The organism is Curtobacterium sp. PhB146 (assembly GCF_004342995.1).
Taxonomy (GTDB): Bacteria; Actinomycetota; Actinomycetes; order Actinomycetales; family Microbacteriaceae; genus Curtobacterium.
The window spans coordinates 1,582,711-1,640,381 of record NZ_SMBN01000001.1; the positions used below are offsets into that span (position 1 = coordinate 1,582,711).

A 57,671-nucleotide genomic window follows, 5' to 3' on the forward strand; every position below is an offset into this window, starting at 1 on the left:
GTGGGGCCGTCGTCGCGACGGTGCGCCAGCCGTCCGGCGATGTAGGTGGCGGCGACGGCTCGGTCGTCCGCCATCACCGAGAGCACGAAGAGCTGTTCGTCCAGCGAGTCGACGGTCTGGCGTCGGAAGCGGAGCAGATCGGTCGCCTGCGTGTCCAGGACGACGAGGTCGGCGTCCTTCCCGACCTCGACGGACCCGATGCGGTCCTCCAGGCCGAGTGCCTCGGCGCCCCCGAGCGTCGCGAGGTAGAACATCTTCACGGCGTCCAGCGGGTACTGGGTCATCTGCGCGACCTTGTAGGCCTCGTTCATCGTGCTCAGCAGGGAGAAGCTGGTGCCGGCGCCGATGTCCGTGCCGAGCCCCACCTTCATCGGGTGCGGCCCCGACTTCGCCTGGTGGATGTGGAACAGCCCGCTGCCGAGGAACAGGTTCGACGTCGGGCAGTGCGAGATCGCGGTGCCGCTCTCGGCACACCGCAGACGCTCCGCGGCAGTGAGGTGCACCCCGTGCGCGAGTACCGTGCCCGCGCCGAGCAGTCCCGCGTGGTCGTACACGTCGAGGTACCCGGACCGGTCGGGGAAGAGCGACCGTACCCAGGCGATCTCGCCGAGGTTCTCGGAGATGTGCGTCTGCACGAGGGTGGTGGGGAACTCACGGTGCAGCGTGGCGGCGGCGTCGAGCTGGGCCTCGGTGCTCGTCGGCGCGAAGCGCGGCGTGATCGCGTACTGGCTGCGACCGACTCCGTGCCAGCGCTCGATGAGCGCCTTCGACTCCTCGTACCCGCGCTCGGCGGTGTCCAGGAGTCCCGTCGGTGCGTTCCGGTCCATCAGGACCTTGCCGCCGACCATGAGCATGTTCCGTCGTGCGGCCTCCGCGAAGAACGCGTCGACCGACGCCGGGTACACCGCGCAGAACGTCAACGCGGTGGTCGTGCCGTTCGCCAGGAGTTGGTCGAAGAACACGCGGGCGACGTGCTCTGCGTGCGCAGGGTCGGAGAAGCGCTGCTCCTCGATGAACGTGTACTCGTTGAGCCAGTCGATCAGCTGCGCGCCGAACGCTGCGATGATGCCGGTCTGCACGTAGTGCACGTGCGTGTCCACGAAGCCCGCGCTGATGATCGCTCCGGGGTAGTGGTCGACGACCGCGTCGGCGGGGAGCGTCCGGCCGAGGTCGGCGAACGAACCGACCGCAGCGATGCGGCCGTCCTCGACGACGACGAGGCCGTCCTCGAACTCGACCAGGACCTCGTCGTCACGGTGGCGGAACGGGTCCCCGACCACGGTGACGACGTGGCCGCGGACAGCGGTCGGTGCTGGATCGTTCATGCGAGCGTCTCCTTCTGACGATCGGTCCGCGGGGTGCGGAGGAACAGCGCCCCGATCGCCGCGATGGCGATCAACGCGGGCATGGGCCAGAGCGCTGCCTTGTAGTCCTGGAGCGACGGCGCATCCGGGAGCAGGGTCCCGGGGAACCCGAGGAGCACCCCGCCGAGCACGAAGCAGACTCCGTTGACGATGGCTGCGGCAGTCCCGATGAGGTGCCGGTCGACGGCCTCGCTGGCGATGGTGAACCCGAGCATCTGCACGCCGGAGAACAGTCCGACCGCGAACATGAGGACGATCGCCGCACCGGAACCCGGCGACGGCAGGGCGATCACCAGGGCGACCGCGATCCCCTGGAGCAGGAGCGCACCGACCGCCGGGCCTCGTCGGCTGCGCCAGCGATCCGACACGACGTTCACGATCGGTGCGCCGACGGCCAGGCCGAGCCACGCCACGGCGGTCAGCACCGTCGCGAACGCGGTGGAGAACCCGCGGGACTCCATCATCCGGGGACCCCACAGTGTCCCGATGGCGAGCATGGTCCCGAACGACGCTCCGGCGATCAGCGACGAGATCAGCACCTGCCGGCTCCGGAAACACCGCGCGAGCGCGCCGGACACCGTGATCGTCTCGTGCTCCACGCGATCGTCGGACGTCGCGTGCGGGGGAGTTCCGTCCGGCCGGTTCCGGACGAACGCGGCGAACAGGACCACGAGCAGGACACCGAACGCCGCGAACCCGACGATGAGCTGCTGCCACGTGAGCGCGTGCAGCGCCACGAGCACGAGCGGTTGTCCGACGGCCGACCCGAGCGACGCCAGTGCCTGCACCAAGCCGAACATGAGCCCGTAGCGCGCGGCATCGAACCACGAGCCGCCGATGTAGCCGGCGCCGACGAACCCGAACGACGCGCCCAGGGCGAGCACGACCTGCGCGATCGCCAGCGTCGCGAACCCGGTGGTGCCGGCGTACAGGAAAGCGCCGACCGTCACCAGTGCGACTGCTGCCGTGAGGATCGGCCAGCTGCCGAACCGGTCGAGGAGCGTGCCCGAGAAGAACTGCGCGACTGCGAAGACCCACGTGTAGGTCGACCCCGCGAGACCGATCTGCGCCACGGTGAGGTGCGCACTCGTCTGGATCTCCGGCGAGATCACGGCGTACGCGGTCTGGATGGCGAAGATCCACACGACGAAGACGCTCGCCAGGAGCCAGACGAGCCACGCGTGCCGGCCGTTGCGCGGAGCCGTTGCCGCAGCGGGCCGCGGACCACGGAGCGACGGCCTCGACGTCTCCATCACGGTTCCTCCCTGTGGGCGACCCACCCGGCCGGTCGCTGGCGCACGGTACGGCGACGGAACGACCACCGGCGTCACCCCGACCGGGTGAAGTGCCGCAGCGGAGCGTCGACCTACGGTGGGCCGATCGACGGGAGCACTCCATGGACACCACGCCACTCATCTCCGAGCACGGCCTCATCGGCGACCTCCAGACCGCGGCGCTCGTCTCGACCGACGGCAGCATCGACTGGCTGTGCCTGCCGCGCTTCGACTCGCCGGCGGTGTTCACCGCGCTCGTCGACCCGGTCCGCGGTGGCTTCTGCCGGATCCGTCCCACCACGGAGACCTACACGAGCAAGCAGCTCTACCTCCCCGACACCGCCGTCCTGGTCACGCGCTTCATGACGGAGCGCGGTGTGGCGGAGATCATCGACTTCATGCCGGTGACGGACGACGTCGACTCGTCCCCGCGGCATCGACTGGTCCGGATCGTGCACGTGGTCCGAGGTGAAATGGAGCTCCAGTTCGACCTCCGTCCCGCGTTCGACTACGGCCGTGCCGTGCACACCGTCGAGCGGACGGAGCACGGCGCCGCCTTCCGCGCCGGTGACGAGCAGCTCACCGTGCACCTCGCCGGCACACTCACCGACCAGCTCCGCGTCGACGCCGTGGAAGGCGATGCCGGAGGTCCTGCCCTGCACGGCAGGGGAACGCTGCGCGTCGGTGACGTCGGCGGCGGCATGCTCGAGTACGGCGCCGCCGCCGAACCCCGGCGCTTCTCACCGGAGGAGGGCAGCGCGCTCTTCGACGAGACGATCCGTTTCTGGCGAGGGTGGCTGCAGCGGTCCACCTACCGCGGTCGGTGGCGCGAGCAGATGAACCGCTCGGCGATCACGTTGAAGCTCCTCACCTACCGTCCGACCGGCGCACTCGTCGCTGCGCCGACCGCGGGACTGCCGGAGCAGATCGGCGGTGAGCGGAACTGGGACTACCGCTTCACGTGGATCCGCGACGCCTCGTTCTCGGTCGCTGCGCTCCTCGGCATGGGGTTCATCGACGAGGCGCGCTCCTACATCGAGTGGCTCGCTGACCGCATGCGCGAACAGGTCGGAACCGACTCCGGTCCCCTGAAGATCATGTACCGCGTCGACGGCTCGTCGGACCTCGTCGAGGAGGAGCTCCCGCACCTCGACGGGTACGCCGCATCGCGTCCGGTCCGGATCGGGAACGGGGCATCCGACCAGCTGCAGCTCGACGTGTACGGCGAGGCGCTCGATGCGATCTTCGCGGCGGACCGACACGGCGTCCAGATCGGTCACGCGACGTGGACCGACCTGACCGCGGTGCTCGACTGGCTCGCAGCGCACTGGGACGAGCCGGACGAAGGCGTGTGGGAGACCCGCGGCGGCCGGAAGGACTTCACCTACGGTCGCATCAACTCGTGGGCGGCGTTCGACCGCGGGATCCGGCTCGCCCGCGCACACGGCCGACCGGGCGACGTGGAACGGTGGACGGCCGAGCGCGACCGGATCTACGAGCAGGTGATGCGTCGTGGCTGGAACGAGGAGCGCGGCGCGTTCGTCCAGCACTTCGACACCGACGTCGTCGACGCGGCCGTGCTCCGGATGGCCGCCGTCGGCATGATCGCGTCCGACGATCCCCTCTGGGCCTCGACGCTCGTCGCGATCGAGGACGGCCTGGTGTCCGACAGTCTCGTGTACCGGTACGACCCGGCCGCCTCCCCGGACGGGCTGCGTGGCGCTGAAGGGACCTTCTCGCTGTGCACCTTCTGGTACGTGGAGTCACTCGCTCGAGCGGGACGGCTCGACGAGGCGCGACTCATGTTCGAGAAGATGCTCACCTACGCGAACCACGTCGGCCTCTACTCCGAGGAGATCGGTCTGACCGGCGAGCAGCTCGGCAACTTCCCGCAGGCGTTCACGCACCTCGCGCTCATCAACGCCGGCCTCGCGCTCGACGCTGAGCTCGACGCGGGTCGGCACGGACGTGGACGGCACTGACGTGGACGGCACTGACGTGGACGGCACGGACGTGGACGGCACGGACGAAGGTGCGCGGGTGCTCCTGCCGGTCGGCACTGTGTTCACGCCTGACGACATCGTGTTCCACGCGGGCAAGGGGACCCGGTCGCTCGAGGAGGCGATCGCCGGTGCCGACGTGCTCGTCAGCTGTCCGCACGCGGGCGCGGCGATCCCGGCGGAACTCGACCGGTTCCTCGCGCCGCAGTTCACCAGACGGCTGCAGTACGACTTCACCGACGTGTCGACCAGCGCGGTCGTCCGGCGGTGGGCGGCGATCGACCCGCGGATCGTGGCGGTCGAGAACCCGCACCCGCGGATGATCCGCGACCCGAACCGCGCACGTCCGGCCGACCTCGCCGCTGACCTGCGCTCAGCGTTCGAGCGGGTGCGCGCGGCAGGGCCGGGGCGACGCGTCGACCTCAGCGGCGTCGACGCGATCCGACCGGTGACGTTCTCGTTCTTCCCGCTGCTCCAACCGCCGACGGACGCCGCTGCCCTCGAGGAGCTGGCCGAGACGTTCGAAGCGGTCGCGGAGCACGGGCTCGGCGTCTACGAACGGACCCGCGACGACCTGCTCGAGCGGTTCGTGGAGTCGGCGTTCGTGACGCGCCGATCGATCGTGACGCTCTCCTTCCACGACACGATGAACCACACGACGCGCCTCGACGGCGCCATCGACGTCGACCGGGACCCGGCGGATCGACTGCCCGCGGTCGTCGCGCTGTCGAACCGCGGTGACGCCGCCGGCGAGCCCCGGGGCGACCAGCCCGTCACGATGGGCCCGTCGAGGCTCCGAGCCCTGGCCGCCGCACACCGGACCGGGTTCCGGGCACCTGACGACGCGGTCACCCTCAACCAGCCCTACCTCGGCAGCCAGGAGATCATCCGGGCCGGACGGCGGTTCCGCGAGCTCGCGCCGGAGGCGTCGCGGCGCGGGGTGACGCTCGACGCGGTGCAGGCAGAGTTCCTCCGCGAGTTCCTGCTGGGACCGGCGAACACCGACGTGCTCAGCCGACCCGGTACCGGGTGGATCGAGCCGGACCCGGCACGGGTGGACGAACTCGCCCGTGCCTGCCGCGACGCGTGGGACGAGTACCGCGCGGCCGTCGCCGGCTGACCCGGACGCGCTGCCGTCCGCCGGCACGGGCTCAGCCCCAGAGGACGCCGAACAGTGCGCCGAACGCGATCGTCGTGACCGCGAGGACGAGGGTCGGCACGAAGAACGAGTGGTCGACGAGCTTCGTCCCGAGCTTCGTGCTGCCCGTCGCGTCGAAGTTCGCCGCCGCGATCTGCGACCCGTTCGTCGGCAGGAGGTAGATCCCGGCGAACGCACCCGCCCACATCCCGCTGAGCAGCCCGAGGGGGATCCCCGCGGCGAGCCCGATCGGCACGATGGTCCGCGTCGCCGTCGACTGGCTCGTCGTCAACACGCAGACGAGGAAGACGCCCAGCGCGAAGATCCACGGCGCCGCCGACACGAGTCCGCCGATCGAGTCGGAGATCTGTTCCGTGTAGTGGGCGAGGAACGTGTCGGTCAGCCACGCGAGCCCGAACAGCGCGACGGCCGAGACCATGCCGGCCCGGAACACGGTGGTCGTCGGGACCTCGCTCACCTTCGGACGGCTGATCAGGAGGATGAGCGTCCCCACGACGAACATCACGATCTCGATGATCGGCGTCATGCCCACCGGGACACCGTCCGCGTCGAGCGGGCGGATACCGGTGAACAGCCCGAACGCGACGATGGCGAACACTCCGAGGAAGAACACGATCGCGGCGTTCCGTCCACGCGCGGTCACCGTGACCTCGGCCTGCTTGACGGATCCGCTCGCGTCGGGCGCGGGGAGCGTGCCCGCCGCGATCCGCGCCTGGATGGCCGGATCGTCGGCGATGTCCTTGCCGAGGCGGCGGACGACGAACGACGACACCACGATCCCGACCACGGCTGCCGGGATGGTCACCTTGAGGATGTCGACGAGCTCGAAACCGTACGGTTGCACCTCGGTGAGGGTGACCATCGCCGCCATGGCGGCCGACACGGGGCTGCAGGCGAGGGCGACGCCGGTGGCGACCACCGACAACGACAACGGGCGCGACGGACGGATGCCGTTCCGGTAGGACAGGTCCTGGATGACGGGGAGCAGCGGGTACAGGATGTTCGACGTCCCGGCGCCGACGGAGAACAGGAACGCGACGAGCGGCGCGATGAGCGTGATCTGCTTCGGGTGACTCGAGATGATCTTCGCTGCGACGGACACCATCCAGTCGATGCCGCCCGACACCTGCATCACGCTCGACGCGACGACGACCGAGATGACGATGAGGAGCGCGTCGACGGGCGGTGAACCCGGCGGGAGACGGAACACGAACACGAGGATCGCGACGCCGACACCGCCCCAGAGCCCGAGCGCGACGCCGGAGAACCGGGTCCCCATGACGATGCAGCCGAGCACGACCAACAACTCGACGATGAACAGTACGACGTCCATGGCGGACCCCTCGCCGTCCGCCGGGCCCCTGATGGCACCGGCGTGATGCGCAGAGCATAAGTCGGAAGCGCCGACTCCGGACGGGGATCGGCCCGGAGCCGGACCCGGGGACGGCAACATCACCCGGATCGGATGACGGGGAGCGATGGAGGGAGGAACGAGAGAGGGGATGACGGGAATCGAACCCGCGTGGCCAGTTTGGAAGACTGGGGCTCTACCATTGAGCTACATCCCCGCGCCTGCGCACCAGGCGCAGCCAGACCATCGTAGCGGACGAACGAGTACCGAACGAACGAGCACGACATGCCAGGGCGCGTCATCCCCAAGCCGGACGCCGGCGCCGAGCGCACGATCCGCTGGTCGCGCGTGGTCTCCTACGCGCTGGTGGTCCTCGCCGCGATCGTGTTCTCGATGCGCCCGGAGCTGTTCGGCGATCCGCAGTCGCAGCCCGCGCACGCCCTGCTGCACGTGTGGCGGATCGTCGTCGGCATCGTGCTCGCGATCACGGCGCTCGGGGTCCAGGTGGTGGTCGGCGTGCGGTGGCGCAACGGCCTGCGACGCGCCGCAGCGGACGAGTGACGTCCCTCCCGGGAACCGCGCACCGGGGGACCGCTAGACTCATCGGCGTCGCATGCGCCCTTCGGCGCGCGCGGACACCCTGGCCCAGTCAAACGGGGCGTAGCTCAGCTTGGTAGAGCGCCCGCTTTGGGAGCGGGAGGTCGCAGGTTCAACTCCTGTCGCCCCGACCAGGTCCTCGAGAACCATCGACCACACGAACGTCAACCAACAGGAGAACATCCCGTGGCCACCAGCACCGTCGACAAGGTGAGCGACACCCGCGTCAAGCTCACCGTGAACGTGACGCCGGAAGATCTCAAGCCGAGCATCGACCACGCGTACAAGCACATCGCCGAGCAGATCAACATCCCCGGCTTCCGCAAGGGCAAGGTCCCGCCGGCGATCGTCGACCAGCGCGTCGGCCGTGGCGAGGTCCTGAACCACGCCGTCGGTGACGCCATCGACAACTTCTACCGCCAGGCGGTCGAAGAGCAGGAGCTGCGCATCCTCGGCCGTGCCGAGGCCGACGTCGCCGAGCTGCCGAACCTCGCCGACTTCGCGGGCGACCTCGTCCTCACCTTCGAGGTCGACGTCCGTCCCGAGTTCGACCTGCCGGACTACTCCGCGTACGAGCTCACCGTCGACGCCGTCGAGGTGTCGGACGACGAGATCGAAGAGGAGCTGCAGAACCTGCGCACCCGCTTCGGCACGCTCGTGACCGTCGACCGTCCGGCGAAGACCGGCGACTTCGCACAGATCGACCTGACCGCCAGCATCGGCGACGACGAGGTCGACTCGGCCACCGGCGTCTCCTACGAGATCGGCTCCGGCGACCTGCTCGAGGGCATCGACGAGGCGCTCGAGTCCCTGACCGCCGGCGAGTCGACGAACTTCGAGTCGAAGCTCGTCGGTGGCGACCGCGAGGGCGAGACCGCCCAGATCGCCGTCACCGTCACCGCCGTCAAGGAGCGCGAGCTCCCCGAGGCCGACGACGAGTTCGCCCAGATCGCCAGCCAGTTCGACACGATCGACGAGCTCAAGGCGGACCTGAAGGAGCAGATCGCGAAGTCCAAGACCTTCGGTCAGGGCGCCGCGGCTCGCGACAAGCTCGTCGAGAAGCTCATCGAGGACGTCAACATCCCGATCTCGGAGCAGCTCATCGAGGACGAGGTGCACCGTCACCTCGAGCAGGAGAACCGCCTCGAGGACGACGAGCACCGCAAGGAGGTCTCCGAGTCCAGCGAGAAGGCCTTCCGCTCGCAGATCCTCCTCGACTCCATCGCCGAGAAGGAGGAGATCCAGGTCTCCCAGGAGGAACTGACCCAGTACCTCATCCAGGCTGCTGCGCAGTACGGCATGGAGCCGGCCGAGTTCATCAAGGTCATCGACCAGAACGGCCAGATCCCGGGCATGGTCGGCGAGGTCGCCCGCTCGAAGGCGGTCGCGACCGTCCTGTCGAAGGTGACCGTCAAGGACACCAACGGCGACGCAGTCGACCTGTCCGCCTTCACGGCGGGCGTCGCGCAGGCCCCTGCTGAGGACGCCGAGTAACGAACTCGACGCCACCAGCGATACAGACGGGAGGCACGGTGCCAGCTGGCACCGTGCCTCCCGTCTCGTGTTTTCCGCACCACCGCATTGCTGTCGGCGAACACACGCGAAGTGGTGCGTTGCAACCGATAAGTTCGACAACAAGCGACAACTGAACGGGAGCTTTTCCATGGCCGAAGCAACACTGAACCCCAGTGTTTTTGACCGCCTTCTGAGAGACCGGATCGTGTGGCTCGGCTCCGAGGTCCGCGACGACAACTCGAACGAGATCGCAGCCAAGCTGCTGCTGCTCGCCGCCGAGGACCCTGAGAAGGACATCTACCTCTACATCAACTCGCCCGGTGGCTCGATCACCGCCGGCATGGCGATCTACGACACGATGCAGTTCGTCCCGAACGACATCGTCACCGTGGGCATCGGCCTGGCCGCGTCGATGGGACAGTTCCTGCTGTCCTCCGGCACGCCGGGCAAGCGCTACATCACGCCGAACGCCCGCGTCCTGCTGCACCAGCCGTCCGGCGGGTTCGGCGGCACCGCTGCCGACATCCAGACGCAGGCCAAGGTCATCCTCGACATGAAGCAGCGCATGGCGGAGCTCACGGCCGAGCAGACCGGCAAGTCGATCGAGCAGGTCCTCAAGGACAACGACCGCGACAACTGGTTCAGCGCGCAGGAAGCCCTCGAGTACGGCTTCGTCGACCACCTGCGTGCCTCGTCGGCCGAGGTCGTCGGCGGTGGTGGCACCGTCGGTGACGGCGCGACGCCGACCGCGGCTGCCGACCCCGACGCCCAGTCCTGACCCCCACCGAAGAAAAGGAAACGAGAATGCATCTCCCAATGCTCGGTGGCGCGCAGAACGTCCCGGCTCCCTCCGATCGGTACATCCTGCCGAGCTTCGAGGAGCGCACGGCCTACGGCTACAAGCGCCAGGACCCGTACGCGAAGCTCTTCGAGGACCGCATCGTGTTCCTCGGTGTCCAGGTCGACGACGCGTCGGCTGACGACGTCATGGCCCAGCTGCTCGTGCTCGAGTCGATGGACCCCGACCGCGACATCGTCATGTACATCAACTCGCCCGGTGGCTCGTTCACCGCGATGACGGCGATCTACGACACGATGCAGTACATCCGTCCGCAGATCCAGACGGTCTGCCTCGGTCAGGCCGCCTCGGCCGCGTCAGTGCTCCTCGCCGGTGGCACGCCGGGCAAGCGTCTGGCCCTGCCGAACGCCCGCGTGCTCATCCACCAGCCCGCTGTCCAGCAGGGTGGCGGACAGGCGTCGGACATCGAGATCCAGGCGGCGGAGATCCTCCGCATGCGCACCTGGCTCGAGGAGACGCTGTCGAAGCACTCCAACAAGACGCCGGCGGAGATCAACCACGACATCGAGCGCGACAAGATCATGTCCGCGCAGGAAGCCGTGGAGTACGGCCTGATCGACCAGGTCCTCACCAGCCGCAAGAACCTGCCGGCGCTCGTCAAGTAGCACCAGCAGGAACGACGAAGGCCCCGCACCGATCGGTGTGGGGCCTTCGTCGTGCGGCGGTGTCAGTCTTCGGTGTCGTCCGTCTCGGGCGCGGGGCGGCGCCGCAGGAGCAGCAGGACCGCGACGACCGCGGCGACGAGGACGACGCCTCCGGCGCCGATCCAGAGCGCGTCGGTCGCGGCCGAGTCGGTGTCACCCGAGGCGGTGCCGGTGGTGGCGGCCTCGGTGGAGTCGTCTCCCGCGGTGGCGCAGGTGGGCGGCGTGGCCGATCCCGAGGCTGCGGAGAAGCCGGACGGGGCCTTCCACGTGAAGGCGTACTCGTCGGAGACGGTGTGGCCGTCGGCGGAGACGATCTGCCACTCGACGGTGTACTTCCCCGAGTCGCCGAGTGCGGCGGGCGTGGTCATCGAGGGGCCGTCGATGTCGACGCAGCCGTCCTCGTAGTACTTCCCGTCCGGACCCACGACCCGGAAGGCGAAGCCCGAACCGGAGTCGCCGATGTCGAGCAGCTTGTCGTTCGTGGTGATCTCGAACGCCTTCGGCAGCGCGGTGAGCGTGCCGCCGACCTCCGGGGTGGACGCGATCAGGTAGTTGTGCGCGCTGGCGGGACCCGCGAGCCCGAGGACCGCACCGCCTGCGATCGCGACGGCCGCGGCGGACCCGGCCACGAGCCTCCAGGCAGAGGACCGCAGCCGAGCCCGACGCGAGCCGCGCTGCGTCACTTGGCGGAGCTCCGACGACGCGTGCCGGCGACGGCGACGACCAGGGCGACGGCGCCGAGCACCAGACCGCCCAGGCCGAGGAAGCGGCCGACCAGGTCGGGGTCCGCGGGGGTCGTCGAGCCAGCTGCGGCCTCGGCGGTCGGGGTGGCGGCGACCGGGTCACCGTCGTCGTCCGTGGCCTCGGCCGCGGTCAGCGTGATCGAGGGGGCCGGGTGCTCGGGCTCGGCCTCGCCGGCCTGCTGCTCCTGGTTCCACTCGACCGAGCCCTTCTCGCAGGTCTGGATCGCGGGGAACTCGACGAGGTCGCCGGCCTTGCCGTCCGGCAGCGAGAAGGAGAGGGCGAAGGTGTCGCGCTCGTCGGCGGGGAGCGGGGTCTTCGCGGTGTAGGTGATGCTCGTGACGCGCTCGGCGGCGTCCTCGGCGTGCTCACCGTCGGCCGCGGCGGAGGGGCTCGTGTACGGCTCGGTCGCCTTCGTGATCTTCCAGTTCGGGTTCACGGTGGGGGTGACCTCGATGACGGACTCCGGCACCTGGAACTCGATCTTCGTGGTGGGGGAGCCGTCGCAGCCGTGCGGGACCGAGAAGGTCGCCGTGGTGTACGAGTTCGCGGCGGTCGAGGTGGCCGTCGCGGACACGTGCGCGCTGGCTGCGCCGGCGGTGCCGAGGACGATGACGGCCACGGCGCCGAGGGTGACGGCGCCGCCGGCGGCGAGACGCTTCTGCATGGGGATCCTTCGATGGTCGGGACGGTGTTTCTACAACTTGTAGAGAAGACTGGATCACGGTAGCAGGCCCGAACGCCCTGGGCGAACGCGCGCGCGAAATTCCGCGGCGCCGCACGGTCGGTGTCACCGGTTGCGGTTAGGCTCGTGTCCACGACGAGGTGCCCACCAGCAGCGGTGCACCAGCGGCCGGTGCGAGTGCGCGGGCCGGCACGTCCAACCAGGGAGGCACGGCAATGGCACGCATCGGAGAGAGCGGGGACCTCCTCAAGTGCTCCTTCTGCGGCAAGAGCCAGAAGCAGGTCCAGCAGTTGATCGCCGGTCCGGGTGTCTACATCTGCGACGAGTGCGTCGAGCTGTGCAACGAGATCATCGAGGAGCGTCTGGCGGAAGCCGGCGAGGACACCTCGAGCGGTGACTTCGAACTGCCGAAGCCCCGCGAGATCTTCGACTTCCTGCAGGAGTACGTCATCGGGCAGGACCCGGCGAAGCGTGCCCTCGCCGTGGCCGTCTACAATCACTACAAGCGCATCCGTGCGCAGGGGCAGATCACCGCTGCCGAAGACCGCGACGACATCGAGATCGCGAAGTCGAACATCCTGCTCATCGGCCCGACCGGCTGCGGCAAGACCTACCTGGCGCAGACCCTGGCGAAGCGCCTCAACGTGCCGTTCGCCGTCGCCGACGCCACCGCCCTGACCGAGGCCGGCTACGTCGGTGAAGACGTCGAGAACATCCTGCTCAAGCTGATCCAGGCCGCCGACTACGACGTCAAGCGCGCCGAGACCGGCATCATCTACATCGACGAGGTCGACAAGATCGCCCGCAAGGCCGAGAACCCGTCGATCACGCGCGACGTCTCCGGCGAAGGCGTGCAGCAGGCACTGCTCAAGATCCTCGAGGGCACCGTCGCGTCGGTCCCGCCGCAGGGTGGTCGCAAGCACCCGCACCAGGAGTTCATCCAGATCGACACGACGAACGTCCTGTTCATCGTGGCCGGTGCGTTCGCCGGGCTCGAGGACATCGTCTCCTCGCGCGTCGGCAAGCGGGGGATCGGCTTCGGGGCGCCGCTGCACAGTGCGACCGATCACCAGGACCTCTACTCCGAGGTCCTGCCGGAGGACCTGCACAAGTTCGGCCTCATCCCCGAGTTCATCGGTCGTCTGCCCGTCGTCACCACGGTGTCGCAGCTCGACCAGGCAGCGCTCATGCAGATCCTGACCGAGCCGAAGAACGCCCTGATCAAGCAGTACCAGCGGATGTTCCAGATCGACGGCGTCGAGCTCGAGTTTGACCAGGGTGCGCTCGAGGCGATCGCCGACCTGGCCGTGCTCCGCCAGACCGGTGCCCGTGGCCTGCGCGCCATCCTCGAAGAGGTCCTCGGCCCGGTGATGTTCGACGTCCCGTCCGACGACGACGTCGCCCGCGTGGTGATCACCCGCGAGTCCGTGCTCGAGAACGCAGCGCCGACCATCGTGCCCCGGCCGCGGGCGAAGCGCGTCGAGAAGTCGGCGTAGCGCTCCGCTCGCTCCGAAGCCCCGCACCGGATCGGTGCGGGGCTTCGTCGTGGTGGGGCGGTCGGCACGGCCCGCGGGTCGACGCCTGGTTCTTCCGATGACGGCTGCGATGGAAATTGAGATCGGGCGTACCTGGTCGGAAGTTCCGATCAGGTACGCCCGATTCGACGCGGTACGCCCGGAAGCGCCCGGTCCCGCAGCGCCCTACTCGAGGCCGCGGCGACGCAGCAGCGGCCCGACCTCGGCGTCGCGCCCGCGGAAGTCGCGGTACGCCTCGAGCGGGTCCTTCGCGCCGCCGACACCCAGCAGCCGTGATGCGAACCGACGGCCGGCCTCCCGGGAGAGCCCGCCGTTGTCGCGGAACCACTCGACCGTGTCGGCGTCGAGCACCTCCGACCAGATGTACCCGTAGTACCCGGCGTCGTACCCGCCCGAGAACGTGTGCGCGAAGTACGTCGACGAGTAGCGCGGGGGCACGGCCTCGACGGCGATGCCGGCGGCGGCGAGGGCGTTCCGCTCGAAGTCCTCGACCGACGTGACCGCAGCGGCGTCGGCGGAGGACAGCCGGTGCCACGCCTGGTCGAGCAACGCCGCGGCCAGGTACTCGGTCGTGCCGAAGCCCTCGTTGAAGCCCTCGGACTCGCTCAGGCCCAGGACGAGTTCGGGCGGCAGCGGGGCACCGGTCTCGTGGTGCTTCGCGTAGTTCGCCAGGACCGACGGCCACGACACCCACATCTCGTTCACCTGGCTCGGGAACTCGACGAAGTCGCGCTCGACGTTCGTGCCCGAGAACCGGGGGTACGTGGTGCGGGCGATGAGGCCGTGCAGCGCGTGGCCGAACTCGTGGAAGAGCGTCTCGACCTCGTCCTGGATGAGCAGCGTCGGCGACCCGGGCGCCGGCTTCGCGACGTTGAGGTTGTTCACCACGACGGGCAGCGTGCCGAGCAGCTCGGACTGCTCGACCACGGGGTTCATCCACGCGCCGCCGCGCTTGCCGTCGCGCGTGTACAGGTCGAGCAGGTACAGGCCAACCGGTTCGTCGTCGTCGCCGGTGACCTCGAAGACACGGACCTCGTCGTTGTAGCCGTGCAGGTCCGGGCGCTCGGTGAAGGTCAGGCCGTAGAGGGCGCCCGCGGCGTGGAAGACGCCGTCGTGCAGGACCCGGTCGGCCTCGAAGTACGGTCGGAGCGCCGAGCTGTCCGCGGCGAACTGCTCTCCGCGCAGGATCTCGGTGGCGTAGGCCCAGTCCCACGACTCGATGTCGAACCCGACCGTTCGGGACCGGACGGCCCGCTCGTCGTCGGCGTTCCGGGCTGCAGCGCCGACGAGCGACGACAGCAGTCCGTCGACGGCCTCGGGGGTCTTCGCCGTCTCGTCGGCGGTGACGACGGCGGCGTGGTTCGGGAACCCGAGCAGTTCGGCGCGCTCGGCACGGAGCCGCACGATGCGCAGCAGGACCTCGCGGTTGTCGTACTGGTTGCCGCGGCGGCCGCGGGCGAGCGAGGCGCGCATGATCCGCTCGCGCAGGTCGCGGTTCGCGAGCGACGGCAGCCACGGGTGGCCGGTGTAGAGCGGCAGGGTGATGAGCCAGCCCTCGAGGCCGCGGTCCGCAGCGGAACCGGCAGCGGCGGACTTCGCACCGTCGTCGAGTCCCTCGAGCTCGGCTTCGTCGGTCACGTGCACGGCGGAGTCGTTGGTGTCCTCGAGCAGGTTGCGCTCGAAGGTGGTCGTGAGCGTCGACAGCTCCTGGTTGATCGCGGTCAGGCGCTCCTTGCCGGCGTCGTCGAGCCCGGCGCCCGCCAGGGTCATCTCCGCGTGGGTGCGCTCGACCAGGCGGAGCGCTTCGCCCTCGAGCCCGGCGGCTGCGGCGCCGTCGAGCACGGACTGCACTCGGGCGTAGAGCCGGGAGTCCAGCGTGATCGCGTCGCGGTGGGCGGCGAGCAACGGCGAGACCTCGGCCTCGAGGTCGTGCAGCTCCGGCGTCGAGTCCGCCGACGACAGCGTGAAGAACACGTGGCTGACCCGGGTCAGCAGCTGCCCGGAGCGCTCGAGGGCGATGAGGGTGTTCTCGACCGTCGGTGCGTGCGGATCGGTGGCGATGGCCTCGACCTCGGCGCGCTGCTCGGCCATGCCGGCCTCGAAGGCCGGTCGGTAGTGCTCGAGTCGCACGTCGCCGAAGGGCGGCAGGGCGTAGGGGAGGGTGCTCAGGACGTCGAACGGGGTTGCCATGGCAACCACCCTACGGACGTCGCGCCGCGACGGGGCGGACGGGAGGCCCGTGGCGGCCCCGCCCCGCGCCTCCCGACCGCCCTGTGGTCGCGTTCCTTCCCATCGCGACCGGACTGGAAAGCGGAATCGGGCGTACCTGGTCGGAAGAACCGACCAGGTACGCCCGGAACGACCAGGTACGCCCGGAACGACCAGGTCAGCGGGACGGCCCCGTCGCGGCGTCGATCAGCGTCGACGCGGCACGGCGGGCATGCGCCGCGGGCTCCGTGGTGCCGGCGATGGCAGCAGTGGTCTGCGCGCCCTCGGCGAGCAGGGCGAGCTGTGCGGCGAGTTCCTCGGCTCGGTCCGGATCGGCGACGACCTCGGCGGTGAGCTCCTGCACGAACCGCTGGAACGAGTCCTTGTGGTCGCGGGCGATCTCGGCGACCGCGGGCGAGGTCGCGCCGAGCTCCCCGAAGGCGTTGATGAAGCCGCAGCCGCGGAACGTGTCGTCGCCGAACCACGACTCGAGGAAGTCGTACACGGCGAGCAGCTTGTCGCGCGGGGTCGTGGCCGCCTCGACCGCGCCGTGCACGCCGCGCTCCCACAGGTCGTGCCGCCCGGACAGGACGGCCGCGATGAGCTGCTCCTTGCCGGGGAACGCCGCGTAGAGCTTCTTCAGCGAGACGCCTGCGCCCGTGCGGATCTCGTCCATGCCGACGGACTGGATGCCGCGCGCGTAGAACAGCTGGTCGGCGACGTCCACGATGTGTGCGCGGACGTCGGCGTCGACCGTGCTGATGGTGCTGGTTGCCATGACGTACCCCGTTCGCTGCGTGTTCACCGTTCCCGAGTTGCGCCGGGAACGATCGTTCTCTAGTGTAAGGCACATCGACGGAGAACGAACGTTCTCCGCGAGGCTCAGGGAAGGAAACGATCATGGGTGCCATCACCGTCGGAACCGAGAACAGCGTCGACATCGAACTCCACTACGAGGACAAGGGAACCGGTCAGCCGATCGTGCTGATCCACGGCTTCCCCCTCGACGGCAACTCGTGGGAGGGTCAGACCCCGGCCCTGCTCGAGGCCGGCTACCGCGTGATCACGTACGACCGCCGCGGCTTCGGGCAGTCCTCGCAGCCGAGCACCGGCTACGACTACGACACCTTCGCCGACGACCTGCACACCGTCCTCGAGACCCTCGACCTGCGCGAGGTGATCCTGGTCGGCTTCTCGATGGGCACCGGTGAGATCGCCCGCTACATCGGCCGCCACGGACAGGACCGGATCGCCAAGGTCGCGTTCCTCGCCTCGCTCGAGCCCTTCCTGGCCATCACCGACGACAACCCCGACGGCGCCGGCCCGATGTCGTTCTTCGAGGGCATCGCCGCCGACGTCAAGAAGGACCGGTACGCGTACTTCACGAACTTCTACCAGGACTTCTTCAACCTGTCGGAGAACCTCGGCTCGCGCATCTCGGAAGAGGCCGTCCGCAACGCCTGGAACATCGCCGCTGGCTCGGGTGCGATCGCGTCCGCCGCAGCACCGCTGACCTGGCCGACCGACTTCCGTCAGGACATCCCGAAGGTGACCGTCCCGGCGCTCATCGTGCACGGCACGGCGGACAACATCCTGCCGATCGACGCCACCGGTCGCCGCTTCACCAAGGCGCTGCCGGCCGCGAAGTACGTCGAGATCGAGGGCGCCCCGCACGGCCTGCTCACCACGCACACCGCCGAGGTGAACGAGGTCCTGCTCACCTGGCTCGCCGAGTAGGCGCTCGCGGCGGGCGTCTGGAAGCGCTCGCATCGTGAGCAGGAATGGTCGGGTTCCCACCGGGGACCCGACCATTTCTGCTCACCGAGCGAACGCGCCCCGCGTCAGTCCTCTTCCGCGGCGTCGTCGGGGTTCGTGACCTGGGCGTGCCCGGCATCGTCGAGGTGGATCGAGGTGCCGTCGTCGAGCTCGACGATCGGCTTGCCCTCGAGGAACGTCAGGGTCCAGCCCCAGGTTCCCGTGTCGACCGACTCGGCCGCCAGTTCGTCCTCGACCCCGCGCACGGCGACGACCATCGCTTCGGGCAGTCGCGCAGGCGGCTCCCCACCCACGCTCCATCGTGTGCCCAACTGCATCCGTGCCTCCTGTCCGGTGGTGGACGGGCCGGGTCGCCGACGCGACCCGGCCCGGACGACCGAGGTTACGCCTGCTGTTCCGCCAGCTCGATCTCGGTGACGGCGAGCTCGTCGCCGTCGACGAACGACAGGTTCTCGATGCGGCCGACGGCCGCCAGGTCGACCGCCGCGCGCTCGATGAGCGCCCGCGTCTCGGCCGGCGCGGCGACGACGGCACGCGTGACGGGCGTCTTCTGGGACGCCTTCGCCGACGTCTTCGCGCCGCGGATCCCGATGAGCGCCTGTCCGACGGCCGCGAGCAGCCCGGTGGGGGCCGCGTCGGTGGGCAGGTCGGCAGCGGTCGGCCAGGAGGCCCGGTGCACGCTGGTCTCGTGGGTCCAGGCCCACACCTCTTCCGTCGCGTACGGGAGGAACGGTGCCAGCAGTCGGAGCAGCACGTCGATCGCGCCGCGCAGCGCCAGGACCGCGCTCGCCTGGGTCTCGTGCGTCGCGTCGGCCGCCGTGCCGTAGGCACGCTCCTTCACGAGCTCGAGGTAGTCGTCGCAGAAGGTCCAGAAGAACCGCTCCGTGATCTCGAGCGCGCGCGCGTGGTCGAAGCCGTCGAACGCGGCGGTGGCCTGCTCGACGACCGCACCGAGCTCGGCGAGCATGTCGACGTCGAGCGCCTCGGTCACGCTCGTGGCACCCTCGGGCAGCGGGAAGCCGTAGACGAACTTGGCGGCGTTCAGGACCTTGATCGCCAGACGACGTCCGACCTTGATCTGCTTCGGGTTCTGCGGGTCGAAGGCCGCATCGGTGCCGAGCTTGGACGAGGCCGCCCAGTAGCGGACCGCGTCGGCGCCGTGCTGCTCGAGGATCGACAGCGGCGTGACGACGTTGCCCTTCGACTTCGACATCTTCTTGCGGTCGGGGTCGACGATGAAGCCGGAGATGCTCGCGTGCTTCCACGGCACGGTGTCCGCTTCGAGCTGGCTGCGGAGCACCGTCGTGAAGAGCCACGTGCGGATGATGTCCTGCGCCTGCGGGCGGACGTCGTACGGGTACACCAGGTCGTAGAGCGCCGGGTCGGTCTCCCACTTGCCCGCGAGCTGCGGGGTGAGCGACGACGTGGCCCAGGTGTCCATGACGTCGAGCTCGCCCTGGAACCCGCCGGCGACGCCGCGCTGGTCCTCGGAGTAGCCGGGTGCCGGGTCCGACGACGGGTCGACGGGCAGCTGCGCCTCGGTCGGGACGATCGGCTGGTCGAACACCGGGTTGCCATCGGCGTCGAGCGGGTACCAGACCGGGATCGGCACGCCGAAGAAGCGCTGGCGCGAGATGAGCCAGTCGCCGGACAGGCCACCGACCCAGTTGTCGTAGCGGACGCGCATGAAGTCCGGGTGGAACGCGATCTCCTCGCCGCGGGCGCGGAGCGTCGTCTTCAGGGCTTCGTCGCGGGCGCCGTTGACGATGTACCACTGGCGGGTCGAGACGATCTCGAGGGGCTTGTCGCCCTTCTCGAAGAACTTCACCGGGTGGTTGATCGTCTTGACGTCGCCGACGAGCTCGCCGGACTCGGTCAGGGCGTCCACGACGACCTTCTTCGCCGAGAACACGGTCTTGCCGGCCATCTCGGCGTAGAGCGCCTTGCCGGTCGCCGACTCGATCCACGCGGGCTCGTCGGAACGGACACGGCCGTCGAAGCCGAGGATCGCGCGGTTCGGCAGCTGCAGCTCGCGCCACCAGACCACGTCGGTGGTGTCGCCGAAGGTGCAGACCATCGCGATGCCGGCACCCTTGTCCTTCTGCGCCAGGTGGTGCGCGAGCACCGGGACCTCGACGTCGAACAGGGGCGAGCGGACCGTGGCGCCGAACAGGTCCTGGAACCGCTCGTCGTCGGGGTGTGCGACGAGGGCGACGCACGCCGGCAGCAGCTCGGGACGGGTCGTCTGGATCACGACGTCGTCGCCGCCGTCCGCACGGTGGAACGCGATGCCGTGGTACGCGCCGGGCATCTCCTTGTCCTCGAGCTCGGCCTGCGCGACCGCGGTGCGGAACGTGACGTCCCACAGGGTCGGGGCGTCGGCCTGGTAGGCCTCGCCGCGCGCGAGGTTGCGGAGGAAGGCACGCTGCGCGCTCGCCCGCGAGGTGTCGTCGATGGTGCGGTACGACTGCGTCCAGTCCACCGACAGGCCGAGGGTGCGGAAGAGCTCCTCGAACTGCTGCTCGTCCTGCACGGTCAGCTGGTCGCACAGCGCGATGAAGTTGCGGCGCGAGATCGGCAGCTGGTCGGCGGCCTTCGACGACTTGCCGTCGCCGCCCTCGAACGGCGGCGTGAAGTCGGGGTCGTAGGGGAGCGTCGGGTCGCAGCGGACGCCGTAGTAGTTCTGCACGCGGCGCTCGGTCGGCAGGCCGTTGTCGTCCCAGCCCATCGGGTAGAAGACGTGCTTGCCCCGCATGCGCTCGAACCGCGCCTTGAGGTCGGTGTGCGTGTACGAGAAGACGTGCCCGATGTGCAGCGAACCGGAGGCGGTCGGCGGCGGGGTGTCGATCGAGTAGACGGCGTCGCGGTGGCCGGCGGCGTCACGGTCGAAGCGGTAGGTGCCGTCCTGCTCCCAGACCGGCCCCCAGACCTGCTCGAGTCCGTCGACGCTGGGCTTCTCGGGCATGGGCTTGGTCATGGCTGCGCCTTCCGTGCGTGTGTGCGGCACCGAGTCCGTGATGAGGTGCCTGAGTGTCCACGCCTGGTGCGTGGTGTCCCAAGGTTACCCGGTACCGGAGACCCGGAGTCGACCGCGGGAATGCTGGATGGGGAATTCTTTCGGCGGAAATACGCAAATGCCGCACGAATGCAATTGTTTGCATTGATCGGAAATGCTCGTAGGGTGCAATCCGTGAATACCTTCGAGAAAGTCGCGACCGCCTTCGTCGGTGTGGCCGCGCTGCTCCTGCCGATGTCCCCGCCGGTGCCGGCCGCGGCCGCGACCGGTTCGGCTCGGTTCGGGATCGGTTCCGGCATCGACACCACGGCGGACGGCGCGAAGGTGGCCCTCGCGGCGGGGCTCGGCGTGGGGACCGCTCGGGTCGACCTGTGGTGGACGGGCGTCGAGAAGGCCCGGGACGAACTCGTCATGCCCGCGTCGTACCGGAAGTCCGTCGACCGTCTCCGCGCGGCGGGGATCCGACCGCTCATCGTCCTCGACTACGGCAATCCCCACCACGACAGCGGTGGTGGTCCGACCACAGCCGCCGGCATCGCCGCGTTCGCGCGGTACGCGGGGTTCGTCGCCGCGACGTTCGGCCCGGACGTGGCGGGGTACGAGATCTGGAACGAGTGGCCGAACACCGTCGCGCCGGAGGCCAGCAGTGCTGCACGCTACGTCGCACTGACCCGGGCGGCGTCCGCGGCCGTCCACGCCGCGGCGCCTGGCTCCGTGGTGGCGGGTCCCGCCATGAGCCTGCTCGGGGCGGACGGCCTGCACCCGTGGCTCCGGCAGTGGCTCGCCGCAGGTGGTCCGGCGACGGTCGACGCGGTGTCGGTCCACGCGTACACCGGGACACGACCGCCGGAGACGACTCTGGGGCCCGCGATGCGGGAGCTCCGGACGGCCCTCACGGCGCAACACCGCTCCGTCCCGGTCTGGTGGACCGAAGGCGGCTGGCAGGCCGGTCCGCCGGGGCAGGCGGGTACCGTCACCCCCGCAGTGCAGTCCGCCTGGCTGGTGCGCTGGGGAGCGCTCGCCGCGCACCTCGGTGTCACGCTCGTCGTGCCGTTCACCCTGAACGACGCGGCGTCGACACCGACCGGGTACGGCCTGTACGGCTCAGCCAGTGGTGGGTACACGGCGCGGCGGGCTGCCGCGGCCTACGCGGTCCTCGTGCGCACCGTCGGTGATCGCCGGTTCGTGGCGGTCGAACGGGCCGGCACGGGCGGGGTCTGGATCGTCAGGTACGGCTCGGGCGGGGACGTGGTCCGCGTCGTCTGGTCGACGTCGGGAGTCCGCACGACGTCGGTCGGCATGCCGGGCGGCTCCTCGCTGGTCTCGGCGACCGGGGCGACGAGCCGGCTGACCGTGGTCCGCGGTGCGGCGTCGGTGCGGGTCCGGGCAGCCCCGGTGTTCCTCCGCTCCGATCGGTGACGCGTCGGAGCGGCGATTACCACACCGACCTGTCGGACACGCCGGAGACCTGGTAGTCTGTCGGAGTTTGTCCGGCGAGCGCGGGTTCGCAGGAACTGCACCGTTGCCGTCCGCCGGACGCCCGAAGGACGCACCGCACACCGGAGGAACGACTTGGCACCGAACGACGCACCCCACCCGCACGGCGATCGGCCGCTGCCGCACGGCGACCGACCGCTGCGCACGAAGGGCGCTGCGAAGCGCGCTCGGCGCAACCTGACGAAGGACGACGTCACCGTCGTCGAGGAGTCGCTGCTCAAGCGCGCCGTGGCGGCCGCCGCCCTCGGCAACGCGATGGAGTGGTTCGACTTCGGCATCTTCGCGTACCTGACCGTCACGATCTCGCAGGTCTTCCTGCCGCAGGGCGACCCGGCCGCGAACATCGTCGCGACCTTCGGGTTCTTCGCCGCGGCGTTCATCGTCCGACCGATCGGTGGCGCCGTCTTCGGTCCGATCGGCGACCGGATCGGCCGGCAGAAGGTCCTCGCGCTGACGATGATCCTGATGGCCGCCGGCACGCTGATGATCGGCCTGATCCCGTCGTACGACTCGATCGGCTTCTGGGCACCGGTCCTGCTGCTCGTGGCCCGCTTCGTGCAGGGCTTCTCGACCGGCGGTGAGTACGGCGGCGCCGCGACCTTCATCGCCGAGTACTCGCCCGACAAGCGCCGTGGGTTCATGGGCTCGTGGCTCGAGTTCGGCACCCTGGCCGGCTACGTGCTCGGCGCGTCGATCGTCACCGGCCTGCAGTTCGGCCTGTCCGAGGACGCCCTGCTCAGCTGGGGCTGGCGCATCCCGTTCATCATCGCGGGCCCGCTCGGCCTGATCGGGCTGTACCTGCGCCTCAAGCTCGAGGAGACCCCGGCCTTCCAGAAGCAGCAGGAGCAGGCCGCCGAGCGCGAGGGGCAGAAGACCCCGTTCCTCAAGCTCTTCGCCGAGAACTGGCGCGCCCTCATCATCTGCATCGGCCTGGTCCTGGTCTTCAACGTGACCGACTACATGCTGCTGTCGTACATGCCGACCTACCTCGAGCAGAACCTCGGTCAGAACGCCACGTTCGGCCTCATCCTGATCGTCGTCGTGATGCTGCTCATGATGGTCGTCATCACGTTCGGTGGCCGGCTGTCCGACAAGTTCGGTCGTCGCCCGGTGCTCGCCGCCGGCTGCATCGGCTTCATCCTGCTGTCCTGGCCGGCCCTCAAGCTCGTCCAGACCGGCACGGGCGTCGGGGTCTTCTCCGGCCTGCTCATCCTCGGTGTCGTGCTCGTCACGTTCACTTCGACCATGCCGTCGACGCTGCCCGCGCTGTTCCCGACGATCATCCGCTACGGCGCGCTCGCGATCGCGTTCAACGTCTCGGTGTCGCTGTTCGGTGGGACCACCCCGCTCGCGACCTCGGCGCTCATCAACGCCGCGAAGGACGCCGGCTACAGCTGGGCCGAGGACATCCCGGCCTTCTACCTGATGCTGGCCGCTGTCATCGGGCTCGTCGCGGTGTACTTCACCAAGGAGACCGCCGCCACCCCGCTCATGGGCTCCGGCCCGACGGTCGGTTCCGAGGACGAGGTCGCCGGCGTGATCGACGACTACAACGACCCGAACTCGGAGTTCGCGCAGTCCGACTGGGCGAAGGAGTTCGCGACGAGTGAGATCCCGATCATCTCGGGTGACGCTGCGAAGAAGGAGTCCGCGGACTCCTGACCCCGGGGCCGCCCCGCGGCAACCCGCCCTGGAGGCCCGGTGCACGTCCGCCACGGACGCGCACCGGGCCTCCGGTCGCGTTCAGGGCACGTGGCCGCCGGCCACGAGACTCGGCGTCAGCGACCGGCCTCGCGGCCCGCGGCCCGAGGCTGGTCGCCCTGCGCGAGACTCGGGCCGGCGGCGAGCCGCTCCGCGGCCTGCAGCAGGTGCGCGGTCACGGGGTGCGCCGGGCGCCCGAACACCGTCGCGGCGGGGCCGTGCTCGACCACCGCGCCCCGGTGCACGACCAGCACGTCGTCGGCCATCCGGCGCACGGCCCGCAGGTCGTGCGACACGAACACCATCGCCACGCCGGTGTCGTCGCGGAGCCGCTCGAGCAGGGTCAGCACGGCGTCCTGCACGGTGGCGTCGAGGGCGGTGACCGGCTCGTCGAGGATGATCACCTCGGGGTCGGTGGCGAGTGCCCGGGCGATCGCGAGTCGCTGCCGTTGCCCACCGGACAGGGTCAGCGGCGACCGCGGCCGGAGCGCCGGGTCGAGGTCCACCTGTCGCAGGGCTGCGTCCACCCGGGCGGCGAGGGAACCACGGGCGCGGCGGTCGTCGCCCCGCGAGAACGCGTCGGCGAGGACCCGCTCGACCGACCACCGCTCGTCGAACGTGGCGCCGGGGTCCTGCACGACGGCCGCGACCCGGTGGCGTCGGGGTCGTCGGTCGTGTTCGGGGAGCGGTACCCAGGGGGCGCCGTCGAGCGAGACCGTGCCGGCGTCGGGCGTCTCGAGCCCGAGGAGCATCCGCGCCAGGGTGGTCTTGCCCGACCCCGAGGCGCCGATCACCCCGAGCACTCGCCCGCGGTCGAGCCCGAACGACACGTCGTCGACGGCGCTGACGCCCTCGTAGTCGCGCGCGAGCCCCGTGGCGACGAGGACGCCAGCCCTCCCGCCGCGCCCCGTGCGAGGTTGATCACTCCGTGCGTCGTCGGAAGCTCGCACGGAGTGATCAACCTCGCACCGAGCGCCAGTGGCCGCGCGCACCAGGGACTGCGTCGCGGCGTGCTGCGGATCCTGCAACACCGAGGCGACCGGGCCCTGCTCGACGATCCGGCCTTCGTGCATGACGGCCACCCGGTCGGCCCACCCCGCGACGAGCCCGAGGTCGTGCGTGATCACGAGCAGCCCCGCCCCGCGCTGCTGCGCCACCCGCAACTGCTCCATCACGGTGACCGCGACCCCGGCGTCCAGTGCGGTCGTGGGCTCGTCGGCGACCACGAGCGCCGGCGACCCGATGGTGGCCGCGGCGATGAGGGCCCGCTGCCGCATCCCGCCCGACAGCGTGCCGGCGAGTCGGCCGTCGGTCGCGATGTCCGGGTCGAGGCCCACCGCCCGCAGGGCATCGCGCACGGCGTCCACGCGCTCGGCCGCACCCAACTCGGTGTGCAGGCGGAGGCTGTCGGCGACCTCGCGTCCGACGGGACGCAGCGGGTCCAACGCGCCCAGGGCCTCCTGGCCGACGTAGCCGACCCGAGACCCGCGCACCTGGCGCCACCGACGATCGGAGAAGGCGCGGACGTCGAGGCCGGCGACGGTGAAGGCGTCGGCGCGGACGGCGGAGCCGGGTGCGGACAGGCCGAGCGCGGCGCGGGCGGTGACGGTCTTGCCGGAGCCGGAGGCGCCGACCAGGGCGACGCACTCGCCGGCGTCGACCCGCAGGGCGACGTCGTGCACGATCGGCGTGCCCGCGATGGCGACGTGCAGCGCCTGGACCTCGAGGACGGTGGTCATCGGACGACTCCTGTTCGGCGGATCGCGCGACCGAGCACGGTGACGGCGGTCGCGAGCACCACGATGGCGAGCCCGGGGAAGGTGCTCATCCACGGTGCGGTCTGCAGGTAGGTCCGGCCGTCGGCGAGCATCGCGCCCCACTCCGGAGCCGGGGGTGGTGTGCCGACGCCGAGGTAGCTCAGCGCCGAGGCCCAGACGATCGCCTGACCGACGCCGAGCGTGGCGACCGCGACGACGGGCCAGAGTGCGGTGGGCAGGACGTGCCGGACCACGATGCGGACGGGGGAGCGGCCGAGCAGCACGGCGGTCTCGACGACCTGGGACGACCGGGCGGCACGGACCAGACCACGGACGATGCGGGCGTAGCCGGGGGCGGTGGCGAAGCCGACGGCGAGCACGGCGGGCACCGGGCCGGGGCCGGTGACGGCGATGACCACCAGGGCGACGAGCAGCAGCGGCAGGGCGAACGCGACCTCGGTGACGCGGCCGATCACGGCGTCGAGCAGCCGACCGAAGCGTCCGGCGCCGGCACCGAGGCCGGCGGCGACGCCGAGCACGACGCCGGTCCCGCCGCCGATCAGGGTCGCGACGACACCGACCACGAGCGAGGCCCGCGTGCCGGCGACGACGCGGGACAGGACGTCGCGTCCGGATTCATCGGTGCCGAAGGGGTGCGCGCCGCTCGGCGCGAGGAGCGCCTCCGACGGGTGCACCGCGAGCGGGTCCGCGCCGCCGAGCAGCGCCGGCCACGCGGCCGCCACGACGGCGAGCAGGACCACGGCACCCGCGACGGCGCCGGGGACGCCGAGGGTGCGGGGACCGCGTCCGGCTGCCGGGCGTCCGTCGGCGGACCGGTCGGTCGGGAGGCTCGGCTCGGCGATGCCGCTCACCGCGCGGCCGCCTCGTGGTCGGCTCCACGGCGTCGGGCGGCGCGCGGAGCACGCGCGCGCCCTGTGCGCGGGGCGCCGGTGCGCGGGTCGACGAGACGTTCGACGAGGTCCGCGACCGCGAGCACCACGACGTAGGCAGCGGCGGACACCAGCGCGATGCCGGCGACGAGCGGCATGTCCCGCTGCGTCACCGCGGTCACCAGGGCGCGACCGATGCCGGGCAGCGCGAACACGGACTCGACGACGACGGCGCCGGACACGAGGGACCCGAACGCCCAGGCGGACAGGGCGATCCCGGGCAGCGCCGCGTGGCGGAGCAGGTGCCGGGCGAAGAGCCCGAGGCGGGTCTCACCACGGCCCCGGGCGGCGAGGGCGAAGGCGGACCGTTGCGCATCGACGACCCCGTCGCGGACGGTCTCGGCCAGGTACCCGGCGACCGGGACGGCCACCGTCAGCACCGGGAGCACCCAGCCGCGCACGGTTCCGTCGCTGACCGCGGGCACCCAACCGAGGGCGCTCGCGAACACCACGATGAGCACGCTGCCGAGCCAGAAGTGCGGCATCACGCTCGCGGTGACGCTCAGCGCGCTCGTCAGCCCGGCTGCGAACCGACCGCGCTGCGTCGACCACCAGGCCGCGACGATCGCCAGGACCCAGGCGACGACGAGCCCGGCCACCGCCAGGGTGAGCGTGACGGGCAGCTGCTGGCCGAGCAGCGTCGCGACCGGGGTGCGGAAGGCGTACGAGTCACCGAGCTGCAGGGTGGCGAGGCGTCCGAGGAACACCGCGTACTGCACGAGCACCGGCTGGTCGAGGCCGTACTCGTGCCGGACCTGGGCGACGGCCTCGGCGGAGGCCTGCGAGCCCGGACCACCGAGGATCGCGAGTGCGGGGTCGCCGGGGATGAGCCGGATCGCGACGAACACGATCGTCGCGACGGCCCAGAGCACGCCGATCCCGCCCGCGAGCCGTCGGACGGCCCACCACACCCAGGGCATCCGTGTCAGCGGTCGATCCAGGCCGTGCCGAACCAGGGCGTGGACACCGAGGTCGTCTGGATGCCGTGCACGGCCGAGCGCACCAGGAAGTGGTTCTGCTGGTCGTAGAGGGGCAGCACGGTGTCGCTCGCCAGGATCGCCTTCTGCGACTGCTCGTACAGGTCGGCGCGCTCGTCGGCGTCCGAGGTGCGGGCCGCCTGCTCGAGCAGGGTGTCGAGTGCGGGGTCGTCGAGCTGCGCGAGGTTCGCGAAGTACCCGGACGGCGCCGGCTCGATGCTCGCGCTGTCGTACAGGATCCGCAGGACGTCGGGGCCGACCTTCGTGTACGGGGCGCTGACCACGTCGTACTCGTTCGCCGCGAGGGCCGCGTACCAGCTGGAGAGGTCGAGCTCGTCGAGCACGACCTTGAACCCGACGGCCTTCTCGGATGCCTGGATCTGCTGGAACAGGCTGCGCTCGGCCGGCACCGACTGGTTCGTCGACACCGGGAACGTCACGGTCAGCTGCTGGCCGTCCTTGACGCGGATGCCGTCCGACCCGACCTTCCAACCGGCGTCGTCGAGCAGCTGCTTCGCCTTCGTCGGGGAGTAGTCGAACCGGCTCTTCTCCGAGTACGCCAGCGGTTCGGCACTCGAGAGCACGGAGTACGAGCGCTTCGCGGTGCCGAGGAACAGCGACTGCAGGCCGGGGTCGATCTCGGCACCCGCGATGAACGCCTGCCGCACGGCCTCGTCACGGAACACGCCGTGGCCGGAGTTCAGCTCGAGGCGGTTCGAGGCGCCAGGGCGCGGGGCGTCGAGGTCGCGGATGGCGCCCTTCGCCGACGCCGCCTTGAGCTGGTCGGGCTGCGCGTTGTCGATGACGTCGACCTGCCCGGACTGCAGCGCCGCGTAGCGCGACGTCGAGTCGGGCAGGAACCGCCACGTGATGCCGGACAGGCGCGGCTTCGTCGTGCCCCAGTGGTCGCTGTTCTTCGTCAGGGTGACGCGGTCGCCGTGCTTCCACCCGGTGACCTCGAACGGGCCGGTGCCGACGGGCGACTCGCAGTTCGTCGCCTGCTTGCGTTCGAGCGCCTTCGGGGACTCCATGCCGACCCACGGCTGCGAGAACGACTCGAGCAGCGCGCTGTCCGGACGGCTCAGCGAGAGCGTCACGGTGTGGTCGTCGGTGGCCGTCGCCTTCGTGATGGACTGCAGCGCGAGGTACCCGGTGCTCGAGGCGGTGGCCGGGTCCTGCACGTGCTCGATGTTCGCCACGACGGCGGCGGCGTCGAACGGGGTGCCGTCGGTGAAGGTGACGTCGTCGCGCAGCGTGAAGGTGAGGGTCTTGCCGTCGTCGCTCGTGGTCCACTTCGTCGCGAGCTCGGGCGTCGGCTCGCCGTCCTCGAGCCCGACGAGCTCCTCGATGTACTGCGTCGCCAGGAGCGCCTGCGGGTAGTTGCCGCCGACGTGCGGGTCGAGGCAGGTGGGCTCGGCATCGCCGGAGGCGTACGTCAGGGTCCCGCCGCTCACCGGCTTGCTGCTCGTGGTGCTCGTCCCGGCGCCGCTGCACCCCGCGAGGACGAGGACGACGGCGGTGGCGCTCGCGACGGCGGCGACGGTTTTCTGTACTGAGTCCAAGATCATGGCTGAACGAGTCTAGCGGTTTACTGGGGCCCATGGACGAACCGATCCGCCGCGGTGGCCGGCCCCGACGCTCGAGCGCCGAGGTCCTCGCGGACGCCGCTGCCGAGCTGTTCCTCGAGCAGGGGTACGCACGCACCACGGTCGACCAGATCGCTGTGCGTGCGGGGGTCAGCCGCGCGACGTTCTTCAACTACTTCACGGCGAAGTCGGACGTGATGTGGCTCGAGCTCGACGCCGCGGTCGCGGGGCTGCCCGGGTACCTGGCGGCCTCGACCGAACCCAGTGCGGTGCGTGCGGTGGAGCAGGCCCTGCTCGCCGCGGCCCAGGCCCACGACCCCGAGCGGGTGCCGTGGGCGGTCGCGCAGGCCGAGGTGATGGGCATCGGCTCCGAGCTCGTCGCCGGGGTCGCCGTCCGGGTGATGGCGCAGCACGGGGCCGTCGCGGCCTTCGTGGCCGGCCGCACGGGGGAGCAGCCGGGGTCGCTCTGGCCGCAGACGGTCTCGGGCGCGGTGCTCGGGGCGGCTGCTGCGGCGTTCGGGGTGTGGGTCGCCGACGGGGTGGCCCGCCGGCCGCTCGTCGAGTACGTCGCGGCGGCGCTGACCCCGGTGGTCGCCGGCCTCGACGCCCGCTGACGCCGTCGACGGCCGCCCGCGCGTCAGTCGGTGCGCAGCGTCCCGGCGCCGCCGGCGGCCACGTCCGAGGCCGTCCCGTCGCGCACCACCTCGGGCACCTCGTCGCTCGTCGGCCGCAGCGAGGCGTCGCCCGGGTAGCTCAGCGTCAGCACGGCTTCCTCGATGTACGGGCTGTCCTCGAGCGACTTCTCGACGTCGCGCAACCGGACCGCGACGTGCTCCTCGTTCTCGTTGCCCGTCAGGTCGACGGCGGCGACGAGGTACACCCGCGACGGTCCGACGAACTCCAGGTGCAGGTAGGTGACACGTTCGATCTGCGAGCGGCCGAGCAGCTCGACGAGCACGGCGTTCTCGAGCTCGGGCGACGTGCTCTCGCCGAGCAGGAAGCGGCGGTTGCGGTCGATGAGGATGATCGCCACGACCCCGAGCAGCAGGCCGATCGCGATGGACCCGATCGCGTCGAAGATCGCCAGGCCGGTGATCTGGTGCAGGAACACCCCGAGGAACGCGACGACGAGGCCGATGAGCGCAGCGGCGTCCTCGGCGAACACGGCCCGCAGTGTCGGGTTCGAGGACTGCAGCACGTGGCGCAGCACCGGCACCTTGCGCTTCGTCGCCGCTCCGTGCGCCTGGCGGTAGGCCTGCAGGAAGCTCGTGCCCTCGAGGCAGAACGACAGCGCGAGCACGATGTAGTTGAGCAGGACGTCCTCGGCCGGACCCGTCTCGCCGAGCTCGGAGATGCCGTGGTAGATCGACACGATGGCGCCCGCGGTGAACAGCCCGAACGCGGCGAACATCGACCAGATGTAGGTCTCGCGTCCGTACCCGAGCGGGTGTGCGGTGTCGCGCTTCCGCCCGCCCCGTCGTTCGGCGACCAGCAGGAAGATCTCGTTGCCGGTGTCCGCCCACGAGTGCGCTGCCTCGGCCACCATCGAGGCCGAACCCGAGATGAGCGACGCGATGGTCTTCGCGATCGCGACGAGCAGGTTCGCGCCGAAGGCGATGATGACGGTGAGGGAGGACTCCGGGCGTTCGCCGGAGGCAGAGTCGTCGGGCATCCCTCCAGCATGCTCCCGTCCGCTAAACTCGTGTCACACGAGCGTCGATCCGGCCATCACCGGGGAGCTCCCGGAAGAACGCGGTCCGCGCGAGCGGCTCGTCAGTAGAACCGGGCGGACCGGGCCGCACCGAACCCGAACACGAGCGGTCGTGACGTGCGGACAGCACGGCATGGCAAGCGAGGTGGTACCGCGGAGCGTGCTCCGTCCTCGTGGAGATCGAGCGAACCCACAAGGAGTCCCGGTGCCGTACCCGTTGAACGCCGATGCCGATGGCGTCGTCCCCTCGCCGTCCTTCCCCGCCGTCGAGCGGGGGATCCTCGCCTTCTGGAAGGGCGACGACACGTTCCAGGCGTCCATCGACCAGCGCCAGGGCTGCGACGAGTGGACCTTCTACGACGGCCCGCCGTTCGCGAACGGCCTGCCGCACTACGGTCACCTGCTGACCGGGTACGCCAAGGACGTCTTCCCGCGCTACCAGACCATGCGCGGCAAGCAGGTGCACCGACGCTTCGGCTGGGACACCCACGGGCTGCCCGCCGAGCTCGAGGCGATGCGCCAGCTCGGCATCACCGAGAAGCACGAGATCGACGAGATGGGCGTCGACGTGTTCAACGCCGCCGCCAAGAAGTCCGTGCTGCAGTACACCGACGAGTGGCAGCAGTACGTCACCCGCCAGGCGCGCTGGGTCGACTTCGAGGACGACTACAAGACGCTCGACACCACGTTCATGGAGAGCGTGCTGTGGGCGTGGAAGCAGCTCTGGGACAAGGGCCTGGCGTACGAGGGCTTCCGGGTCCTGCCGTACTGCTGGAACGACCAGACGCCGCTGTCGAACCACGAGCTGCGCATGGACGACGACGTCTACAAGATGCGCCAGGACCAGTCCGTCACGGTGTCGTTCCCGCTGCAGGGTGCGCGCGCCGATTCGCTCGGGCTGGCCGGCGTGCGTGCGCTCGCCTGGACGACGACCCCCTGGACCCTGCCCACGAACGCCGCGTTGGCCGTCGGGCCTGCGGTCTCGTACGTGGTGCTCCCTGCGGGGCCGGGAGGCGCGGCTGACGGCGCCGACGCCGGTTCCGTCTCGTACCTGTTGGCTTCGGACACCGTGGCCCCCTACGCGAAGGACCTCGGCTACGAGACGGCCGAGGACGCCGCTGCCGCGGTCGTCCGCACCCTGACGGGTGCGGAGCTCGACGGCGTCGAGTACGAGCGCCTGTTCGACTTCCTCGCCGAAGCCGAGGGCATGGAGCACGCCTGGCGCATCCTGGTCGCCGACTACGTCGAGACCGGCGAGGGCACCGGCATCGTGCACCAGGCCCCGGCCTACGGTGCCGACGACCAGGTGGTCTGTGCTGCCGCCGGCATCCCCGTGGTGCTCTCCCTCGACGAGGGCGGTGTCTTCACCTCGCAGTTCGGCGAGGTCGCCGGCATGCTCTGGTCCGACGCGAACAAGCCGCTGACCAAGGCCGTCCGCGACGCCGGTCGTCTGCTCCGCCAGGCGTCCTACGAGCACAGCTACCCGCACTGCTGGCGGTGCCGGAAGCCCCTCATCTACAAGGCCGTGTCGTCGTGGTTCGTGCGGGTCACCGACTTCCGCGACCGCATGGGCGAGCTCAACCAGGACATCAACTGGGTGCCGGAGAACGTCAAGGACGGCCAGTTCGGCAAGTGGGTCGGCAACGCCATCGACTGGTCGGTGTCGCGCAACCGCTACTTCGGCACGCCGATCCCGGTGTGGCAGTCCGACGACCCCGAGTACCCGCGCACCGACGTGTACGGCTCGCTCGAGGACATCGAGCGCGATTTCGGTCGCCTGCCGCTGAACGCCGACGGCGAGGTCGACCTGCACCGCCCGTTCATCGACGACCTGACCCGTCCGAACCCCGACGACCCCACGGGGAACTCGACGATGCGCCGGATCACCGACGTGTTCGACGTCTGGTTCGACTCCGGGTCGATGCCGTACGCCCAGGTGCACTACCCGTTCGAGAACCGGGAGTGGTTCGAGTCGCACAACCCGGCCGACTTCATCGTCGAGTACATCGGGCAGACCCGCGGCTGGTTCTACGTCATGCACGTGCTGTCCACGGCACTGTTCGACCGGCCTGCTTTCAAGAACGTCATCAGCCACGGCATCGTCCTCGGCTCGGACGGTCAGAAGATGTCGAAGTCGCTGCGGAACTACCCGGACGTCTCCGAGGTGTTCGACCGCGACGGCGCCGACGCCATGCGCTGGTTCCTGATGTCCTCGTCGGTGATCCGCGGTGGCAACCTCGTCGTCACCGAGGAGGGCATCCGCCAGGGCGTCCGCGAGTTCATGCTCCCGCTGTGGTCGACGTACTACTTCTTCACCCTGTACGCGAACGCATCGGGGGAGTCGGGGTACCAGGCCACCCGTCGAACGGACAGCACCGACGTCCTCGACCGGTACCTGCTCGCGAAGACCCGGGTGCTCGTGTCCGACGTGCAGCAGCACCTCGACGCGCTCGACACCCCGCTCGCGGCCCAGGCCGTCCGCGACTTCGCCGACGTGCTGACGAACTGGTACGTCCGCCGGTCGCGCGACAAGTTCTGGACCGGGGCCGACGGTGCGGCAGGGGACGACGCCCGTGCGGCCTTCGACACCCTGTACACGGTGCTCGAGACCCTGACCCGCGTCGCGGCCCCGCTCGCCCCGCTCGTCACCGAGGAGATCTGGAAGGGCCTGACCGGTGGTCGGAGCGTGCACCTGACGGACTTCCCCGACGCGGCCGAGTTCCCCGCCGACGACGCCCTCGTCGCGGCGATGGACCGCGTGCGCGACGTCGCCTCGAAGGGCCTCGCGCTCCGCAAGGCGACCGGCAAGCGCGTCCGGCTGCCGCTCGCCACGCTCACCCTCGTGGTGCCGGACCCGGCGGCGGTCGAACCGTTCGCCGACATCCTGCGCGACGAGCTGAACGTCAAGCGGGTCGTGCTCGAGGCGCAGGCCGAGGAGTCACTGGCGCAGTACGGCATCGAGCGGAAGCTGACCGTCAACGCCCGCGTCGCCGGCCCGCGCATCGGCAAGGCCGTGCAGCAGGTGATCCCGGCCGCGAAGAAGGGCGACTGGACCGCGACCGAGTCCGGCGTGACCGTCGGCGGTGTCGACCTGGTCGAGGGCGAGTACACGCTCGACCTCACCGTCGCCGACCCGTCGGTCGCCGTGGCGTTCCTCGACGAGGGCGGCTTCGTGGTGCTCGACACCGTGACCACGCCCGAGCTCGAGGCCGAGGGGCTCGCCCGCGACGTCGTCCGTGCCGTCCAGCAGGCCCGGCGCGACGCCGACCTGGACGTCAGCGACCGCATCGTCCTGACCCTCGGGGTCGACGAGGCCGCCGACGCGTCGGTGCGCACCCATCAGCAGCTCATCGCGGGGGAGACCCTGGCGACGAGCGTCGAGATCGTGCCCCTCGGGGCAGGCGCCACCACCGATGTCGGTGACGGCGCGAAGGTGACCGTGGAGGTGTCACGCGCATGAGCGACGACGACCAGTACGACGAGCACGACCAGCACGACGAGGACGGCATCCGGATCCCGGTGGGCCCGTCCGGAGACGCTCCGGTCGAGGCTGTGCCGTACGGCGGTGACGACGACGAGGTCAAGCGCGTCGAGGCCGCCCTGTACGCCCGGATCGGTGAGCAGTCGCCCGAGCACCGCCTGACCGCGACCCGTCGCGCCGTCGAGCTGCTCGGCGACCCGCACCTGGCGTACCCGGTGATCCACATCACCGGCACGAACGGCAAGACGTCCACCGCACGCACGACCGAGAGCATCGTCCGTGCCCACGGTCTGCGCACCGGCCTGATGACGAGCCCGCACCTGGTGTCGATCCGGGAGCGCATCGTCATCGACGGGCAGCCGATCGAGCCGAGCCGGCTCGTCGAGAACTGGGACGACATCGCCCCGGTCCTCGAACTGACCGACCAGGAGCTCACCGCCAAGGGCGAGCTCCCGCTCACCTTCTTCGAGGCACTGACCGTCCTGGCCCTGGCGTGCTTCGCCGAGGCGCCCGTCGACGTCGCCGTGATCGAGGTCGGCATGGGCGGCGAGTGGGACTCCACCAACGTCGTGCAGAGCCAGGTCGCGGTGTTCACGCCGATCGCCATCGACCACGCGAAGCAGCTCGGCAGCACGGTGGCGGAGATCGCGCGGACCAAGTCCGGGATCATCAAGCCGTCGTCCGCCGTGGTGTCGAGCGAGCAGGTCCCCGAGGCACTCGTCGAACTCGAGCGTGCCGCCGAGCTCACCGAGTCGACCCTCGCGGTCGAGGGCGCCGGGTTCAGTGTCCTGGACGTGACGCCGGCGGTGGGCGGTCAGCTCATCACCGTGCAGGGGATCGCCGGCCGCTACGACGACCTGTTCCTGCCGCTGTTCGGGCGGCACCAGGCCCACAACGCCGCCGTCGCGATCGCCGCGGTCGAGTCGTTCCTCGGTCGGGGCACCCAGGCGCTCGACGAGGACGTCCTGTCCGAGGGCCTCGCCGGTGCCACCAGCCCCGGTCGCCTCCAGCCGATCGCCACCGACCCGACCGTCGTGGTCGACGCGGCGCACAACCCGCACGGTGCCAAGGCCCTGGCCGAGGCCCTGCCGGTGGCCTTCCCGTCCGAGCACGTCGTCGGCGTCGTCGGGATCCTCGGCGACAAGGACGCCCGCGGGTTCGTCCGCGCGCTGAAGGGCACCGTCGAGACCTTCGTCGTCACGCAGCCCCCGGGGGAGCGTGCCCTCGACGCGGACGCCTTCGCGAAGGTCGTCGTGGACGAGGTCGGCGCGGACCGTGTCGTCGTCGAACCGTCGCTCGCCGCCGCGCTGCAGCAGGCACGCGACCTGGCGGACGAGGCGGACGCCGAGGACGCCCTCGTGCTCGTCGCGGGCTCCATCGTGATGGTGGGTGCGGTCATGGACCTGGTCCACCGGGAAGGCGAGACGAAGTGACGAACGCACCACGTGCCTCCCGGCCGGGGCGCGCACCGCGCACCCGGAAGCCGCGACGCGACCGCGGGGCGCAGGAGAGCCTGCTGTCGATCGCGCTCGTGCTCGAGGCGATCATGTTCTTCTTCCCGATGCTCGTCGTGTTCGGCAAGGGGACCCTGCCGCCGGCCCTGGCGTTCGGCGGCGGCATCGGTGCGATGGTCGTGCTGGCGCTGGCCTCACGTCTGACCGGCAACCCCGCCGGTGTAGGGTTCGGGTGGCTGCTGCAGGCGGCCATCCTCGCCACCGGGTTCATCGAACCGTTCATGTTCGCGGTCGCCGTGGTGTTCCTGGCGCTGTGGGTCTTCTGCTTCGTCAAGGGCGGTCAGCTCGACCGCCAGAACGCCGCGCGCCGGGCCGCCACGGGCGAGGACTGACCACCCCTCCGATCCCGCGAACACACTAGGAGTACTGCGTGTCCGACCTCGAAGAGACCCTCGTCCTCGTCAAGCCCGACGGCGTCGCCCGCCAGCTCACCGGTGAGATCCTCCGCCGCATCGAGTCGAAGGGCTACGAGATCGTCGACCTGAAGATGCTCACCGCGCCGCGCGACCTGTTGGACGCACACTACGAGGAGCACCAGGGCAAGCCGTTCTTCGAGCCGCTCGTCGAGTTCATGCAGTCCGGTCCGGTCGTCGCCGTGCGCGTCGCCGGCAACGGCGTGATCGCCGGCTTCCGGTCGCTCGCCGGCACCACCGACCCCACCAGCGCCGCGCCGGGCACCATCCGTGGCGACCTCGGTCGCGACTGGGGCCTCAAGGTGCAGCAGAACCTGGTGCACGGGTCGGACAGCACCGAGTCGTCGGCGCGCGAGCTCGCGCTCTGGTTCGCCTGAGACGCCGGGGGAACGACTCGTGACGAACAACGACCGACCCACCAAGAACGAGCGTCGCCAGCACGCGCGTGAGGTCTCGCGCCAGCGCGCCGACGCCGAGAAGCGTCGCAAGCGCCGCAACAAGTGGTTCCTGCAGGGCGGTATCGGCCTGGGCATCATCGCGATCGCCGCGATCATCACGCTCGTCGTGGTGAACGTGAACAACGCGCCCGCCGTGTCCGCTGCCGGGCCGAAGAACATGGCCACCGGCGCGATCCAGTTCACCGGCGAGGGCGGCGAGGTCACCCCGGTGACCACGAAGGCCGTCACCGCGAAGGGAACCCCGTCGGCAGTCCCGACGTCGAACACCGACGGTGCGGTCGCGGTCACCGAGTACGTCGACTGGGCCTGCCCGGTCTGCAAGCAGTTCGAGGCCGCCTACGCCGACCAGATCCTGGACAAGGTGAAGTCGGGCGACGCGACGCTGGCCATCCAGCCGGTGTCGATCCTCGACCGCAGCTACCAGAGCTCGCGCTACGCCAGCCGGGCCGCGAACGCCGCGATGTGCGTCGCGAACTACGCGCCGGACAAGTTCCTGGACGTCCAGACGCAGTTCTTCGACAACCAGCCCACCGAGGGCACCTCGGGCCTGACGAACGCCGAGATCGCGAAGCTCGTGAAGGCGGGCGGCGCGACCGGGTCGAACGTCTCCGAGTGCCTGTCGACCGAGCAGTTCAAGGGCTGGGTGACCAAGTCCACGAAGCTCGTCACCGCGGACGAGGCGCTGCAGGGCACGCAGGGCTTCGGCACGCCGACCGTGGTCGTCAACGGCAAGCGTCTCGACGACCTCAGCACGGTCATCACCGCGATCGACGCCGCGGCGAAGTAGCACCACCCGCACGAGCGAAGGCCCCCGCTTCCATCCGGAAGCGGGGGCCTTCGTCGTCGCGCTGCCTCGTGCCTACGCGGCGCCGCCGTTCTGCTCGACGAAGGACGCGAAGGCGTCGGTGTCGGTCAGGGAGCCGGTGAACTGCTTGCCGTTCACGATGATCGTCGGGGTGCTCGTCACCTTGTCGAGCGACGAGTTCGGGATCGGGTCGTTCATCACCCGGTTCGTGGCGTCGGCGACCCACCCGGCGAAGTGCTGCCCGGTGATGCACGAGGTGACCTTGCTGTTCGTCGCGCCGGCGTCCTTCGCCAGGGACGCGAGCTCGTCGTTCGTCAGGCCCTTGGTGCTCTCGGACGGCTGGTTCTCGTAGAGCGACGTGTTGTACGCCAGGAACGCGTCCGGGTCGTAGTTCGCCACACAGGCGGCCGCGGCGGCGGAGCGGGTGGAGTACTTCGACCCGAGCGACACCCGGTCGAGCAGGTTGAACGGGTGCAGTTCGAGCGTGGCGGACCCGGCCTTCACCCACTGTTCGATCTGGTCCATCTGCGCCGTCTCGAACTGGTTGCAGTACGGGCACATGTAGTCCGAGTACACGGTGATGTTCGCCACCGAGTCATCCTGCGCCGTCGCCGTCGGGGTCCCACCGTCGGGTGTCGCCTTCGTCTCGACGGGCACGATCTCGCCGCTCTGGCCGGTGAACAGGATGCCGTCGCTCGCCATGTTCCGCGGCCCGGGCCCCGCGGGTTGCACCGAGTTCGCGATCACCAGGACGACCACGGCGACGACCGCCAAGCTGCCGACGATGATGCCGCTGATCCCGAGCGTCTTGTTGCGGCGACGTCGCGCCTGCTCCCGCACCCGGGCTTCGCGAGCGCGCTCTCGGGCGGCGTCGCGACGGACCTTCTTGCTCTCGTTCTCGCTCATCGAGATCGAGCGTAGGTGCTGCCCGGAGGCCGATCGGGCGTCCTGCCTGGGAAGCCCCCAGGAATTCGATGACGCGTCATCGATGCATCATGGGCGCCGCATCGGGGACGCCCAGCGGTGGATCAGAAGACCGTCAGGATGGTCGGGAACTTGATGATGATCGTCACGATGATGAACAGGTAGTTCGCCAGCGGGAACGCCCAGCAGAACGGGAGCAGTGCCCGGCCGACCCGCTGGGTGCGGGCACCGAAGCGGCCCTGCGCGGCGTTCCAGATCGTGAACACCCAGAACATCGGGATCGTCATCGACCACACGAGCATGCACCACGGGCACAGCGCGCCGATGAACCAGACGGTCTGGGTGAAGAGCCACGTCACGAAGACCCACGCCAGGAACACGCCGGCGTTGAACGCGATCCAGAACCACCGTGAGCCGTTGCGGAAGCCCGCGAGCATCATCACCGCGACGGCGATCGGCGCCACGAAGCCCATCACGCCGAGCAGTGGGTTCGGGAACCCGAACAGGTGGCCCTGCCAGCTCGCCATCACGTCCGAGCAGCTGATGAACGGGTTCACGTCGCATGAGAGCACCGTGTCGGGGTCGGCGTACTTCTTGAACTCGTCGAGCACCAGGGAGAAGGATCCGTACAGGCCGACGAACCCGGTGATCAAGAGGAAGACGGCCATCGCGATCGGACGACGGGGGGCAGGCGCTGACGTGCTCACGCCGTCATCATCGCATGCGGCTTCCGGTCCTTTCCGGGAGCGGCGTGCGATACTGGCCGGAGGTCGTGCGGGCAACCGCAGACCGAAGAGAGCTTTCCGGGCAGTGCCCCACGGGGCAGTGTCCGGACGATCAGGTGCGGTGAGAGCGCACCGTGGTCGGGACAGCGTCACTCCGACGCCGAGCCGACCCGGGCCGGGTGCCCGGACCGGAACGGCAGCGGACGCAACGAGAAGTTGACGCAGACCGATCACGAAGACAGCGAGCGCGGGGCGTCGACGCCACCGCCACAACCAAAGAATTCCCGCCGCCTGACAAGGGTGCGAGTGGGGCCGAGGAGTGCGCCAGTCCATGGTGGAGCAGAACAACGACAACACGACCAACGACGAGAACGCCCCGAAGCGTCGGACCCGCCTGTTCGGCGGACGCCGCGCCCGGTCGTCCGGCCAGCAGGTCGCGGCCGACGCCGTGCAGGTGCCGGCCGTCGACGAGCCCCTCGCGCTGACGGACGGGGCACCGGCGGACGGGGCACGGGCAGAAGCCGTGTCCGTCGCGGTCGAGGCCGTCTCCGCGCAGAGCGCCGAGCCGGACGACGTGAGCACGCTGACCGGCGACCTGCCGGTGGTCACGGCCGAGCCGACCGAGCCCGCAGCCGACGTGGCGGAGCCGAGTGGTGCCTCCCGTCCGACCGAGACCGAGCCGACGGCCGAGGCGAGCGAACCCGCCGCCCCAGCCGAGCCGTTCGTCCCGAAGGCGACGAGCACGCTCAGCCTGATCTTCCACGCTCCCGTCCTGCCGGAGCTGCCGCGCCGTGCCGCGCGGTACGAGCGCGACGAGGACGACCGAGACGACCGCTACGAGCGCTCCGACCGCTCCGACCGCTCCGACCGCTCCGAGCGCTCCGACCGCTTGGAGCGCGAGGACCGGTTCGACCGCGATGACCGGTACGACTCCGAGGACCGCGAGGAGCAGGGCGGATCCCGCCGGCGCTCGCGTCGTCGGGGGAGCAGCGCCGACCGCGAGGCCCGTGCGCCGCGTGAGCCGCGCGACCACCAGGAGCCCCGCCGCCGCGAGCCCGAGCTCATCACCGAGCCGCAGCGCATCAAGGGCTCGACCCGGCTCGAGGCGAAGAAGCAGCGCCGCCGCGACGGCCGTGACGCCGGACGCCGCCGCCAGGTCGTGAGCGAGGACGAGTTCCTCGCCCGCCGCGAGAGCGTCGACCGCCAGATGATCGTGCGCTCCAGCTCGTCGACCATCGAGATCGGCGTGCTCGAGGACGGCATCCTCGCCGAGCACTACATCACCAAGTCCGAGAACGTGTCGCTGATCGGCAACGTCTACCTCGGCAAGGTGCAGAACGTCCTGCCCTCGATGGAGGCCGCCTTCGTCGACATCGGTCGCGGCCGCAACGCCGTGCTGTACGCCGGCGAGGTCGACTGGAACTCGGTCGACACCAGCCACGGCCGACGCATCGAGGCCGCGCTCAAGCCGGGCGACAAGGTCCTGGTGCAGGTCACGAAGGACCCCGTCGGCCACAAGGGCGCCCGCCTGACCAGCCAGGTCTCGCTGCCCGGTCGCTACCTGGTCTACGTGCCGAACGGCTCGATGAACGGGATCTCGCGCAAGCTGCCCGACACCGAGCGTGCGCGCCTGAAGAAGATCCTCAAGGAGGTCCTGCCGGAGCACGCGGGCGTCATCGTGCGCACCGCTGCCGAAGGTGCGACGGAAGAGCAGCTCACCCGCGACGTGCAGCGCCTGACCAGCCAGTGGGAGGCCATCCAGAAGAAGGTCGCCGGTGGCCAGGCCCCGGTGATGCTGCACTCGGAGCCGGACCTGCTCGTCAAGATCGTGCGTGACGTCTTCAACGAGGACTTCACGAAGCTCATCATCGACGGCGAGGCCGCCGGCGGCACCATCGACGAGTACCTGTCGGCCGTCGCGCCCGACCTGAAGGACCGCGTCGTCCGCTACGAGGGCCCGGACTCCTTCGAGGAGTACCGCCTGAACGAGCAGATCGACAAGGCGCTCGACCGCAAGGTCTGGCTGCCCTCCGGTGGTTCGCTCGTCATCGACCGTACCGAGGCCATGACGGTCGTCGACGTCAACACGGGCAAGTTCGTCGGCTCCGGGGGCAACCTCGAGGAGACGGTCACGAAGAACAACCTCGAGGCCGCCGAGGAACTCGTCCGCCAGCTCCGCCTGCGCGACATCGGCGGCATCATCGTCGTCGACTTCATCGACATGGTGCTCGAGGAGAACCGCGACCTCGTGCTCCGCCGCCTGATCGAGTGCCTGAGCCGCGACCGCACGAAGCACCAGGTCGCCGAGGTCACCTCGCTCGGCCTCGTGCAGATGACCCGCAAGAAGATCGGCGTCGGCCTGCGCGAGTCGCTCGACGAGGTCAACGCGAAGGTCAACGACAACAACGCCGACCCGGGCCCGAGCAAGGGGCGTCGCAAGGGACGCAGCGGTGCCGGCGGCAACGGCAGCGGCAGCAACGGCAACGGTGGCAACGGGCACGGCAACGGCGGGGGCAACTCCGGCGGTGGCTCGGGTTCCGGTTCGTCGAACGGGCAGTCGAGCCAGGCGCACCAGATCACCGACGACGTGAAGAGCGCGCTGTCGCGGATCGCCGCCTCGACGATCCCGCACGAGGACTCGCCGGCATCGCCGACCTCGGCGGAGGCACCGACCTCGGCCGACGTCCCCGCAGCGACGTCCGCGTCCGAGGACTCCGGAGCGGGCGAACAGCCCACCGGGTCGAAGCGTCGGCGCCGTGGCGGCCGTGGTGGACGGAGCGGTGAGCAGTCGAACGCTGCCGCGACCGAGGCCACCGAGGTCGCTGAGTCGGCGCCCGTCGCAGTCGAGGCGGAGGCCGCTGTCGAGACGAAGCAGGCCGAGCCGAAGCGCGACCAGCCGAAGCAGGCTGCGCCGAAGCAGGCGGTCGCCGAGGCTGCTGCTCCTGCCGTCGAGCCGAAGGCCAAGGCCCCGGCCCGCCGTCGGGTCAGCTCCAGCGCGACGGTGACTCCGACCGACAACACGGTCGCGATCCTGGACATCCCGCTCAACGCCGCCCCGAAGCGCGAGCCGCGTCAGGTCGCCCCGGACGCCGAGTCGCTGTTGGACTCCGTGCTCCAGGCGCTGCCCGAGCCGAAGCAGCCGGGTCAGGGCCGTTCGCGGTCCCGCCGGGTGTCGTCGCCGAGCATCAGTGCGCCGGCCACGACCGAGGGTGCGTCCGGCGAGGACACCGACGGCTCCGTCATCCTGGGGAACTGAGCGTGACGAACCCCGGTGACCCGCAGCAGGATCGTGGGTACTACGGTGCGGGCTGGCAGCAGCCCGCACCGCCCGGACCCGGGGGAGCCGGCGGTTCCGCGCCGCCGTACGGTGGGCAGCCTGGTGGGCAGCCGCCGTACGGTGGGCAACCTGGCGGGCAGCCTGTTGGGCAGCCGCCGCACGGCGTCCAGCCCACTGCCGGGGTGCCCTACGCCCCGCCGCGACCGCCCCGTGCGCCGGCCGATCCGCGTCGGGCCTTCGCGCCCGGCGCCTCGGTGAACAACACCGCCGGGGCGCTCATCGCCGTGGTGTCCCTCGTGCTGGTCGAGTTCGTGTCCGGCATCGTCGGGCTCATCGGGACGTCCCTCGTCGTCAGCCCGTTCGCGCACTACGGCGCGGGTGCCAGCCTGGTCGGCAGCTTCATCGCCTCGGTGTTCCTGGCGCCGTTCCCGTTCTACGCGGGGGCGTTCCTGGCGCTGGCGTTCCTGACCCCGATCGCCCGCCGCAGCCCGCTGCCGACCGTGCTGCTCCGCGCCGTGCTCGCCGGGGCTGCCGGGACGATCGCCCTCGCGCTCGTCGGTGTCTTCACGGGCGCGTTCGGGGCGATCACCTCGGGAGGTTCCCGACTCGTGATCGACGTCGTCACGAACCCGCTCCGCAACGGCGTGCCGTTCACGGTGATGCTCCTGGCGAGTGCGACCGCGGCGTGGCTGTGGCTCGGGCGCCCGCGACGGAACCGTGGCCCCGCGCCGACGTCCGGCCTGCCGGGGACGGTACGGCCCGCCGACGCCGTCCCGCCCGCGACCGTGCAGCCGGGGCCGCAGCAGCCGCAGCAGGGCCCGTACGGACAGGGTCTGGTCCAGCCGGACCCCCACGGGCAGTACGGCGGCCAGTACGGCGCACAGCCCCGTCCGGACCAGCAGCAGCCGCCGGCAGCCCCCTGGGGCGGTCCAGCGCCCCGCTGACCTCGCTTCGTCGCTCGTGCGGTCGTGTGGGCGGTCGTGTGGGCGCTGCACGGTGCGAGGTTGACCACATGGTGCGGCCTTCGTACCTCGCACCATGTGGGCAACCTCGCACGGTGCGCACGTGCCCGAGGCGCGACGGCGGCCCGGCGAGGTCATGCGCGGTGCGGCGTCCGCCTGTCGCCGCACCGTGCGGGGTTCACCGGGCGGTGCAGCGGCCGCGGCACGGTGCGAGCCTCTGGCGACGCACCGTGCTGCCGACCTCGCACGCTGTGGGCAACCTCGCACGGTGCGCACGTGCCCGAGACGCGGCCGCGCACCATGCGACAGGACGGACGTGGCGGGGGTGCGCCGGGCCTCCCGTCCGCACCGTGCGAGGTTCCGGACGCCGTGGGAGCCGGCGTGCGCCGCACCGAGTCCAGAACCTCGCACCGTGCGTGCCTGGCGCACCCGCGCGGCGCGTCAGTGGGCGCGCTTGTCGCGCTGCGCCACACGCAGGCCGCTGCGGATGAGCCGCAGCACGAGCTCCCGGCCGGACACCGCAGAGGCCCCCGCGGCGACCAGCTCGTCGTACTTCGCGAGCGGCACGTCGTAGTGGTCGTGGTCGAACGCACGACGCGGCACACCGGCGCGTGCAGCGAACGCGTGGAGTTCCGCGTAGGATTCATCACTGACGAGGTGCGACCACAGAGTGTCGTGAGCGGGCCACGTCGGTGGGTCGATCAACACGGTCACCGTGCAATCGTACGTGTGTCGCCGTTTGACCGGACCCATGGGGATCGAGTATTCTCGATCCCTGGTGTCAGCGGGCCGTTCTGCCTGCGTCGCCGATCGGGCCCGGCCTTCCGGGAGCCGCTCGTGCAGAAGTGGGCACCCGAGACTTCCCTCAAGCAGAGTTACGTAAGGATTTCCACGTGGTTTACGCAGTAGTGCGCGCCGGCGGCCGTCAGGAAAAGGTCGAGGTCGGCACCATCCTGACCGTCGACCGTGTCAAGGCGGACGACAAGGGCAACATCGACCTCGCCCCCGTGCTCCTCGTGGACGGTGACAAGATCACGTCGGCAGCTTCCGAGCTCGTCAACGTGACCGTCACCGCCGAGGTGCTCGACGACCTGCGCGGTCCGAAGGTCATCATCCAGAAGTTCAAGAACAAGACCGGGTACAAGAAGCGCCAGGGTTTCCGCGCTGAACTGACCCGCGTCAAGATCACCAAGATCGCGTAAGGGAGTCAGCTCATGGCACACAAGAAGGGTGCGAGTTCCACTCGCAACGGTCGTGACTCGAACGCACAGCGCCTCGGCGTGAAGCGCTTCGGTGGCGAGGTCGTCAACGCCGGCGAGATCATCATCCGCCAGCGTGGCACCCACTTCCACCCGGGCGCCAACGTCGGCCGCGGTGGCGACGACACGCTGTTCGCCCTCTCGGCCGGTTCGGTCGAGTTCGGCACCAAGGGTGGCCGCAAGGTCATCAACATCGTCAACGCGTAGTCGCGACGATCAGCTTCAGCGGGAGGGGCGGGCCGAGTGCCCGCCCCTCCTTCGCTTTTCCCGCCGACGGATCTCGTCGGCACAACGCGCTGACGGATCTCGTCGGCACAACGCGCTGACGGACCCCGTCGGCGCAACGATCTTCCAGGAGTGGAACCATGGCGACCTTCGTCGACCGCGTGACCCTGCACCTCAGCGCGGGGAAGGGCGGCAACGGTTGCGTCTCGGTCCGCCGTGAGAAGTTCAAGCCCCTCGCCGGGCCCGACGGTGGCAACGGCGGTGACGGCGGCGACATCGTGCTCGTGGCCGACCCGCAGGTCACCACGTTGCTCGGCTACCACCGCTCTCCGCACCGTTCGTCCAAGAACGGTCAGCCGGGCATGGGCGACCACCGCAGCGGCGTCAGCGGCGAGGTCCAGGAGCTCCCGCTCCCGATCGGCACCGTCGTGTACGACGAGGCCGGCGAGGTCATCGCCGACCTGACCGAGCCCGGCACGCGCGTCGTCGTGGCCCCCGGTGGCCAGGGCGGCCTCGGCAACGCGGCGCTCTCCACCACCAAGCGCAAGGCCCCCGGCTTCGCGCTCCTCGGCACCGAGGGCTGGGCGGGTGACATCAGCCTCGAGCTGAAGACCATCGCCGACGTCGCCCTCGTCGGGTTCCCGAGCGCCGGCAAGTCCTCGCTCATCGCCGCGATCTCGGCCGCGAAGCCGAAGATCGCCGACTACCCCTTCACCACGCTCACCCCGAACCTCGGCGTCGTCGAGTCGGGCGAGAGCCGCTTCACGGTCGCGGACGTCCCCGGGCTGATCGAGGGCGCGTCGGAGGGCAAGGGCCTCGGCCTCGAGTTCCTGCGGCACGTCGAGCGCTGCGAAGCCCTGCTGCACGTCATCGACTGCGCGACGATGGACCCGGGCCGCGACCCGATCAGCGACCTCGACGTCATCCTCGGCGAGCTCGAGCGTTACCCGGTTCCGGAGGGCCAGGTGCCGCTGCTCGAGCGTCCGCAGCTCATCGCGCTCAACAAGATCGACGTGCCGGACGCCGCCGAGCTCGCCGAGTTCGTCACCGCCGAGCTCGAGGGCCGTGGCTACCGCGTGTTCCCGATCTCCACGGCGTCGCACAAGGGTCTGCGTGAGCTGACCTTCGCGTTGGCCGAGGTCGTCGAGCAGGGTCGTGCCAAGCGCGCGGCCGAGCCCGTCGTCGAGCGCATCGTCATCCGCCCCCGTGCGGTCAACGACCAGGGCTTCACGGTCCGTGCCGAGGGCGGCGAGGAGCACCGCTTCTTCCGCGTCCGCGGCGCGAAGCCGGAGCGCTGGATCCAGCAGACCGACTTCACCAACGAGGAGGCGATCGGCTTCCTGGCCGATCGGCTCGCGAAGCTCGGCGTCGAGGACGGCCTGTTCAAGGCCGGCGCGGTGGCCGGCTCGACCGTCGTGATCGGTGGCGACGGCGGCATGGTCTTCGACTGGGAGCCGACGCTCACGTCCACCGCGGAGCTCATCACGAGCGCGCGCGGGACCGACGCCCGCATCGGTGCGACCTCGCGTCCGACCCGCAACGAGCGTCGCGAGGAGTACTTCGAGCGGATGGACGCCAAGGCGGCCGCCCGTGCCGAGCTCGAGCAGGAGCGTGTCTCCGGTCTCTGGGTGAACGACGAGGTCGTCACCAGCGACGACCTCGAGACCGGCGACCCCGAGACCGGCGGCGTCGAGACCGGAGTTGAGACCGGCGACTTCGAGACCAGCGACCAGAAGGACTGACCGCGGCATGACCGACACGACCGCCCGCACCGACCTCGGACCCGTCACCCGGCGAGAGGACATCCCTCGTGCGCGGCGGATCGTGGTCAAGGTCGGCTCGTCCTCGGTCAGCGGTGACGCCGCCGGCCAGATCGGTCCGCTGGTGGACGCCCTGGCCAGCGCCTACGGCCGTGGCACCGAGGTCGTGCTCGTGTCGTCCGGTGCGATCGCGACCGGGTTCCCGTTCCTCGGGCTCGAGGGCCGTCCCGACGACCTCGCCACGCAGCAGGCCGCCGCGGCCACCGGCCAGAACGTCCTGATGTTCCGGTACCAGAAGGAACTCGACCGGCACCGGGTCGTCGCGGCGCAGATCCTGCTGACCGCCGGCGACCTGCAGAACCCCACGCACCGGGTCAACGCGCAGCGCGCCATCGACCGGCTGCTCGCCCTGCGGGTGCTGCCGATCGTGAACGAGAACGACACGGTCGCCACGCACGAGATCCGCTTCGGCGACAACGACCGGCTCGCCGCCCTGGTGGCTCGGTTGCTCGGTGCCGACGCCCTGGTGCTGCTGTCCGACGTCGAGGCCCTGTACACGAAGCCGCCGGAGCAGCCGGGCGCCGAGCGCATCGACGAGGTACCGTTCGGCGACGAGCTCGCCGGCGTCACCTTCGGCTCCGTCGGCAAGTCCGGCGTGGGGACCGGGGGAGCAGGCACCAAGGTCGCGGCTGCGCGGCTCGCGGCCGAGGCGGGCACGTCGGTCCTGGTGACCGCCACGGCCCTCGTCGACCGCGCCCTGTCGGGCGAGCACGTCGGCACCTGGTTCCACGCCGCGCCGCGTCCCTGACACGGGTCGGACCGCGCCCGGAGCGGTCACGACTCGCCGCCGGGACGGCGCCGACTGGTCAGGGACCGTCGGCGCGGGCGTCGCGGAGCGACGGTCTGCGACCGCTCGCGTGGCGCCGGACGACGTGTCGTGACCGGTCGGCGTGGTGAACGCGACCGCCTGGAGGCCCGGCACGGGTCCCGGGGACCGGTGCCGGGCCTCCAGGCGGTCACGACGCACCGACGGACCGCGTCGAACGGTCGGGACCGGTCGACGGGGGCGGCGCGGAGCGACGCGGCGCGACCGCTCGGCGGTCGTGGTGCAACGTGTCGTGACCGGTCGGCCGGCGAGACGCCGTCAGGCCCGTCACGGGCCGACGAGCGGACCTAGAATCGGTCCATGTCGTCGATCGCGCCCGCCCCGACCCTGACCGACACGCTCGTGGCTGCCCGCACCGCCTCGTCGGCGCTGGCGACCGCGACGACGGCGGTCAAGGACGCCGCCCTGGTGGCGATCGCCGCCGGGGTCCGCGCCGCCACCGACGAGATCGTCGCCGCGAACCACGGTGACCTGGTCGCGGGCGAGGAGAGCGGCCTGTCCTCCGGCCTCGTCGACCGCCTCCGACTCGACCCCGCACGCGTCGAGGCGCTGGCCACCGCGGTCGAGGACGTCGTCGGCCTGCAAGACCCGGTGGGGGAGCACCTGCGGGGCTCGTCGCTGCCGAACGGCCTGCAGCTCACCCAGGTGCGGGTGCCGTTCGGGGTCGTCGGCGCCATCTACGAGGCACGACCGAACGTCACGGTCGACATCGCCTCGCTCGCGCTGAAGTCCGGCAACGCGGTCGTGCTCCGCGGGGGTTCGGCGGCCCAGCGGACGAACGCCGTGCTCGTGGCGCGCATCCAGGACGCCGTCGAGTCGGTCGGCCTGCCGCGCGAGCTCGTGCAGACCATCGACGAGTTCGGCCGTGCCGGAGCCACCGAGCTCATGCGCGCCCGCGGCCTGGTCGACGTGCTCATCCCACGCGGCAGCGCCTCGCTCATCCAGACCGTCGTCACCGAGTCGCAGGTCCCCGTGATCGAGACCGGTGCCGGCGTGGTGCACGTGTTCCTCGACGCGTCGGCCCCCGAGCAGCGCGCCGTCGACATCGTCCTGAACAGCAAGGTGCAGCGGCCGAGCGTCTGCAACGCCCTCGAGACCCTCCTGGTGCACGAGCAGGCGGCCGAGCGGCTGCTGCCCGTGCTCGCGGACCGGCTCCGTGCCTCCGGTGTCACGCTGCGCGGCGACGACGCCACGCGGGCGATCGTGCCGGGCGTGCTGCGCGCCACCGACGAGGACTGGGCGACCGAGTCGATGGACCTCGACTTGTCGATCCGCGTCGTGCCGGACGTCGACGCCGCGATGGCGCACATCGCGCGCTGGTCCACCCACCACACCGAGTCGATCGTCACGAACGACGTCGACACGGCCGAGCGGTTCCTGGCGACGGTCGACTCGGCGGTCGTGATGGTGAACGCGTCGACGCGCTTCACCGACGGCGGGGAGTTCGGCTTCGGCGCCGAGGTGGGCATCTCGACGCAGAAGCTGCACGCGCGTGGCCCGATGGGGCTGCCGGAGCTCACGAGCACCAAGTGGATCGTGCGCGGGAACGGCCAGATCCGCGGCTAGACTGAACGGCGTCTTTCCCCGACCGAACGGAGCACCGAACGATGACCTTCCTCGCAGAAGCTGCGGAGCACGCCTCCGGGGCCCCGGCGTTCGTGTTCCCGCTCGTCGGCGCGCTGTTCTTCATCTTCCTGGGCTTCGTCACCTGGAGCTTCCGCGACGTGGCCTACCGCCACTCGCAGAAGTTCGAGGCCACCCGCCACCACGAGACGGGTGTCGACGAGTTCGGTCACACCAAGAGCTGATCTGCACCCGATGCTCGAGAGCACCGGACGACCGCGCATCGGGGTGATGGGCGGCACGTTCGACCCCATCCACCACGGTCACCTCGTCGCGGCGTCCGAGGTCGCTCGGGCGTTCGACCTGGACGAGGTCGTGTTCGTCCCCACCGGTCAGCCGTACATGAAGTCCGGCGTCACGGATGCCGAGCACCGCTACCTGATGACGGTCATCGCGACCGCGTCGAACCCGATGTTCACGGTGAGCCGCGTCGACATCGACCGCCCCGGCCCGACGTACACGGTCGACACGCTCCGCGACCTGCACGAACAGCGGCCCGACGCGCAGCTCGTCTTCATCTCGGGCGCAGACGCCGTTCAGCAGATTGTCGACTGGAAAGACCATGATGGTCTCTGGGACCTCGCGCACTTCGTCGCCGTGACGCGTCCGGGACACGACCTGAGCATCAGCGGACTCCCCGAGCGAGACGTAAGCTTGCTCGAAGTCCCCGCACTGGCCATCTCGTCGACCGACTGCCGCGACCGGGTGAGACGTGGTTCCCCCGTCTGGTACCTGGTCCCCGACGGGGTCGTCCAGTACATCTCCAAGCACCACCTGTATCGGAGCGTTGCATGAGTTCGTCCGACGCGCAGCCGCCCCTGTCGCGGCGCCAGGCGCGCGAGCGGGAGCGTGCCGCAGCAGCCGGTTCGCAGCCCGCGACGCCGCCGCCGACCGTCGCCGCACCCGCCGAGTCGACGGAACCCCGTCCTCGACCCGGTTCGCACGTGGCACCCGCTCCCGGCGGTCCGGCCCAGTCCTCCGCTCCGGCGTCCGCCGCGACGGGCACGTCGGCACCGACGGGCACGCCGGCCTCGGCGCCCTCCGTGCCGGTGACCTCCGTCCCTGCAGCCGGGGTGTCGCCGTTCCCGCCCGCCTCGGCGACCGAGATCGTGCCCGGCAGCGGTGGTCTGACCCGCCGCCAGATCCGCCAGCAGCGCGCCGCCGAGAACCAGGCGGTCCTGCCGGTCCCGCTGCAGAACCCCACGCCGCAGTCCTCCGACCGCACCGTCGAGGACGTCCTCGGCTCGGTCGACACGATCGAGCCGACCTCGGCGCCGCGCGCCGCGGACGAGCCGTCCGGTTCCGAGACCCCCACGGTGCTCGATGAGGCGGCGGTCGCCCAGGCCACCGAGGCCGACGGGTCGCCCGACGCCCTCGAGCCGCTCGACGAAGCCGCTGCGCACGCCGAGGAGCCCCGGCGCCACCGGTCGACCTGGTCGCCGCCCGCCGACGACGCTTCCGAAGCACAGCCCGAAGCCGGGGCCGCGGACGAGGCCCCCGCAGGGACGTCCAGCGACCAGACGGGCACCGACGAGACGGGCACCGACGAGACGGGCACCGACGAGACGCAGACCGACGCGGACGCATCGGTCGACGACGCCGCGCCCGAGCACCCCTCGGCCACGCCGCTCCCGGGGATCCCGGACGGTGCTCCGTCGACCCCGGCGGTGTTCCCGCTGTCCCTCGACCCCGAGGACGACGACACCAACGAGGTCCCGATCCCGGAGCCCGCACGGACCGAGCCCCCGAAGGTCCCCGCGTCCTTCCAGCGGCCGGCCGAGCCGAAGCCGATGACGACGGCCTTCGAGCCACCCGTCGGGCACTGGTCGCAGCAGGCGCACGGCTCGAACGACGCCGAGGTGCACGACGACTCGACCGGCACCCGCCGGATCGCGGTCACCGACACCAACGCGATCATCCTGCCGAACTCGGCCCTGGCCGACCCGACCGGAGCACTGAACGCGACGGGCGAGGTGATCCTCACCGGGTCCATCGACCTGCCCGCGTCGCTGTCCTCGACGGGGTCGCACCGACCGATCGACGGTGCCGAGGTCGACCGCCTGCTCGAGCAGCACGACGAGCAGCCGGAGACCGACGCCAGCCCGGTGCGCGCCAGCCGCGCGGTGTCCAGCCACACCTCGACCCGCCAGGTCGTCCTCGCCGCCGCGAAGCCGAAGGAGTCGCGCACGCCGCTCATCCTCGGCGTCACGGTCGGCGCCGTCGGTGTCGCCGCAGCCGCGGTCATCATCGTCGCGCTCGTCACGACCCACACCTTCGGCGGCTGACCCCCCGACCCGAACCACCGATCCCGACACCTGCGTCGGCCGCGGCCTGGCCGTGCGTCGGCGGGGTGGCTTATGATCGTGACCCACCAAGCGATCCGGCTCCCTGCCGGGTCGACGACCGGAAGGAATCCGTGACCGCCTCCACTCGCGCACTGGAACTCGTGCAGGCCGCCGCTCTCGCGGCCGACGCCAAGCAGGCCGAGGACCTCGTCGCGCTCGATGTGACCGGGCCGTTGCAGCTCACGGACGTGTTCCTGCTCGCAACCGGTCGGAACGAGCGCAACGTGCAGTCCATCGCCGATGCGGTCGAGGAGCGCCTCCTCGAGCTCGGCGCCAAGACCCTCCGCCGCGAAGGCCGGAGCGAGGGCCGCTGGGTCCTCATCGACGTCGGCGACATCGTGGTGCACGTCTTCCACGACGAGGACCGTCAGTACTACTCGCTCGAGCGGCTCTGGGCAGACTGCCCGACCATCCCGCTCGAGCTCCCGGTGGACCACACCGCCTGATCAGCGACGCGCCCGGGTGACGGCTTCGATTTCGTTGCCCGGCGTTCGCATGGTGTACGCTTCTATGGTGCCTCCGGGGAACCGGTCGGCACGGAAGCAACACAATCTGGGTCTGTGGCGCAGCTGGTAGCGCACCTGCATGGCATGCAGGGGGTCAGGGGTTCGAGTCCCCTCAGATCCACCAACAATCCCCGTCGTTCCCCGGAACGGCGGGGGTTTTTTCGTGGTGCGGGTGGCCGCACGTGCCCGATACGCTGAGCGCATGAGCAACGATGCGCCGCTGTCCGGAACCCCGCTGACGATCTCCGCCGCCGGGTACACGGCCGACATCGCCACGGTCGGTGCGACGCTGCGGACCCTGCGGCACGAGGGTCGCGACCTGATCGTGCCGTTCGCCGCCGACGAGGTCCGACCGGCGTTCCGCGGTGCCGTCCTCGCTCCGTGGCCGAACCGCGTCGTCGACGGCGAGTACTCGTTCGGCGGTGTCGACCACGAGCTCGCGCTCACCGAACCGGCACGGCACCACGCCCTGCACGGACTGGTCGCCTGGACCGACTTCCGGGTCGTGGCGCAGGAGTCCGACCGCGTGGTGCTCGCCACCACCGTGCAGGCCCAGGCGGGCTACCCGTACCGCGTCGAGGTCCTGGTCGAGTACCAGCTGGACGTCGCCGGGCTGCACACCACGATCACCGGCACGAACTCCGGCGCGGACGACGCCCCGTGGGGGACCGGCCCGCACCCGTACCTGGTCGCCGGCGCCGGCACGGTCGATGACTGGACCCTCACCCTGCCCGCGGCCGAGGTGCTCGAGGTCACGCCGGACCGGCTGATCCCGACCGACCTGGTCCCCGTGCACGACGAGTTCGACCTGCGCACCGCCACACGCATCGGCGACCGGTTCATCGACCACGCCTTCACCGGCTTCGACCGCGACGCCGACGGGGTCGCGACCATCGCCCTGACCACGGCGGACGGCCGGGGTGTCCGCGCGACCTTCGGCCAGGAGTGCCCGTGGGTGCAGGTGCACACGGCCGACCACGTCGTCCCCGAGTACCACCGCGCCGGCCTGGCGGTCGAGCCGATGACGTGCGCCCCGGACGCCTTCAACGACGGTGTCGACCGCGGTCTCGTGGTGCTCGCCCCCGGTGCGTCCCACGCCGCCGCATGGACGATCTCCGCGATCTGACCGGTCCGTCGGCCGGCGCCCGCATCGAGGTCCGCCGGCTCGATCCGGTCCCCGACCTCGGCGCGCTGGCCGCCGCGGTCGAGGGCGACTTGGTGTGGCTCGACTCCGCGCTGCCGGACGGCGCACCCGACGCCGCTCGACCACGGGCTCGATGGTCGGTGCTGACGTGGGCGGACGGGCCGTTCCGTGCCCGGTTCCGCCACCAGGACCGGCAGGCGTCCGTCGAGGTCGCCGCGCCCGCTGCCGGCTGGTTCGGCTCGTCGTCCTCCGACGACCGTCCGGCCTTCACCGTGCTGGCCGACCTCCTCGCTCGGACGCCGCAGCTGCCCGAGCCGATCGCCGGCTGCGGCTTCGCACTCGGCTGGGTCGGGTTCCTCGGGTACGAGCTCGGTCGCGAGTCCGGCGGCCCGGACCGCACCGCTGACGGCCACGCCGACGCCGACCTGCGGTTCGTGGACCGCGCCGTGGTCGTCGACCACACCGGTGGCGCCTGGGCGCTGACGCTCGTCGCCGACGCGGAACCGGCGGCCAGCGCGCAGAACCGGGCGTGGCTCGAGACGGTGACCAGGTCGCCGTCGACGGCCGACGTGGCGGACGCGGCCACGGGCCTCCCGGCCGGGGTGTCGTCAGCGGTCGGACGCACGTCGCGAGCCGACCACGAACGCGCCGTCGACGCGTGCCGCGCCGAGATCCGCGAGGGCAACGCGTTCCAGGTCTGTCTCACCACCTCCTTCTCCGTGCCGGGCAGGGGCCGGGAGGCCCGGGTCGGCCCCGGCACGGACCCGCACCTGTCCGAGTACCTCCGGATGCGGGCGTCGGACCCCGTCCCGTTCGGTGCGTACCTGCGGCTCGGCCCGCTGCGCGTGGCGAGCCGGTCGCCGGAGCGGTTCCTGCGGATCGCCGCGGACCGCACCGTGCTGGCGGAACCGATCAAGGGCACGCGGCGACGACTCGCCGACGCTGCTGCCGACGCGGCCGTGCGGGACGAACTCGCGGTGAGCGCCAAGGACCGTGCCGAGAACGTGATGATCGTGGACCTGCTGCGGAACGACCTGCTGCGGACGGCGATCCCCGGGTCGGTGCACGTCGAACGGCTGTGCGCGGTCGAGACCTACGCGAGCGTGCACCAGATGGTGTCGACGATCGGTGCCGTGCTGCCGTCGGGGACGTCGCCGGCGGACGTGGTGCGGGCGGCGTTCCCACCGGGGTCGATGACCGGCGCGCCGAAGATCAGCGCGATGGCGATCGCCGACCGGCTCGAGGGCGCGCCGCGCGGGGTGTACTCGGGGACGATCGGGTACTTCTCGGCGAGCGGGGCGGTCGACCTGTCGGTGGTCATCCGGACACTGGTGACGGTGGTGGATGCCTCGGGCGGCGGGGTGGGTCCGGTCGAGGTCCGGTCGCGGACGCTCGGGGCCGGGGGAGCGGTGACGTGGTCGTCGGTGGCGGCGGACGAGGCGGACGAGGTCGTGACGAAGACGCGGTCCGTGCTCGGCGCGGTCGGAGCGGTGGCGACGTGGTGAGCTGACGAGCTGGTGAGCTGACCGAACACGCGTTCGACTCGATTGTCCACGGATGTCGGACGCGATTGACATCATCGAACACATGTTCGAATATGAGGGCATGCAGACGGCGGCGGCACTCCGGTCGCCCGGCCCGGATCGGGTCGGGCGGAGCGGTGCTGCGCGTGGGGGTTCGGGTGCTGCGCGCGCGGACCACCTCGGTGACGCCCGGGCGGCGCTCGACCGCATCACGTCCCTGCGGTCCCGGGTCACCGACATGGAGTCCACCCGTGTCGACACCGCTGGGCTCCCGACCGCCTCCGCTCTCGAACCCCTGCTGCCCGGCGGCGCGATCCGGGTCGGCGGCACCTACGCCGTCCCCGAGTCGGTGCTGCTCGCGATCACCATGCTGCAGGCGGCCTCGGCGTCCGGTGCGTGGTGCGCGGTCGTCGGGGTGCCGTCCTTCGGGATCGAGGCCGCGGCCGCCGCGGGGATCGACCTCGAGCGGCTCGTGCTCGTCCCCGATCCGGGCGACCAGTGGCTCGCGGTGACCGCGGCGATGGCCGATGTCGCCCAGATCGTCCTCACCCGACCGCTCGGCCGGGTGGTGCCGGGCGACGTCGCCCGCCTGTCGGCCCGGCTCCGGCAACGCGGCGGGGCCCTCGTCGCGCTCGGGTCCTGGCCGGGCGCGGACGTCACGCTGCGGATCACGTCGTCGGTGTGGAGCGGCATCGGGCAGGGCCACGGGCACCTGACCGAGCGTCGCGCCACCGTGACGGCGACCGGTCGTGCGGGTGCGGTGCGCCCCACGAGCGCCGAACTGCTCCTGCCTGCGGCCGACGGCACGGTCCGGACGGCGACCCCCGTGCCGTCGGTGGGGTCCGGCGACACCCGGGTGCTGCGGCCCGTGGCGGTGGCGTCGTGATCGCCGGGGTGCTGCGGCCCGTGGCGGTGGCGTCGTGATCGCCGGGGTGCTGCTGGGAGTGGCGGTGGCGTCGTGATCGCGCCGGGGCGTGTCCGTGCCGACGCGATCGCCCGCGGCGGGGCGCTGCCCGAGCCACCGCCGACCCGCACCATCGTGCTCTGGTGCCCGGACTGGCCGGTGATCGCGGCGGCCCGCGCGGCCGGGGCACCGCCGGAGCAGCCCTTCGCCGTGGTCGCGACGGGCCTGGTGTTCGCGAGCTCCGCGTCCGCACGGCAGCACGGCGTCGTCCGGGGCCTCCGGGTGCGCGAGGCACAGGCGCGCTGTCCGGAGCTCGTCGTGCACCCCTACGACGACGCCCTCGACCACCGCGCGTTCGAACCCGTCATCCGCGCGGTCGAGGCCGCCGTCCCCGGGGTCGAGGTACTGCGGCCCGGCACCCTCGCCCTGCGTGCCCGGGGACCGGCGCGGTACTACGGCGGCGAGCGGGCGGCCGCGGCGACCCTGGCGGGGATCGCGGCCGACCACGGTGCCCCGGCGGTGCGGGCCGGTGTGGCGGACACCCCGTTCGCAGCGGAGCAGGCGGCACGGGCCCGGCCGGTGCGTCCCGGCGAACGGGTACGGATCGTGCCGGTCTCCGGCTCGTCGGACTTCCTGGCGGCCCTGCCCCTCGGTGTGCTCGGCGACCCCGAGCTCGCGACGGTGCTCGACCGGCTCGGCATCACCACGCTGGGCGATTTCGCGTCACTCAGTGACGAGCAGGTCCGCGACCGGTTCGGGGTCGCCGGGGCGTTCCTGCACCGGCTGGCCGGCGGACGCGACCCACGGGAGATCTCGGCGCGCGCGATCCCTCCCGAGCTCCGGATCGAGGCCGCCTTCGAACCCCCGCTCGACCGTGCCGACCAGATCGCGTTCGCGTTCCGGCGCTCCGCCGACGACTTCGCCGCACGCCTCCGCGCCGCGGGGCTCGTCGCGACGACCATCCGGGTGGGGATCGTCGACGAGCGGGACATCCTGCTCGAACGCACGTGGGCGCACCCCCGGTGGTTCGACGCCGCCGACGTCGTCGACCGGGTGCGGTGGCAGCTCGCCGGCGGGGTCGACCCGACCGGGCTCGAGGCCCCCGTCACCTCGGTCGTGCTCGAGCCGGTCGCCGTCGACGACATGGCGAACCACGAACGCGGACTCTGGGGCTCCGGACCGGACGAGCGCGTGCACCACGGGCTGGCCCGGATCCAGGGCATGGTCGGGCACGACGGGGTGGTGAGCCCGCGGGTCGGTGGTGGCCGGACCCTGTCCGAGCGGGTGGTGCTCGTGCCGTGGGGTGACGCCCCACCCGGCGGCGAGCGGGCCCTTGCCACCGTGCGCGACCGCCCCTGGCCCGGCAAGCTGCCCGGGCCGCCGCCCGCCACCGTCCTCGAGCGTCCCCGGCCGGTCGACGTGGTCTCCGGCGACGGCGCGAGCGTCGACGTCGACGACCGCGGCGTGCTGTCCGGCGCACCCGAACGCTTCCGCGCCGAGGGGGACCGGGGCGGCGGGTTCGCACCCGTCACGGCCTGGGCGGGCCCCTGGCCGCTCGTCGTGCGGTGGTGGGAGTCCGGCGGCCGACGACTGCACCGGCTGCAGCTCGTCGACGCCGAGGGCCGTGCCTGGTACCTGGTGCTGGCCGACCACCGCTGGTGGGCGGAGGCGATCGCCACGTGAACCGATCCAGGAGCAGGACCTGATGGGCTACAGCAACCCACCCGTGCCGTGGTCGCAGTTCGAACGCGCCCTGTCGGACAAGCGCAGTCCGGGGACGGCGAAGGCCGGCGACGGCGGGGACAGCCCGGCGTGGTCGCGGAAGCGCGAGCCGTACGTGCCCACGGACCAGCCGGCGGCTGCGGACGACGGCCCTCCGGTCGTGCCGTACGCCGAGCTGCACGCGCACTCGGCCTTCAGCTTCCTCGACGGTGCCAGCCAGCCCGAGCAGCTGTTCGAGGAAGCCGCACGGCTGCGCCTGCACGCCCTCGCCCTCACCGACCACGACGGCTTCTACGGTGCCGCCCGGATGGC

49 protein-coding genes and 3 tRNA genes (2 of these 52 only partly in view) are annotated in these 57,671 nt (G+C 71.0%); 34 read left to right on the plus strand and 18 right to left on the minus strand.

Annotated elements, in window-relative coordinates:
* Nucleotides 1-1,325 carry the 5' portion of a guanine deaminase gene (gene guaD / locus EDF33_RS07640; protein ID WP_131878516.1) on the minus strand. The gene continues 31 nt to the left of window position 1, outside the view, so only the first 1,325 of its 1,356 coding nucleotides appear in the window; it begins with the start codon at nt 1,323-1,325; the stop codon falls past the left edge of the window.
* On the minus strand, nt 1,322-2,617 hold the full coding sequence (locus tag EDF33_RS07645) for an MFS transporter (RefSeq protein WP_132099655.1): 1,296 nt from the start codon (nt 2,615-2,617) through the stop codon (nt 1,322-1,324). Before EDF33_RS07645 ends, guaD begins: the two co-directional genes overlap by 4 nt.
* Before the next feature lie 143 nt (nt 2,618-2,760).
* On the opposite strand from EDF33_RS07645, the gene EDF33_RS07650 reads away from it, so the two are divergent.
* Together EDF33_RS07650 and EDF33_RS07655 are read left to right on the plus strand one after the other, a co-directional pair.
* Nucleotides 2,761-4,620, plus strand: coding sequence for a glycoside hydrolase family 15 protein (locus EDF33_RS07650; RefSeq protein ID WP_132099656.1), 1,860 nt, complete (start codon nt 2,761-2,763; stop codon nt 4,618-4,620).
* 1 nt (nt 4,621) lies between these two features.
* The gene (locus EDF33_RS07655) at nt 4,622-5,758 is read left to right on the plus strand and encodes an N-formylglutamate amidohydrolase (protein WP_243692385.1); all 1,137 of its coding nucleotides are present in this window, start codon (nt 4,622-4,624) and stop codon (nt 5,756-5,758) included.
* Between the two features lie 31 nt (nt 5,759-5,789).
* Here EDF33_RS07655 and EDF33_RS07660 read toward each other — a convergent pair whose 3' ends face one another.
* Nucleotides 5,790-7,130: an anaerobic C4-dicarboxylate transporter family protein gene (locus EDF33_RS07660; RefSeq protein ID WP_132099657.1), complete on the minus strand. Its 1,341-nt coding sequence runs from the start codon at nt 7,128-7,130 to the stop codon at nt 5,790-5,792.
* 164 nt (nt 7,131-7,294) lie between these two features.
* Nucleotides 7,295-7,365 (minus strand) — tRNA-Gly (locus EDF33_RS07665).
* Nucleotides 7,366-7,433: 68 nt separating this feature from the next.
* On the opposite strand from EDF33_RS07665, the gene EDF33_RS07670 reads away from it, so the two are divergent.
* The 5 genes from EDF33_RS07670 to EDF33_RS07690 all read left to right on the plus strand — a co-directional run bounded on the left by EDF33_RS07670 (nt 7,434) and on the right by EDF33_RS07690 (nt 10,724).
* Nucleotides 7,434-7,709 (plus strand): hypothetical protein, encoded by a 276-nt coding sequence (locus tag EDF33_RS07670; protein ID WP_132099658.1) that lies wholly within the window; start codon nt 7,434-7,436, stop codon nt 7,707-7,709.
* A gap of 93 nt (nt 7,710-7,802) precedes the next feature.
* A tRNA-Pro gene (locus tag EDF33_RS07675) sits at nt 7,803-7,879 on the plus strand.
* Between the two features lie 52 nt (nt 7,880-7,931).
* The gene (tig, locus tag EDF33_RS07680; protein WP_159572754.1) at nt 7,932-9,239 is read left to right on the plus strand and encodes a trigger factor; all 1,308 of its coding nucleotides are present in this window, start codon (nt 7,932-7,934) and stop codon (nt 9,237-9,239) included.
* 169 nt (nt 9,240-9,408) lie between these two features.
* Nucleotides 9,409-10,038, plus strand: coding sequence for an ATP-dependent Clp protease proteolytic subunit (locus tag EDF33_RS07685; protein WP_111084515.1), 630 nt, complete (start codon nt 9,409-9,411; stop codon nt 10,036-10,038).
* Between the two features lie 26 nt (nt 10,039-10,064).
* Nucleotides 10,065-10,724: an ATP-dependent Clp protease proteolytic subunit gene (locus tag EDF33_RS07690; RefSeq protein WP_111075987.1), complete on the plus strand. Its 660-nt coding sequence runs from the start codon at nt 10,065-10,067 to the stop codon at nt 10,722-10,724.
* A 62-nt stretch (nt 10,725-10,786) separates the two neighbouring features.
* Here the strand turns inward: EDF33_RS07690 and EDF33_RS07695 are convergent, their stop codons facing one another.
* Together EDF33_RS07695 and EDF33_RS07700 are read right to left on the minus strand one after the other, a co-directional pair.
* Nucleotides 10,787-11,392: a copper resistance CopC family protein gene (locus EDF33_RS07695; protein WP_243692386.1), complete on the minus strand. Its 606-nt coding sequence runs from the start codon at nt 11,390-11,392 to the stop codon at nt 10,787-10,789.
* A gap of 50 nt (nt 11,393-11,442) precedes the next feature.
* Nucleotides 11,443-12,171 (minus strand): YcnI family protein, encoded by a 729-nt coding sequence (locus tag EDF33_RS07700; RefSeq protein ID WP_132099660.1) that lies wholly within the window; start codon nt 12,169-12,171, stop codon nt 11,443-11,445.
* 233 nt (nt 12,172-12,404) lie between these two features.
* Here EDF33_RS07700 and clpX point away from each other — a divergent pair, with 233 nt between their 5' ends.
* Nucleotides 12,405-13,685, plus strand: coding sequence for an ATP-dependent Clp protease ATP-binding subunit ClpX (clpX, locus tag EDF33_RS07705; protein ID WP_111084519.1), 1,281 nt, complete (start codon nt 12,405-12,407; stop codon nt 13,683-13,685).
* 204 nt (nt 13,686-13,889) lie between these two features.
* On the opposite strand, the gene EDF33_RS07710 is transcribed toward clpX, so the two are convergent.
* A complete protein-coding gene (locus tag EDF33_RS07710; RefSeq protein WP_132099661.1) occupies nt 13,890-15,914 on the minus strand; it encodes a M3 family metallopeptidase in 2,025 nt (674 codons plus the stop codon).
* 196 nt (nt 15,915-16,110) lie between these two features.
* Nucleotides 16,111-16,710, minus strand: coding sequence for a TetR family transcriptional regulator (locus tag EDF33_RS07715; RefSeq protein ID WP_132099662.1), 600 nt, complete (start codon nt 16,708-16,710; stop codon nt 16,111-16,113).
* Between the two features lie 122 nt (nt 16,711-16,832).
* Here EDF33_RS07715 and EDF33_RS07720 point away from each other — a divergent pair, with 122 nt between their 5' ends.
* Nucleotides 16,833-17,669, plus strand: coding sequence for an alpha/beta hydrolase (locus EDF33_RS07720; RefSeq protein ID WP_131845440.1), 837 nt, complete (start codon nt 16,833-16,835; stop codon nt 17,667-17,669).
* Nucleotides 17,670-17,773: 104 nt separating this feature from the next.
* On the opposite strand, the gene EDF33_RS07725 is transcribed toward EDF33_RS07720, so the two are convergent.
* Nucleotides 17,774-18,025, minus strand: coding sequence for a hypothetical protein (locus EDF33_RS07725; RefSeq protein ID WP_123293970.1), 252 nt, complete (start codon nt 18,023-18,025; stop codon nt 17,774-17,776).
* Between the two features lie 65 nt (nt 18,026-18,090).
* Nucleotides 18,091-20,685 (minus strand): valine--tRNA ligase, encoded by a 2,595-nt coding sequence (gene valS / locus EDF33_RS07730; RefSeq protein ID WP_165918739.1) that lies wholly within the window; start codon nt 20,683-20,685, stop codon nt 18,091-18,093.
* A gap of 213 nt (nt 20,686-20,898) precedes the next feature.
* Here valS and EDF33_RS07735 point away from each other — a divergent pair, with 213 nt between their 5' ends.
* Both EDF33_RS07735 and proP read left to right on the plus strand, forming a co-directional pair.
* Nucleotides 20,899-22,143: a glycosyl hydrolase gene (locus EDF33_RS07735; RefSeq protein WP_132099663.1), complete on the plus strand. Its 1,245-nt coding sequence runs from the start codon at nt 20,899-20,901 to the stop codon at nt 22,141-22,143.
* Between the two features lie 153 nt (nt 22,144-22,296).
* Nucleotides 22,297-23,883, plus strand: coding sequence for a glycine betaine/L-proline transporter ProP (gene proP, locus EDF33_RS07740; RefSeq protein ID WP_243692387.1), 1,587 nt, complete (start codon nt 22,297-22,299; stop codon nt 23,881-23,883).
* A gap of 116 nt (nt 23,884-23,999) precedes the next feature.
* Here proP and EDF33_RS07745 read toward each other — a convergent pair whose 3' ends face one another.
* Genes EDF33_RS07745 through EDF33_RS07760 form a run of 4 tightly spaced genes read right to left on the minus strand, consistent with a single transcriptional unit; the run spans nt 24,000 to nt 29,174 of the window.
* The gene (locus tag EDF33_RS07745; RefSeq protein WP_132099664.1) at nt 24,000-25,661 is read right to left on the minus strand and encodes an ABC transporter ATP-binding protein; all 1,662 of its coding nucleotides are present in this window, start codon (nt 25,659-25,661) and stop codon (nt 24,000-24,002) included.
* Nucleotides 25,658-26,551 carry an ABC transporter permease gene (locus EDF33_RS07750; protein WP_131878539.1) on the minus strand — a complete coding sequence of 298 codons (894 nt, stop codon included), beginning with the start codon at nt 26,549-26,551 and terminating at the stop codon, nt 25,658-25,660. The genes EDF33_RS07745 and EDF33_RS07750 overlap by 4 nt, the downstream gene beginning before the upstream one ends.
* Nucleotides 26,548-27,549, minus strand: a complete 1,002-nt coding sequence (locus tag EDF33_RS07755; RefSeq protein ID WP_243692388.1) for an ABC transporter permease — start codon at nt 27,547-27,549, stop codon at nt 26,548-26,550. Before EDF33_RS07755 ends, EDF33_RS07750 begins: the two co-directional genes overlap by 4 nt.
* 5 nt (nt 27,550-27,554) lie before the next feature.
* Nucleotides 27,555-29,174 (minus strand): ABC transporter substrate-binding protein, encoded by a 1,620-nt coding sequence (locus EDF33_RS07760; protein ID WP_132099665.1) that lies wholly within the window; start codon nt 29,172-29,174, stop codon nt 27,555-27,557.
* A 32-nt stretch (nt 29,175-29,206) separates the two neighbouring features.
* Between EDF33_RS07760 and EDF33_RS07765 the strand changes: the two genes are divergently transcribed.
* The gene (locus EDF33_RS07765) at nt 29,207-29,806 is read left to right on the plus strand and encodes a TetR/AcrR family transcriptional regulator (protein WP_131878544.1); all 600 of its coding nucleotides are present in this window, start codon (nt 29,207-29,209) and stop codon (nt 29,804-29,806) included.
* Nucleotides 29,807-29,829: 23 nt separating this feature from the next.
* Here EDF33_RS07765 and EDF33_RS07770 read toward each other — a convergent pair whose 3' ends face one another.
* Entirely contained in the window at nt 29,830-30,864 is a 1,035-nt protein-coding gene (locus EDF33_RS07770; protein WP_131878546.1) for a cation diffusion facilitator family transporter, read from the minus strand.
* A gap of 244 nt (nt 30,865-31,108) precedes the next feature.
* Between EDF33_RS07770 and ileS the strand changes: the two genes are divergently transcribed.
* From ileS to EDF33_RS07795, 5 genes are read left to right on the plus strand one after another with little or no spacing between them, the layout of a single operon-like run.
* The gene (gene ileS / locus EDF33_RS07775; RefSeq protein ID WP_132099666.1) at nt 31,109-34,363 is read left to right on the plus strand and encodes an isoleucine--tRNA ligase; all 3,255 of its coding nucleotides are present in this window, start codon (nt 31,109-31,111) and stop codon (nt 34,361-34,363) included.
* Entirely contained in the window at nt 34,360-35,817 is a 1,458-nt protein-coding gene (locus EDF33_RS07780; RefSeq protein ID WP_207906644.1) for a folylpolyglutamate synthase/dihydrofolate synthase family protein, read from the plus strand. Before ileS ends, EDF33_RS07780 begins: the two co-directional genes overlap by 4 nt.
* Entirely contained in the window at nt 35,814-36,230 is a 417-nt protein-coding gene (locus EDF33_RS07785) for a DUF4233 domain-containing protein (protein ID WP_131878550.1), read from the plus strand. The genes EDF33_RS07780 and EDF33_RS07785 overlap by 4 nt, the downstream gene beginning before the upstream one ends.
* A gap of 38 nt (nt 36,231-36,268) precedes the next feature.
* Nucleotides 36,269-36,688: a nucleoside-diphosphate kinase gene (ndk, locus tag EDF33_RS07790; RefSeq protein ID WP_111084529.1), complete on the plus strand. Its 420-nt coding sequence runs from the start codon at nt 36,269-36,271 to the stop codon at nt 36,686-36,688.
* 19 nt (nt 36,689-36,707) lie between these two features.
* Nucleotides 36,708-37,556: a thioredoxin domain-containing protein gene (locus EDF33_RS07795; protein WP_123673367.1), complete on the plus strand. Its 849-nt coding sequence runs from the start codon at nt 36,708-36,710 to the stop codon at nt 37,554-37,556.
* Between the two features lie 72 nt (nt 37,557-37,628).
* Here EDF33_RS07795 and EDF33_RS07800 read toward each other — a convergent pair whose 3' ends face one another.
* Entirely contained in the window at nt 37,629-38,480 is an 852-nt protein-coding gene (locus tag EDF33_RS07800; protein WP_132099667.1) for a thioredoxin domain-containing protein, read from the minus strand.
* A 122-nt stretch (nt 38,481-38,602) separates the two neighbouring features.
* Complete coding sequence (locus EDF33_RS07805) at nt 38,603-39,205, minus strand: vitamin K epoxide reductase family protein (protein WP_243649877.1); 603 nt, start codon at nt 39,203-39,205, stop codon at nt 38,603-38,605.
* Nucleotides 39,206-39,554: 349 nt separating this feature from the next.
* Between EDF33_RS07805 and EDF33_RS07810 the strand changes: the two genes are divergently transcribed.
* Both EDF33_RS07810 and EDF33_RS07815 read left to right on the plus strand, forming a co-directional pair.
* Nucleotides 39,555-42,479 carry an Rne/Rng family ribonuclease gene (locus tag EDF33_RS07810; protein ID WP_132099668.1) on the plus strand — a complete coding sequence of 975 codons (2,925 nt, stop codon included), beginning with the start codon at nt 39,555-39,557 and terminating at the stop codon, nt 42,477-42,479.
* 2 nt (nt 42,480-42,481) lie between these two features.
* Nucleotides 42,482-43,444 (plus strand): hypothetical protein, encoded by a 963-nt coding sequence (locus EDF33_RS07815; protein WP_131921676.1) that lies wholly within the window; start codon nt 42,482-42,484, stop codon nt 43,442-43,444.
* A gap of 459 nt (nt 43,445-43,903) precedes the next feature.
* On the opposite strand, the gene EDF33_RS07820 is transcribed toward EDF33_RS07815, so the two are convergent.
* The gene (locus tag EDF33_RS07820; protein WP_123313478.1) at nt 43,904-44,176 is read right to left on the minus strand and encodes a DUF4031 domain-containing protein; all 273 of its coding nucleotides are present in this window, start codon (nt 44,174-44,176) and stop codon (nt 43,904-43,906) included.
* Nucleotides 44,177-44,355: 179 nt separating this feature from the next.
* Here EDF33_RS07820 and rplU point away from each other — a divergent pair, with 179 nt between their 5' ends.
* The 15 genes from rplU to EDF33_RS07895 form a co-directional block, all read left to right on the plus strand.
* Entirely contained in the window at nt 44,356-44,664 is a 309-nt protein-coding gene (gene rplU, locus EDF33_RS07825) for a 50S ribosomal protein L21 (protein ID WP_111084536.1), read from the plus strand.
* Between the two features lie 12 nt (nt 44,665-44,676).
* Nucleotides 44,677-44,928, plus strand: coding sequence for a 50S ribosomal protein L27 (rpmA, locus tag EDF33_RS07830; RefSeq protein ID WP_071257351.1), 252 nt, complete (start codon nt 44,677-44,679; stop codon nt 44,926-44,928).
* Between the two features lie 158 nt (nt 44,929-45,086).
* Nucleotides 45,087-46,688: a GTPase ObgE gene (gene obgE / locus EDF33_RS07835; RefSeq protein ID WP_165918740.1), complete on the plus strand. Its 1,602-nt coding sequence runs from the start codon at nt 45,087-45,089 to the stop codon at nt 46,686-46,688.
* Between the two features lie 7 nt (nt 46,689-46,695).
* The gene (gene proB / locus EDF33_RS07840; RefSeq protein ID WP_228505024.1) at nt 46,696-47,514 is read left to right on the plus strand and encodes a glutamate 5-kinase; all 819 of its coding nucleotides are present in this window, start codon (nt 46,696-46,698) and stop codon (nt 47,512-47,514) included.
* Nucleotides 47,515-47,892: 378 nt separating this feature from the next.
* Entirely contained in the window at nt 47,893-49,158 is a 1,266-nt protein-coding gene (locus EDF33_RS07845) for a glutamate-5-semialdehyde dehydrogenase (RefSeq protein WP_123293956.1), read from the plus strand.
* Between the two features lie 41 nt (nt 49,159-49,199).
* On the plus strand, nt 49,200-49,400 hold the full coding sequence (locus tag EDF33_RS07850) for a hypothetical protein (protein WP_123293955.1): 201 nt from the start codon (nt 49,200-49,202) through the stop codon (nt 49,398-49,400).
* Nucleotides 49,401-49,410: 10 nt separating this feature from the next.
* Nucleotides 49,411-50,010 carry a nicotinate-nucleotide adenylyltransferase gene (nadD, locus tag EDF33_RS07855; RefSeq protein ID WP_111084540.1) on the plus strand — a complete coding sequence of 200 codons (600 nt, stop codon included), beginning with the start codon at nt 49,411-49,413 and terminating at the stop codon, nt 50,008-50,010.
* Entirely contained in the window at nt 50,007-51,500 is a 1,494-nt protein-coding gene (locus EDF33_RS07860) for a hypothetical protein (RefSeq protein WP_132099669.1), read from the plus strand. The genes nadD and EDF33_RS07860 overlap by 4 nt, the downstream gene beginning before the upstream one ends.
* A 131-nt stretch (nt 51,501-51,631) precedes the next feature.
* A complete protein-coding gene (gene rsfS, locus EDF33_RS07865; protein WP_111084542.1) occupies nt 51,632-52,006 on the plus strand; it encodes a ribosome silencing factor in 375 nt (124 codons plus the stop codon).
* A 108-nt stretch (nt 52,007-52,114) separates the two neighbouring features.
* Nucleotides 52,115-52,190: transfer RNA gene (locus EDF33_RS07870), tRNA-Ala, on the plus strand.
* Nucleotides 52,191-52,268: 78 nt separating this feature from the next.
* Nucleotides 52,269-53,192 (plus strand): aldose 1-epimerase family protein, encoded by a 924-nt coding sequence (locus tag EDF33_RS07875; RefSeq protein WP_131878564.1) that lies wholly within the window; start codon nt 52,269-52,271, stop codon nt 53,190-53,192.
* On the plus strand, nt 53,171-54,715 hold the full coding sequence (locus EDF33_RS07880; protein ID WP_131878566.1) for an anthranilate synthase component I family protein: 1,545 nt from the start codon (nt 53,171-53,173) through the stop codon (nt 54,713-54,715). The genes EDF33_RS07875 and EDF33_RS07880 overlap by 22 nt, the downstream gene beginning before the upstream one ends.
* A gap of 82 nt (nt 54,716-54,797) precedes the next feature.
* Nucleotides 54,798-55,619: a hypothetical protein gene (locus EDF33_RS07885; RefSeq protein WP_132099670.1), complete on the plus strand. Its 822-nt coding sequence runs from the start codon at nt 54,798-54,800 to the stop codon at nt 55,617-55,619.
* Nucleotides 55,620-55,691: 72 nt separating this feature from the next.
* Nucleotides 55,692-57,320, plus strand: a complete 1,629-nt coding sequence (locus tag EDF33_RS07890; protein WP_131878570.1) for a DNA polymerase Y family protein — start codon at nt 55,692-55,694, stop codon at nt 57,318-57,320.
* 22 nt (nt 57,321-57,342) lie between these two features.
* A protein-coding gene (locus EDF33_RS07895) for an error-prone DNA polymerase (RefSeq protein ID WP_132099671.1) crosses the window boundary here: on the plus strand, nt 57,343-57,671 show its start. The gene runs 3,097 nt beyond the window's last position; 329 of the gene's 3,426 nt are visible here — the first part of the coding sequence; the start codon lies at nt 57,343-57,345; its stop codon lies off the right edge, out of view.

Excerpts from the sequence above, each read along its gene's own strand:
- EDF33_RS07645 (WP_132099655.1), bottom strand. The coding sequence starts at position 2,617 with ATGGAGACGTCGAGGCCGTCGCTCCGTGGTCCGCGGCCCGCTGCGGCA.
- EDF33_RS07650 (WP_132099656.1), top strand. The coding sequence starts at position 2,761 with ATGGACACCACGCCACTCATCTCCGAGCACGGCCTCATCGGCGACCTC.
- EDF33_RS07660 (WP_132099657.1), bottom strand. The coding sequence starts at position 7,130 with ATGGACGTCGTACTGTTCATCGTCGAGTTGTTGGTCGTGCTCGGCTGC.
- EDF33_RS07670 (WP_132099658.1), top strand. The coding sequence starts at position 7,434 with ATGCCAGGGCGCGTCATCCCCAAGCCGGACGCCGGCGCCGAGCGCACG.
- EDF33_RS07685 (WP_111084515.1), top strand. The coding sequence starts at position 9,409 with ATGGCCGAAGCAACACTGAACCCCAGTGTTTTTGACCGCCTTCTGAGA.
- EDF33_RS07690 (WP_111075987.1), top strand. The coding sequence starts at position 10,065 with ATGCATCTCCCAATGCTCGGTGGCGCGCAGAACGTCCCGGCTCCCTCC.
- EDF33_RS07700 (WP_132099660.1), bottom strand. The coding sequence starts at position 12,171 with ATGCAGAAGCGTCTCGCCGCCGGCGGCGCCGTCACCCTCGGCGCCGTG.
- clpX (WP_111084519.1), top strand. The coding sequence starts at position 12,405 with ATGGCACGCATCGGAGAGAGCGGGGACCTCCTCAAGTGCTCCTTCTGC.
- EDF33_RS07710 (WP_132099661.1), bottom strand. The coding sequence starts at position 15,914 with ATGGCAACCCCGTTCGACGTCCTGAGCACCCTCCCCTACGCCCTGCCG.
- EDF33_RS07715 (WP_132099662.1), bottom strand. The coding sequence starts at position 16,710 with ATGGCAACCAGCACCATCAGCACGGTCGACGCCGACGTCCGCGCACAC.
- EDF33_RS07720 (WP_131845440.1), top strand. The coding sequence starts at position 16,833 with ATGGGTGCCATCACCGTCGGAACCGAGAACAGCGTCGACATCGAACTC.
- EDF33_RS07725 (WP_123293970.1), bottom strand. The coding sequence starts at position 18,025 with ATGCAGTTGGGCACACGATGGAGCGTGGGTGGGGAGCCGCCTGCGCGA.
- valS (WP_165918739.1), bottom strand. The coding sequence starts at position 20,685 with ATGACCAAGCCCATGCCCGAGAAGCCCAGCGTCGACGGACTCGAGCAG.
- EDF33_RS07745 (WP_132099664.1), bottom strand. The coding sequence starts at position 25,661 with ATGACCACCGTCCTCGAGGTCCAGGCGCTGCACGTCGCCATCGCGGGC.
- EDF33_RS07755 (WP_243692388.1), bottom strand. The coding sequence starts at position 27,549 with ATGCCCTGGGTGTGGTGGGCCGTCCGACGGCTCGCGGGCGGGATCGGC.
- EDF33_RS07760 (WP_132099665.1), bottom strand. The coding sequence starts at position 29,174 with ATGATCTTGGACTCAGTACAGAAAACCGTCGCCGCCGTCGCGAGCGCC.
- EDF33_RS07765 (WP_131878544.1), top strand. The coding sequence starts at position 29,207 with ATGGACGAACCGATCCGCCGCGGTGGCCGGCCCCGACGCTCGAGCGCC.
- EDF33_RS07770 (WP_131878546.1), bottom strand. The coding sequence starts at position 30,864 with ATGCCCGACGACTCTGCCTCCGGCGAACGCCCGGAGTCCTCCCTCACC.
- EDF33_RS07780 (WP_207906644.1), top strand. The coding sequence starts at position 34,360 with ATGAGCGACGACGACCAGTACGACGAGCACGACCAGCACGACGAGGAC.
- EDF33_RS07800 (WP_132099667.1), bottom strand. The coding sequence starts at position 38,480 with ATGAGCGAGAACGAGAGCAAGAAGGTCCGTCGCGACGCCGCCCGAGAG.
- EDF33_RS07810 (WP_132099668.1), top strand. The coding sequence starts at position 39,555 with ATGGTGGAGCAGAACAACGACAACACGACCAACGACGAGAACGCCCCG.
- rpmA (WP_071257351.1), top strand. The coding sequence starts at position 44,677 with ATGGCACACAAGAAGGGTGCGAGTTCCACTCGCAACGGTCGTGACTCG.
- obgE (WP_165918740.1), top strand. The coding sequence starts at position 45,087 with ATGGCGACCTTCGTCGACCGCGTGACCCTGCACCTCAGCGCGGGGAAG.
- proB (WP_228505024.1), top strand. The coding sequence starts at position 46,696 with ATGACCGACACGACCGCCCGCACCGACCTCGGACCCGTCACCCGGCGA.
- EDF33_RS07845 (WP_123293956.1), top strand. The coding sequence starts at position 47,893 with ATGTCGTCGATCGCGCCCGCCCCGACCCTGACCGACACGCTCGTGGCT.
- EDF33_RS07850 (WP_123293955.1), top strand. The coding sequence starts at position 49,200 with ATGACCTTCCTCGCAGAAGCTGCGGAGCACGCCTCCGGGGCCCCGGCG.
- nadD (WP_111084540.1), top strand. The coding sequence starts at position 49,411 with ATGCTCGAGAGCACCGGACGACCGCGCATCGGGGTGATGGGCGGCACG.
- EDF33_RS07860 (WP_132099669.1), top strand. The coding sequence starts at position 50,007 with ATGAGTTCGTCCGACGCGCAGCCGCCCCTGTCGCGGCGCCAGGCGCGC.
- EDF33_RS07875 (WP_131878564.1), top strand. The coding sequence starts at position 52,269 with ATGAGCAACGATGCGCCGCTGTCCGGAACCCCGCTGACGATCTCCGCC.
- EDF33_RS07880 (WP_131878566.1), top strand. The coding sequence starts at position 53,171 with ATGGACGATCTCCGCGATCTGACCGGTCCGTCGGCCGGCGCCCGCATC.
- EDF33_RS07885 (WP_132099670.1), top strand. The coding sequence starts at position 54,798 with ATGTTCGAATATGAGGGCATGCAGACGGCGGCGGCACTCCGGTCGCCC.